35 protein-coding genes are annotated in these 41,240 nt (G+C 72.4%); 6 read left to right on the top strand and 29 right to left on the bottom strand.

Features of this window, described 5'->3' with window-relative positions; genetic code table 11:
- From IRQ30_RS20200 to IRQ30_RS20230, 7 genes are all read right to left on the bottom strand, one after another.
- On the bottom strand, positions 1 to 1,353 hold a 1,353-nt coding region (locus tag IRQ30_RS20200; protein WP_193614701.1), incomplete at its 3' end, for a helicase-related protein.
- Positions 1,354 to 1,365: 12 nt separating this feature from the next.
- Positions 1,366 to 1,827: an MOSC domain-containing protein gene (locus IRQ30_RS20205; protein WP_193614702.1), complete on the bottom strand. Its 462-nt coding sequence runs from the start codon at positions 1,825 to 1,827 to the stop codon at positions 1,366 to 1,368.
- Entirely contained in the window at positions 1,824 to 2,996 is a 1,173-nt protein-coding gene (locus IRQ30_RS20210) for a thiolase C-terminal domain-containing protein (RefSeq protein WP_193614703.1), read from the bottom strand. Before IRQ30_RS20210 ends, IRQ30_RS20205 begins: the two co-directional genes overlap by 4 nt.
- The gene (locus tag IRQ30_RS20215) at positions 2,993 to 3,403 is read right to left on the bottom strand and encodes a MaoC family dehydratase (RefSeq protein WP_193614704.1); all 411 of its coding nucleotides are present in this window, start codon (positions 3,401 to 3,403) and stop codon (positions 2,993 to 2,995) included. Before IRQ30_RS20215 ends, IRQ30_RS20210 begins: the two co-directional genes overlap by 4 nt.
- Positions 3,400 to 3,804: a Zn-ribbon domain-containing OB-fold protein gene (locus tag IRQ30_RS20220; protein ID WP_193614705.1), complete on the bottom strand. Its 405-nt coding sequence runs from the start codon at positions 3,802 to 3,804 to the stop codon at positions 3,400 to 3,402. Before IRQ30_RS20220 ends, IRQ30_RS20215 begins: the two co-directional genes overlap by 4 nt.
- Positions 3,801 to 4,310 carry an FAS1-like dehydratase domain-containing protein gene (locus IRQ30_RS20225; RefSeq protein ID WP_193614706.1) on the bottom strand — a complete coding sequence of 170 codons (510 nt, stop codon included), beginning with the start codon at positions 4,308 to 4,310 and terminating at the stop codon, positions 3,801 to 3,803. The genes IRQ30_RS20220 and IRQ30_RS20225 overlap by 4 nt, the downstream gene beginning before the upstream one ends.
- The gene (locus tag IRQ30_RS20230) at positions 4,307 to 6,487 is read right to left on the bottom strand and encodes an acyl-CoA dehydrogenase family protein (protein WP_193614707.1); all 2,181 of its coding nucleotides are present in this window, start codon (positions 6,485 to 6,487) and stop codon (positions 4,307 to 4,309) included. The genes IRQ30_RS20225 and IRQ30_RS20230 overlap by 4 nt, the downstream gene beginning before the upstream one ends.
- 149 nt (positions 6,488 to 6,636) lie before the next feature.
- Between IRQ30_RS20230 and IRQ30_RS20235 the strand changes: the two genes are divergently transcribed.
- Positions 6,637 to 7,545, top strand: coding sequence for an alpha/beta fold hydrolase (locus tag IRQ30_RS20235; RefSeq protein WP_338089803.1), 909 nt, complete (start codon positions 6,637 to 6,639; stop codon positions 7,543 to 7,545).
- Positions 7,546 to 8,594: 1,049 nt separating this feature from the next.
- Here the strand turns inward: IRQ30_RS20235 and IRQ30_RS20240 are convergent.
- Entirely contained in the window at positions 8,595 to 10,058 is a 1,464-nt protein-coding gene (locus tag IRQ30_RS20240; RefSeq protein ID WP_193614708.1) for a WS/DGAT/MGAT family O-acyltransferase, read from the bottom strand.
- Positions 10,059 to 10,118: 60 nt separating this feature from the next.
- Here IRQ30_RS20240 and IRQ30_RS20245 point away from each other — a divergent pair, with 60 nt between their 5' ends.
- From IRQ30_RS20245 to IRQ30_RS20255, 3 genes are all read left to right on the top strand, one after another.
- On the top strand, positions 10,119 to 11,351 hold the full coding sequence (locus tag IRQ30_RS20245) for an alpha/beta hydrolase (RefSeq protein ID WP_193614709.1): 1,233 nt from the start codon (positions 10,119 to 10,121) through the stop codon (positions 11,349 to 11,351).
- A 146-nt stretch (positions 11,352 to 11,497) separates the two neighbouring features.
- The gene (locus tag IRQ30_RS20250) at positions 11,498 to 11,872 is read left to right on the top strand and encodes a response regulator transcription factor (RefSeq protein ID WP_193614710.1); all 375 of its coding nucleotides are present in this window, start codon (positions 11,498 to 11,500) and stop codon (positions 11,870 to 11,872) included.
- A complete protein-coding gene (locus IRQ30_RS20255) occupies positions 11,869 to 14,322 on the top strand; it encodes an ATP-binding protein (protein WP_193614711.1) in 2,454 nt (817 codons plus the stop codon). The genes IRQ30_RS20250 and IRQ30_RS20255 overlap by 4 nt, the downstream gene beginning before the upstream one ends.
- Positions 14,323 to 14,331: 9 nt before the next feature.
- Here IRQ30_RS20255 and IRQ30_RS20260 read toward each other — a convergent pair whose 3' ends face one another.
- The gene (locus IRQ30_RS20260; RefSeq protein ID WP_193614712.1) at positions 14,332 to 16,416 is read right to left on the bottom strand and encodes an acyl-CoA dehydrogenase family protein; all 2,085 of its coding nucleotides are present in this window, start codon (positions 16,414 to 16,416) and stop codon (positions 14,332 to 14,334) included.
- 60 nt (positions 16,417 to 16,476) lie between these two features.
- Here IRQ30_RS20260 and IRQ30_RS20265 point away from each other — a divergent pair, with 60 nt between their 5' ends.
- Positions 16,477 to 17,136 carry a class I SAM-dependent methyltransferase gene (locus IRQ30_RS20265; protein WP_338089804.1) on the top strand — a complete coding sequence of 220 codons (660 nt, stop codon included), beginning with the start codon at positions 16,477 to 16,479 and terminating at the stop codon, positions 17,134 to 17,136.
- A gap of 775 nt (positions 17,137 to 17,911) precedes the next feature.
- Here IRQ30_RS20265 and IRQ30_RS20270 read toward each other — a convergent pair.
- From IRQ30_RS20270 to IRQ30_RS20365, 20 genes are all read right to left on the bottom strand, one after another.
- Positions 17,912 to 18,340, bottom strand: a complete 429-nt coding sequence (locus tag IRQ30_RS20270) for a type II 3-dehydroquinate dehydratase (RefSeq protein ID WP_193614713.1) — start codon at positions 18,338 to 18,340, stop codon at positions 17,912 to 17,914.
- Complete coding sequence (gene aroB, locus IRQ30_RS20275) at positions 18,337 to 19,437, bottom strand: 3-dehydroquinate synthase (RefSeq protein WP_193614714.1); 1,101 nt, start codon at positions 19,435 to 19,437, stop codon at positions 18,337 to 18,339. Before aroB ends, IRQ30_RS20270 begins: the two co-directional genes overlap by 4 nt.
- On the bottom strand, positions 19,434 to 19,928 hold the full coding sequence (locus tag IRQ30_RS20280; RefSeq protein ID WP_476703682.1) for a shikimate kinase: 495 nt from the start codon (positions 19,926 to 19,928) through the stop codon (positions 19,434 to 19,436). Before IRQ30_RS20280 ends, aroB begins: the two co-directional genes overlap by 4 nt.
- Positions 19,925 to 21,103, bottom strand: a complete 1,179-nt coding sequence (aroC, locus tag IRQ30_RS20285; RefSeq protein ID WP_193614715.1) for a chorismate synthase — start codon at positions 21,101 to 21,103, stop codon at positions 19,925 to 19,927. The genes IRQ30_RS20280 and aroC overlap by 4 nt, the downstream gene beginning before the upstream one ends.
- Positions 21,104 to 21,143: 40 nt before the next feature.
- On the bottom strand, positions 21,144 to 21,851 hold the full coding sequence (locus IRQ30_RS20290) for a prepilin peptidase (protein ID WP_193614716.1): 708 nt from the start codon (positions 21,849 to 21,851) through the stop codon (positions 21,144 to 21,146).
- Positions 21,848 to 22,657 carry a shikimate dehydrogenase gene (locus tag IRQ30_RS20295; RefSeq protein ID WP_193614717.1) on the bottom strand — a complete coding sequence of 270 codons (810 nt, stop codon included), beginning with the start codon at positions 22,655 to 22,657 and terminating at the stop codon, positions 21,848 to 21,850. Before IRQ30_RS20295 ends, IRQ30_RS20290 begins: the two co-directional genes overlap by 4 nt.
- Positions 22,658 to 22,660: 3 nt before the next feature.
- Entirely contained in the window at positions 22,661 to 23,830 is a 1,170-nt protein-coding gene (mltG, locus tag IRQ30_RS20300; protein ID WP_193614718.1) for an endolytic transglycosylase MltG, read from the bottom strand.
- A gap of 28 nt (positions 23,831 to 23,858) precedes the next feature.
- The gene (gene ruvX, locus IRQ30_RS20305; RefSeq protein WP_193614719.1) at positions 23,859 to 24,320 is read right to left on the bottom strand and encodes a Holliday junction resolvase RuvX; all 462 of its coding nucleotides are present in this window, start codon (positions 24,318 to 24,320) and stop codon (positions 23,859 to 23,861) included.
- Positions 24,320 to 27,037 carry an alanine--tRNA ligase gene (alaS, locus tag IRQ30_RS20310; RefSeq protein WP_193614720.1) on the bottom strand — a complete coding sequence of 906 codons (2,718 nt, stop codon included), beginning with the start codon at positions 27,035 to 27,037 and terminating at the stop codon, positions 24,320 to 24,322. The genes ruvX and alaS overlap by 1 nt, the downstream gene beginning before the upstream one ends.
- Positions 27,037 to 27,321 carry a DUF6167 family protein gene (locus IRQ30_RS20315; RefSeq protein ID WP_193614721.1) on the bottom strand — a complete coding sequence of 95 codons (285 nt, stop codon included), beginning with the start codon at positions 27,319 to 27,321 and terminating at the stop codon, positions 27,037 to 27,039. The genes alaS and IRQ30_RS20315 overlap by 1 nt, the downstream gene beginning before the upstream one ends.
- On the bottom strand, positions 27,318 to 27,848 hold the full coding sequence (locus IRQ30_RS20320) for a hypothetical protein (RefSeq protein ID WP_193614722.1): 531 nt from the start codon (positions 27,846 to 27,848) through the stop codon (positions 27,318 to 27,320). Before IRQ30_RS20320 ends, IRQ30_RS20315 begins: the two co-directional genes overlap by 4 nt.
- Before the next feature lie 11 nt (positions 27,849 to 27,859).
- Positions 27,860 to 29,242, bottom strand: a complete 1,383-nt coding sequence (locus IRQ30_RS20325) for a replication-associated recombination protein A (RefSeq protein WP_227467882.1) — start codon at positions 29,240 to 29,242, stop codon at positions 27,860 to 27,862.
- Positions 29,229 to 30,512 (bottom strand): ABC transporter ATP-binding protein, encoded by a 1,284-nt coding sequence (locus IRQ30_RS20330; RefSeq protein ID WP_193614724.1) that lies wholly within the window; start codon positions 30,510 to 30,512, stop codon positions 29,229 to 29,231. The genes IRQ30_RS20325 and IRQ30_RS20330 overlap by 14 nt, the downstream gene beginning before the upstream one ends.
- On the bottom strand, positions 30,512 to 31,600 hold the full coding sequence (locus IRQ30_RS20335; RefSeq protein WP_193614725.1) for an oligopeptide/dipeptide ABC transporter ATP-binding protein: 1,089 nt from the start codon (positions 31,598 to 31,600) through the stop codon (positions 30,512 to 30,514). The genes IRQ30_RS20330 and IRQ30_RS20335 overlap by 1 nt, the downstream gene beginning before the upstream one ends.
- A complete protein-coding gene (locus IRQ30_RS20340; RefSeq protein WP_193609066.1) occupies positions 31,597 to 32,604 on the bottom strand; it encodes an ABC transporter permease in 1,008 nt (335 codons plus the stop codon). Before IRQ30_RS20340 ends, IRQ30_RS20335 begins: the two co-directional genes overlap by 4 nt.
- Positions 32,605 to 32,723: 119 nt before the next feature.
- A complete protein-coding gene (locus tag IRQ30_RS20345) occupies positions 32,724 to 34,481 on the bottom strand; it encodes an ABC transporter substrate-binding protein (RefSeq protein WP_193614726.1) in 1,758 nt (585 codons plus the stop codon).
- Positions 34,482 to 34,547: 66 nt separating this feature from the next.
- Positions 34,548 to 35,483, bottom strand: a complete 936-nt coding sequence (locus tag IRQ30_RS20350) for an ABC transporter permease subunit (protein ID WP_193609068.1) — start codon at positions 35,481 to 35,483, stop codon at positions 34,548 to 34,550.
- Positions 35,484 to 35,739: 256 nt separating this feature from the next.
- Positions 35,740 to 37,512, bottom strand: a complete 1,773-nt coding sequence (gene aspS / locus IRQ30_RS20355) for an aspartate--tRNA ligase (protein WP_193614727.1) — start codon at positions 37,510 to 37,512, stop codon at positions 35,740 to 35,742.
- The gene (hisS, locus tag IRQ30_RS20360; RefSeq protein WP_193609070.1) at positions 37,509 to 38,873 is read right to left on the bottom strand and encodes a histidine--tRNA ligase; all 1,365 of its coding nucleotides are present in this window, start codon (positions 38,871 to 38,873) and stop codon (positions 37,509 to 37,511) included. The genes aspS and hisS overlap by 4 nt, the downstream gene beginning before the upstream one ends.
- 5 nt (positions 38,874 to 38,878) lie before the next feature.
- On the bottom strand, positions 38,879 to 39,589 hold the full coding sequence (locus tag IRQ30_RS20365) for an MBL fold metallo-hydrolase (RefSeq protein ID WP_193614728.1): 711 nt from the start codon (positions 39,587 to 39,589) through the stop codon (positions 38,879 to 38,881).
- Positions 39,590 to 39,687: 98 nt separating this feature from the next.
- Here IRQ30_RS20365 and IRQ30_RS20370 point away from each other — a divergent pair, with 98 nt between their 5' ends.
- The gene (locus IRQ30_RS20370) at positions 39,688 to 40,917 is read left to right on the top strand and encodes a DUF349 domain-containing protein (RefSeq protein ID WP_193614729.1); all 1,230 of its coding nucleotides are present in this window, start codon (positions 39,688 to 39,690) and stop codon (positions 40,915 to 40,917) included.
- The last annotated feature ends 323 nt before the right edge of the window (positions 40,918 to 41,240 follow it).

The raw sequence follows: 41,240 nt of genomic DNA on the forward strand, positions 1-41,240 counted from the left end.
GCCGGCCAGCTCGGCGCCGTCGAGCAGCGCGCGGGCCAGCCGGGGATCGACCGCGACGCGGGCGATGGCGCGCCCGCGGTCGGTCACGGCGCCCTCCCCGTCGACGGCGCCGAGGCCGGTCAGCGTCTCCCTCGCGGCGGCGAGCGCTGGGGCAGGCGGCGGGTCGAGCAGCGCCAGCCCGCTGCCCTCGGGGCTCCCCCACACCGCCAGCTCGAGCGCGAACGACGTCAGGTCGGCCGTCGCGACCTCCGGTGCGGGATGGTCCGCGAGGTGCTCGTGCTCGGCAGGCGACCAGCAGCGGTAGGCCGCTCCCGGCGCCTCGCGCCCGGCGCGCCCGGCCCGCTGCGCCGCGCTCGCCCGGCTGACGCGCACGGTGACCAGCCCCGCCAGCCCCCGGCGGTGGTCGGTGCGCGGCTCGCGCGACAGCCCGGCGTCGACCACGCTGCGCACCCCGGGGACGGTCAGCGACGACTCGGCGACCGCCGTGGACACGACGACCCTGCGTCCCGCGCCCGCCGTGAGCGCCGAGTCCTGCTCGCGGTGGGGCAGCCGACCGTGCAGCGGCCGCACCTCGGCGTCGACGTCCGCCAGGCGGCGTACGACGCCGGCGACCTCGGCGACGCCGGGCACGAAGACCAGCACGTCGCCGGTCCGCTCGGTGAGCGCCCGGCGCGTGGTCGCGGCGACGTGGTCGAGGAAGCGGGGGGTGACGCCGCGGTCGTCGAGGCGGAGCACCCCGCTGGGCAGCGGGCTCCAGAGCGTCTCGACCGGGTGCAGGGAGCCGGGCACGTCGACGACCGGCGCGGGCGAGGCGCCGCCGAGGACGGCCGCCGTGCGCTCGGCCTCGACGGTGGCCGACATGGCGACCACGGTCAGGTCGTCGCGCAGGTGCTCGCGCACGTCGACGAGCAGCGCGAGCGCGAGGTCGGAGTCGAGCTGCCTCTCGTGCACCTCGTCGAGCACCACCGCCGCGACCCCCGGCAGCGCCGGGTCCCGCTGGAGCCGGCGCAGCAGGACGCCCGTGGTCACGAACTCCACGCGCGTCGCGTCGCTCGTCTGCCGGTCCCCACGCACGGAGTGGCCCGAGGTCCGGCCGACGGGCTCGCCCAGCAGGTGCGCGAGCCGGCGGGAGGCCGCGCGGGCCGCGATCCGGCGCGGCTGGGTGACGACGACGCGGCCCGGTGCGAGCGAGGCGACGGCCGGCGGCACCAGGGAGGTCTTGCCCGATCCGGGCGGCGCCTGCACGACGGCGACCCCGCTGCGCCGTACCGCGTCGAGCACGTCCGCGAGGCCTGCGGCCACCGGGAGATCGGGCGGCCGCGCCAGCAGCCGGGCGATCGGGTCCTCGGGCACGGTCGCAGCCTGTCACGCCGACAGGTCGACCGCGTCCCCCACCGTCACGAGCCCCGACTCCAGCACCCGGCAGATCGACCCGCCGCGGCGACGCAGCGCGACCTGCGCGTCGGGCCCGATGGTGTCGTCGAGCAGCTTGCACGGCGCCGCGACGCGCACCACCTCGAGGAGCACGTCGCCGATGCGGATCAGGCTGCCGGGGTCGCGCGGGACGACGCCGGAGGACACCGTGATGTTGCGGCGCGTCAGGCCGGGGTCGATCGGGGCGCCGAAGATCCCCTCGGCCTCGGTGAGCGCCTCCTGGCTCTGGATGCTGACCTGGCGGTGCTTGGAGCCCTCGTAGCGGTCCCCGACGATGCCGCGCGCGGCCACGATCTCCACCTGGGGCACCGACCGAGTCGGGAGCCGCCGCCCCTTCGCCACGTGCAGCGCGGCGACGACCGGCCCGGGCTGGTCGGTCGGCGCAGGGCTCACGCCGAGAGGATAAGCCCGCTCGTCGGGACGCCGGTGCCCGCGGTGACCAGCACGTGCGGGGCCTCGACCGGGTTGACCGACGTGCCGCGGATCTGGCGCACGCCCTCGGCGATGCCGTTCATGCCGTGGATGTAGGCCTCGCCAAGCTGACCGCCGTGGGTGTTGAGCGGCAGCCGCCCGCCGACCTCGATCGCGCCGTCGGCGACGAAGCCGGGCGCCTCCCCGCGACCGCAGAAGCCGAGCTCCTCCAGCTGCATCAGGACGTACGGCGTGAAGTGGTCGTAGAGGATCGCCATCGGCATGTCGTCGGGCGTCAGCCCGGACTGGCGCCACAGCTCGCGGCCGACCACGCCCATCTCGGGGATGCCGATGTCGTCGCGGTAGTAGGACGTCATCACGAACTGGTCGGCGCCGCTGCCCTGCGCCGCCGCCGCGATCACGGCCGGCGTCTGGGCCAGGTCACGCGCGCGCTCGGCCGACACCACGACCAGGGCCACGGCGCCGTCGCTCTCCTGGCAGCAGTCGAGCAGGTGCAGCGGGTCGGCGATCATCCGCGAGGCCTGGTGGTCCTCGATCGTGATCGGCTTGCCGAAGAAGAAGGCATCGGGGTTGGTCGCCGCGTGGCGCCGGTCGGCCACCGCGACCGCGCCGAAGTCGCGCGAGGTGGCGCCGTACTCGTGCATGTAGCGGCGCGCCTGCATGGCCACCGTCGCCGCGGGCGTGCCGAGGCCCATCGGGTAGGTCCAGGCGTTGTCGAGCCCGTTGGTGTTGACCTGGGTGGCGGCCGCGAGCGAGAACTGGCCGAAGCGGCTCTCCGAGCGCTCGTTGAAGCCGCGGTAGCAGACCACGACGTCCGCGACGCCGGTCGCGACCGCCATCGCCGCCTGCTGCACGGTCGCGCAGGCCGCGCCACCGCCGTAGTTGATCCGGCTGAAGAAGCGCAGCTCCGGGATGCCGAGCTCGCGGGCGACGGCGATCTCGGAGGAGGTGTCCATCGTGAACGTCGTCAGGCCGTCGACGTCCGCGGGAGTCAGCCCGCAGTCGGCCAGCGCGTGGCGCACCGCCTCGACCGAGAGCTGGAGCTCGGAGCGTCCCGACGCCTTGGAGAACTCGGTCGCGCCGATGCCGGCGATCGCGGCCGCGCCCGACAGGGATCTCGAGACGCTCACTCCGTTCGCTCCTCGATCACCGGGGCCGACACCCGCACGGTGCCGGTGACGTGGTCGCCCAGCGACACCGAGCCGACGACCGCGATGGTCGCGACGCCGTCCTGCACCGACTCCACGGTGCCGCGGAAGGTCAGCGTGTCGTAGGGATGGGCGGGGGCGCCGAGACGGATCGCGATCCCCTTCAGCTCGGCGTCGTGGCCGAGCCAGTCGACGACGTAGCGCTCCACCAGGCCGTTGCTGGTCAGGATGTTGAGGAAGATGTCCTTTGACCCCGCCGCCTGGGCGACGTCGCGGTCGTGGTGGACGTCCTGCCAGTCGCGGGTGGCGATCGCGGTGCTCACGATCGTCGTCGGCGTCATCGGCAGGCTCCACTCGGGCAGCTGCTCGCCGGGTGTCAGGGTCCTCATGCCTTCCTCCACACGGGCAGCGTCAACTGGTCGTCGACGCGGTTGAAGTCGACGCGCAGGCGCATCCCGATCTCGATCTCGGCGTCCCCCGTTTCGTCCGACAGAGCGTCCGTCACCTCGCCGACCATCCGCACGCCCTCGTCCAGGTCGATGAGCGCCAGCACGATCGGCAGCTCCTTGCCCGGGACCGGGGGGTGGCGGTGGACGACGTAGGAGAAGACGGTGCCGGTGCCGGCCGCGACGACGTGGCCGCGGTCGAAGGCGCCGCACTCGGGGCAGGACGGGCCGGGCGGGAAGCGCAGGACCCCGCAGGCGTTGCAGGTCTGGATGCGGAGCTCGCGCTCGGCGGTGCCGTCCCAGAAGAACTGCGAGTCGCGGCCGACCATGGGGCGCACGGTCATGGCGTCTCCTTCGGGACGAACTTCAGGACCCGGAAGAGCATGGTCGCCACGGCCTCGCGGCGCCCGTCGGGGTGGTCGACGTACCAGGTGTTGCGCGAGGTCACGAAGTAGCCCTCGCCCATGGCGGTGCGCTTGGGGCCGACCACCGAGTCGAGTGCGCTGGTGACCCTCAGCTCCTCGCCGACCCGTAGGTAGCGCTCGTAGCTCTGCTCGCAGTTGGTGCCCAGCACGGCGGTGTAGCCGGCCTCGGTCAGGAACTCCGTCATCCGGCTGAGCGGGTCCTCGGGCGGTCGCTTGCGCCCCAGCCCCGGCATCGTCCAGACCTGCGCCATCGACGGCGGGGCCTCACCGGTGCGGAAGCGGTCGTTGTCGTAGCCCATCGCGTCCAGCCAGGCGCCGATCGTCGGCTGGTTGACGGGGTACGGCGCCCGCGACTCCGACGCCTCGCCGAGGGCCTGGATGCGCTCGGCCTCGGCCATGATCTCGTCGTGGGACGCTCCCGTCATCGGGGCACCCGCGGCAGCCCGAGGCCGAACATCGCGATCAGCTCGCGCTGCACCTCCTGCACGCCGCCGCCGAAGGTCAGCACCAGGTTGCGCTTGGCCTGGCCGTCCAGGTAGTCGAGCAGGTGCTTGGTCTCCTCCTCGGCCGGGTCGCCGTAGCGGTGCACGATGCCGGCCAGGTCGGCCGCGAGGTGCTGCACCTGGTCGGCGGCGAAGACCTTGGACGAGGAGGCGTCGCCGACCGAGATCTCCCCGGCCTCCCCGGCGCGGGCGACCTCCCAGTTGAGCAGCTCGTTGACGCGGAACACCGCGGTGACGCGGCCCATGACGTCGCGCACGTCGGGCCGGTCGATGACGCCGGCCTTGGTGGCCCAGTCGACGATCCGGTCGCGCAGGCCCTCGATGCGGCCGGCGGGGCCGAGCATGACGCGCTCGTGGTTGAGCTGGGTGGTGATCAGCTTCCAGCCCTGGTTCTCCTCCCCGACGAGCATGTCCACCGGGACGCGGACGTTGTTGTAGTAGGTCGCGTTGACGTGGTGGGAGCCGTCGGCGGTGATGATCGGCGTGAACGAGTAGCCGGGGTCCTTCGTGTCCACGATGAGGATCGAGATGCCCCGGTGCTTGGGGGCGTCGGTGTCCGTGCGGACCGCCAGCCAGACGTAGTCGGCCTGGTGGCCGCCGGTGGTCCACATCTTCTGCCCGTTGACGATGAAGTGGTCGCCGTCCCGCTTCGCCGTCGTGCGTAGCGACGCCAGGTCGGTGCCGGCGTCGGGCTCGCTGTAGCCGATCGCGAAGTGCACGTCGCCCTTGAGGATCCGCTCGAGGAACAGCTCCTTCTGCCTCTCCGTCCCGTAGCGGATCAGGGTCGGGCCGACCGTCTGCAGCGTCACCGCCGGCAGGTGCACGTCGGCGTGCTGCGCCTCGTTGGCGAAGATCGTCTGCTCGACCTCGCCCAGCCCGTGACCGCCGTACTCCTTGGGCCAGCCGACGCCCATCCAACCGTCGGCACCCATCTGCTTGACCACGCGCTGGTAGGTCGGGCCGTGCCGGTCCTTGCCCATGTCGAGGTGCTGGTCGTGCGAGGCCAGGTTGGTGAAGTAGGCGCGCAGCTCGGCCTTGAGCGCGCGCTGCTCGGCGGTGAGCTCGAGGTTCTTGGTCGTCGGGTCCTCGAGCGGCACGTCGGACGGCAGGGCACCGAGGGTGGCCACGATGTCGGTGACCCACGAGAAGTAGTGGTGCAGGGGGTAGGTCTCGTCGACGCCCATGCCGCCGTGCAGGTGGTGGCAGGTGCGCAGCGCGGGAGGAGCCTCGGCGCAGACCCAGTAGGCCGCCACCGCGAGGTCGTCGGTCACGTCGAGGCCCTCCCGCACCCGCCAGGCAGCGTTGTCGGCGGCGAGGTCGAGGGTGCGGGAGGCGATGTAGACGTCGGCGATCTGCATGGCCACGGCCTGGAACTCCGCCAGGCTCCGCCCGAACTGGGTGCGTCCCTTGATGTAGCCGGCGGTCAGGTCGCGGGCCCCGGCGACCAGCCCGGCGGCCGTGATCGCCAGTCCGGCCACGGCGTGCTCGGTCAGGACCCGCGCGGCGTCGGGGCCGAGCAGCTCGCCGGCGGCGCCGTCCAGGACGACCGTGTGGGTGGCGCGGCGCGCCGACGAGCCGGACTCCAGCAGCGTGACGCCGGGCTCGGACGGGTCGACCAGGGCGACGACGACCTCGTCGCCGTCGAGGGCGGTCACGAGCAGTCGCGCCGCGTCCGCGGCGTAGGTGACGCCGATCTTGCGGCCGGTGACCCGGCCGTCGGCGTACGTCGTGGCGGGGCGGTCCAGGACGCCGACGCCGACCTCGCGCAGGGCGGGCGTGAGGATCACCTCGCCCGTCGCGACACCGGCCAGCAGCGCCTGCTGCGCCTCCGAGCCGGTCGCGGCGATGGTGAGGGTGCCGCAGCAGAGGGTCTCCCACACCGGCAGGTGCACCGCCCGGGCACCGGTCTCGCGCAGGAGCACGCCGACCTCGGCCAGGCCGAGACCCTCGCCGCCGTGGGCCTCCGGCACCGCGAGGCCGAGCATCCCGGCGGCCGCCAGCGCCGCCCAGTCGGCGTCGCGCTCGAGGGCCTGCTCGATGACCGAGCGCACCGCCGCGACGGACTCCTGGTCCGCCGGGGTGAAACCGTCCGCACCCACGTGGTTCTCCTGCCGTGTCGGGATCGCGAGGATCGGGTCGGCGGGCCGCTCTCGGGGCCGCCGCCTCCGCGAAACTGTAACCTGTTCTAGTCTAGGTGGCCACGGTCGACGCGGCAGAGGCTCGACCGCGACGGAGGGACGGGGCAGGGGTGTTCTCACCGCGCGAGGTGCTGCGCAACCGGGTCTACATGCCGTGGGCGCGGATCCCCCCGGGTCGGCTGGTCGAGCTGCCCGGGCGCGGCGGGTCGACGTACGTCACCGACACCCCGGGCCCCACTCCCGAGTCCCCCACGCTGGTGCTGCTGCACGCGCTCGGCTGCACCGGCCTGCTCACGTGGTACCCCTCGATCGGCCCGCTGTCGCGGCGCTTTCGGGTGGTCACCATGGACCAGCGCTGGCACGGCCAGGGCATCCGCAGCGACGAGTTCTCGCTGCGCGACTGCGCGGACGACGTCGCGGCGCTCATCGACGCGCTCGAGCTCGAGGACGTCGTCGTCGGCGGCTACTCGATGGGCTCGATCGTCGCCCAGCGGGTGTGGCGCCAGCACCCCGACCGGATCCAGGGGCTGGTGCTCTGCGCCACCACCGACCGCTTCCGGCTCAACCCCGCCGAGCAAGTCTTCTTCGCCGGCATGGGGGCCTCCATGGTGGGGACCCGGGGCATCTCGCGCTCGCGCACCGCGCTCACCGCGGCGCGGGCCGCTGCCCGCGCCCTGGACATGGCGCCCTCCGACATCCACGAGTGGGCGATCCGGGAGTTCCGCAGCACCAGCCCGTGGGCCGTGGGCCAGGCCCTCGCCGCCCTCGGACGCCACCACTCGCGTCCCTGGCTGAGCCGCATCGACGTGCCCACCGCGGTCGTGGTCGGCACCCGCGACCGCGTCATCCCCCCGCGCCGCCAGATCGGCCTGGCCCGGGCCATCCCCGGCGCCACCGTCCACGAGGTCGACGGCGGCCACGCGATGTGCGTCCTGGAGGCGGAGAGCTTCGTCCCGGTCGTCGTCGAGGCGGCCAACACCGTCGACGCCCGGCGCCGTGACTCCGCGCGGTGCCGGTGAGCCGAGCGCCGACCCCGACCCGGTGGTTGAGGTGCGAGCGCAGCGAGCCTCGAAACCACGTCTCCGGTGGTCGAGCAGCGAGGAGCGTCAGCGACGAGCGTCCGTCGAGACCCCTGCACCTCTGGCTGTCTCCTCGGGGCCGGACTGGGGTGCCGCGCGCGTAGCCGGTCGCGTCTCCGCCTCAAGGAGCTTCGCCCGCTTCGCGGCGGCCTGCGGCCGTCCTTGACCCGGAGCCTCTCGCGACCGGCTTGACGGCGCACGGGGCGACACGGGCTTCGCCCGCGCCGCCCGCGCAATGCGCGGCACCCCTGGTGGGGCTGGTGTGACTGGTGGTGCGTCTACCTGCACTCAGCGTCGGCAGTTGGGCGCTGCGCCGGCCAAGCCAAGCGCGGCGAGGCCGGGGTCAGGCGCGAACTGCCGACGTGGATGACCGATAGGCGGGGCCCGCGCTGTTTGCGGGCGGCGCGGCGAAGCCGCCGCCGCCCGTGCGCCGCCCCAGCAGCCCGGGAGAGGCTCGGAGTCAAGGACGGCCGGAGGCCGCCGCGAAGCGGGCGCCGAAGGCGATCCTTGACGCCGAGACGCGGGCTGCTAGCGCGCGGGCCGACACCAGCCCCGCATCGACGGTGTGGTTTCGAGGCTCGCTGCGCTCGCACCTCAACCACCGTGGGGTCGGCTCGGCGGTCGGCTCACCGGGTCTCGACGGGCGCTCGTCGCTGGCGCTCCTCACTGCTCGACCACCGGCGGTGTGGTTTCGAGGCTCGCTGCGCTCGCACCTCAACCACCGTGGGGTCAGCTCGGCGGTTGACTCACCGGGTCTCGACGGGCGCTCGTCGCTGGCGCTCCTCACTGCTCGACCACCGGTGGGTGGTTTCGAGGCTCGCTGGCGCTCGCACCTCAACCACCGCGGGGTCGGCTCGGCTTACGGCTCACCGGGTCTCGACGGGCGCTCGACCACCGGAGGCGTGGGTTCGGTCGGCGGTCGGCTCGCGGGAGTCCGCTCTGGCAGGTACGACACTGTCACCGAAACGGTCTGGACCGCCCCGCCCCGTTCACTCCGCTGCTGCTGCCGCCCTCGTCGTGCGGCGGGCACGCGCCCGCTTGATCGGGGTGACCTCCTCGGGTGCCCGGACGGCCTCGGTGAGCTTGGCGAGCTCGGTCGGGAAGTGCCGCACCAGCGCCTCGACGTCGGGCATGGATTCCCGGCAGGCGATCACCCCGACGTGGAGCCGGCCGTTGTTGGACAACACCGTGATGTTGACGCCGGCCCCGTGGAAGACCGGACCGAGCGGGTAGAGGCCGAGGATCTCGGCTCCCATGAAGTACAGCGGGACGGGCGGGCCCGGCACGTTGGAGATGACCAGGTTGTGCACCACCGGGTGCCGCTCGGCGAGCCGCAGCCCGGCGTAGGCCCGCACCGCGAGACCGAAGGTCCGCGGCGCCGCGAACTCCGCCCAGTCCTGGAGGGCGTCCGCGCTGATGGCCTGGTGGTGGTCCTTGGCGTGGCGGTTGGTCTCCGCGAGCTCCTCCAGCCGCTCGAGGGGGTCCTCGACGTCGGTGCCGAGCTTGGCGAAGAGGGTCGAGACCTTGTTGGCGCCCCCCTCGCGGCGCGACTCCTCGCGCACGCTGACCGGGACCGAGGCCAGGAGCGAGCTGTCCGGCAGCTCGCCGCGCTCCTCGAGGTAGGACCTCAGCGCACCCCCGGCCAGCGCCAGCACGACGTCGTTGACGGTCGTCCCCGTGGCCGTCTTGACCGCGCGCACCTCCTCCAGGCCCACGTCGACCACGCCGATCGTGCGGTGACCGGTGATGGTGCCGTTGAACGACGTCCGCGGCGCCGTCAGGGGCGCGGCCATCGCCGTGCCGGCCCGGACCCGGCTCAGGGTGCGCGCCACGCCCGTGACCGTCGGCGCCACGATCTTCGCGGCGTGCACGGGCAGCGCGAGGTTGGTGAGCACGGCCCGGCCGAGCAGCTCGCGCGCGCCCGGCTCCCGACCGTGGCGCTCCTCGCTGGACTGCGCGATCGGGGCGGCGTCGGGCTCCAGCGCGCACAGGTGGGAGATCAGGTTGGACCCCGAGACCCCGTCGACGGTGGCGTGGTGCATCTTGGAGAAGACCACGACCTTGTCGCCGTCCTCGTAGCCCTCGATCACCCACATCTCCCACAGCGGGCGGGAGCGGTCCAGCGGCAGCGCCGCGAGGTGCGAGGCCAGCGAGACCAGCTCCTCGTAGCCTCCTGGCGCCGGCAGCGCGAGCCGGTGCACGTGGCGCTCGATGTCGTACTGCCGGTCGCGCACCCAGATCGGGTGGTCGAGGTTCATCGGGACGCGCCGCAGCTTGCGGGTGAACGCCGGGACGTCCCGCACCTGCCGGTCGATGCCGGCCTGCATGGCGGCGAAGGAGTAGCCGCCGGGGATGGTGGCGGGGTCCAGGACGATCAGCCCGCACACGTGCATGAGCTGGGCCGGCGTCTCGAGGTACAGGAAGCTGGCGTCGAGTCCTGACAGGCGGTCCATGGCGGCATCCTAGGTGTCGAAAGTGGAACGTGTTCTAAACGCTGCACTAGCCTGTTGGTTATGGGGTTCCGTCGCCGCCAGGTCGTCACCGCCGCGCTTACCGCCAACGCGATCAGGCCGGTCCCCGGCTTCGAGATGGGCATCCCGGCGTTCTTCGCGGGATGGCTGACCGGCGAGCTCGCCCCGCACGTGCTGGCGCTCACGGCGGCCGACGCGGCCACCCACGCACGCGGCCGTCGGCGCGATCCGGTGGGACTCGCGCTGGCCGGCCTGAGCGCGGCCGGGCTCGCCTTCCTGGTCGGCCAGGCCCGGCGGGTGCGCGAGGTGGCGGAGGACTCGCTGACGGAGGCCCTGGGGGCCGAGTACGTCGAGCAGCTCGACGCCGTGCCTACGCCGGCGGACCTCGCCGTGCCGTGGCGCAGGCTCGCCTACCCGTTCCGGATGCGGTCGGCGCAGGTGCGCGTCGACCGCGACATCGCCTACAACGAGCACGGCCGGCGCGGCCTGCTCGACGTCTACTCCCCCGCGTCCAGCCCGGTCGAGGGCGCGCCGGTGCTGCTGCAGGTGCACGGCGGCGGCTGGAGCATCGGCACCAAGGAGCAGCAGGGCATCCCGCTGATGCAGCACCTGGCCGCCAAGGGCTGGGTGTGCGTCGCGATCAACTACCGACTCGCGCCGCGCGACCCCTTCCCGGCGCAGGTCGTCGACGTCAAGCAGGCCATCTCCTGGATCAAGGAGAACATCGCCTCCTACGGCGGCGACCCCGACTACGTCGCCATCACCGGCGGCTCGGCGGGCGGGCACCTCGCCTCGCTGGCCGCGCTCACCGCCGACGACAAGGGATGGCAGCCCGGCTTCGAGGACGCCGACACCTCGGTGCGGTGCGCGGTGCCGCACTACGGCGTCTACGACCTCGCCGGCTCGACCGGCCTCAGGAGCGCCGAGCGGATGCGTGACGGCTTCCTGGCCAGGCGGGTCCTGCGCACCCGCTGGCAGGACCACCCCGAGCTGTTCGAGGCCGCATCCCCGCTGCTGCGCATCACCCCCGAAGCCCCGGACTTCTTCGTGGTCCACGGCAGCCGCGACACGCTCGTCGGCGTCGACCAGGCGCGGCTCTTCGTGGCCAGGCTCCGCGAGGTGTCACGGCGTTCGGTCGTCTACGCCGAGCTGCCCGGAGCGCAGCACGCCTTCGACGTCTTCCCGTCGATCCGCTCGTCCCACGTCGTGCGCGCCATCGACCGCTACCTGCACTGGCACTGGAGCTCCTACCGACACGATCGCGCGTCGGCCTGACGTTCTGCGCTCGCAGACGCTCCTCACGGTCTACCCTGCACCTACCGGCACCCCCCACCGGGACCCCACCGGCACTGCCGCCCCCTCACCACCGGGCGGCAAGGCTCGGCGTCGTACCGGACCAGACCGGACCAGGAAGGCGCGCCATGGCCAGGCTGCTGGTCGTCGACGACGACGAGGACATCCGCGAGCTGCTGTCCCTCGCCCTGGGCATCGCCGGGCACCAGGTGCTCACCGCCTCCGACGGTCCGGCCGCGCTCGGCGTGCTCGCGGAGGAGCGGGTCGACCTGATGGTGCTCGACGTGTCGATGCCGCAGATGTCGGGTCTCGAGGTCGCGCGCCGGGTCCGTGCCACACCACCCCTGGCCGAGCCCCTGATCCTGATGCTCTCGGCGATGGCCGACCCCGAGGACGTCGCGGCCGGGCTCGCGTCCGGGGCCGACTCCTACGCCACCAAGCCCTTCACCATCCCGGCGCTCACTCAGGCCGTGCAGCGGCTGCTCGAGGGGCGCCCTTCGTGACCCTGACCCCGTGGGCGCCGTCGACCCCGACGGCCCTGGTGGCAGGAAGGGGACTTCCGGGCGTGGCGCTCGGCTACGTCGCCGTGTTCGTCCTCGCGGTGCTCTCGGTGCACTTCGCCCCGCCGGACTCCGACGTCGCCACCTGGTGGCCGGCGGCCGGCGTCGGCTCGGCGATGGTGGTCCTCAGCCCCGCTCGCCACTGGCCGGCGCTGCTCGTCGGCATCCTGGTCGTGACGGGCGTCGCCAACGCCCTCGAGGGTCGCAGCCCGGAGATCGCGGCCCTCTTCGGGCTCGCCAACGCCGCCGAGAGCCTGGTCCTCGCGCTGGTCCTCGGGGCCGGACGGTCGCCACGGTCGCCCCTCGTGCCGATGCGCGCACCCGAGGACCTGCCGCGCGTACTGGTCGCCATCGGGGCCGGCGCCATGACGGCCGGCACACTGGTGGCCTGCACCGTCACGGTGGCGCTGGAGGGCTCCTTCGCCGTGACCTGGACCAATGTCACGGCCGCCCACGGGGCGGCCACCCTGCTGATCCTGCCGCTGGCCCTGATGGTCGGGGACCCTCAGGCGCGGCTGAGCGACGACCCCCGGGTGCTGCAGGTCGTGCAGGTGGTCGCGACCCTGAGCGCGTTCGCGCTGGTCCACCACTCCGGCCAGTCGCTGCCCCTGGCCTTCCTGCCCCTGCCCCTGCTCGTGTGGGGCGCCCAGGTGCTCTCACCACGCGCCCTGGCACTCGAGGCCCTGGCCGCGGGCCTGATCGTCACCGCGCTCGCCACGGGCGGCGGCGGGCCGTTCGGGTCCGACGCCGACGTCTCCGCTCGCCTGCGCGACGCCCTCGTCCAGCTCGACCTCGTGGTGATCGCGCTGGTCTCGCTGCCGTTGGCCCTCAACGTGAGCCAGCGGCGGGCGGCCCTGCGCGAGGCGGTGGCGGTCGGCGAGACCTACCGCCGGAGCATGACCGAGTCCGTCATCGCCACGCTGCTCCTGCGCCCGACCGACGGCGGGCTCCAGGTGCTGGACCTCAACGAGCCCGCGGGCGAGCTGCTCGGCCTCCGCCGAAGCGATCTGCTGGAGCGCGACTGGGTCGAGGTGCTGGGCCCGCACGGCGGCCTGGTGGTCGATGCCGCGCTCGAGATGACCGCGGGTCGGCGCAGTGGTTGGGAGCACGAGCTGTGGCTCGGGACCGAGCCGCCGAGGTGCGTGCGGCTGGCGCTCTCATGGGTGCCCGACACCTCCTCGGGCGACCTCGTGGTGGCCCAGCTCGTGGACCTCACCGCGCAGCGCGTGGCGCAGCGCTCGCTCGAGAAGGAGCTGCGGTTCAGCGCCGCCCTGCTGGATGCGACCACCGGCACCTCGATCATCGCCACCGACCGCGACGGGCTGGCGACGTACGTCAACCGGGGCACCCGGCGGCTGCTGGGCTACGCGCCCTCCGACCTCGTGGGCCGGCGCCACCTGGTGGACCTCTACGACGCCGACGAGCTGCGAGAGCGCGCGGACGAGACCGAGCACGGCGCTCCGGTCGCTGGCGACTGGACGCTGGTGGGCGCCGACGGGCGACGGTTGCGGGTCAACGTCAACGTCACCCCGCTGCGCGACGCCGGTGGAGAGCTCCTCGGCTACCTGCAGGTCAGCGAGGACGTCACGGAGCGCGCGCTGGCGCAGGAGGCGCTGCGCGCGGCGCTGGAGAAGGAGCGCAGGGCCGTCGAGGAGCTCGAGCGGCTGGACCGGTCGAAGTCGGACTTCCTGGCGACGGTGAGCCACGAGCTGCGCACGCCCATGACGAGCATCATGGGGTTCAACGAGATCCTGGCCTCCGAGGTCGTCGGCCCGGTCAACGACCGGCAGCGCGAGGTGCTGCGCCGCGGCAGCCGGGCCGGCCAGCGCCTGCTCGGCCTGATCGAGAACATCCTGACCATGTCGCGGGCCGAGTCGCTCGCCCAGAGTGCCCACCACCAGCCGCTCGACCTGGGTGCGCTCCTGGTGCGGGTCGTCGAGGGCACCGAGCCGCTCGCCGAGGCGGGGCTGTCCGTCGACCTGAGCCTGCCGCCCGGGGACCCCGTCCGGGTGCTGGGTGACGCCGCGCAGCTGGAGCGGGCCCTGGTCAACGTCGTCTCCAACGCCCTGAAGTTCACTCCGGGTGACGGCGAGGTGCGCATCCGGATGGAGACCGACGGTGGTGGCCAGGAGGGCGCGGCCCGGGACGCCGGCTGGGCCGTCGTCACGGTGGAGGACACCGGCATCGGCATCCCGCTGGAGGAGCAGGGGCGGCTCTTCGAGCGCTTCTTCCGGGCCAGCAGCGCGGTCCGCGCGTCGATCCCGGGCACCGGCCTCGGGCTGGCGATCGTGCGGACGATCGTGCAGGCGCACGCGGGCACGGTCACGGTGGTCTCCCAGCCCGGCGACGGCACGACCGTGCGGATCTCGCTGCCGCGCCTCCCCCCGCGCTGAGGGACCGCGTCAGCGCGGCAGCCCGAGGATCCGCTCGCCGACGACGTTGCGCAGGATCTGGGTGGTGCCCCCGGCGATGGACAGGCAGCGGGTGTTGAGCATCTCCCACACCGCGGCCCGCACGTCCTCGTCGTCGGTCAGCACCACCCGCTCGCCGAGCAGCTCGACGACCAGCTCGGCGCTGTCCTGGCGGTTGCGAACGCCGAGGAGCTTGGCGACGCTGGACTCGGCGCCCGGGCCCTGACCCGCCAGCGATCGCAGCGTCGAGCGCACCCCGAGCAGGGAGCAGACGGTCGAGAGCGCGACGGCGTGGCCCACGCGCACGCGCTGGGAGTCGGTCAGGGCGTCGGCGGCCAGCGTCACCGCCCGCTCCACGCTCTTGTCGAGCCGGCTCGTGGCCATGGCGACGCGCTCGTTGGCCAGGGTCGTGCGGGCCAGCCGCCAGCCGTCGCCCGGCTCGGCGACGAGGCAGTCGTCGGGCACGTGGACGTCGTCGAGGAACACCTCGTTGAACAGCGCCTGGCCGGTGATCTCCCGTAGGGGTCGCACCTCGATGCCCTCGCTGCGCATGTCGACCAGGAAGTAGCCGATGCCCCGGTGCTGCGGCACGTCCGGGTCGGTGCGAGCCAGGCAGATGCCCCAGTCGGCGCGCTCGGCGACGGAGGTCCAGACCTTCTGGCCGGTCAGCCGCCAGCCGCCCTCGACCTTCTCGGCCCGGGTGCGCAGCGAGGCCAGGTCGGAGCCCGAGCCAGGCTCGGAGAACAGCTGGCACCACACGAGCTCTCCGAGGAGGGAGGGCCGCACGAAGCGCTCGCGCTGCTCCTCGGTGCCGTGCTCCAGGATCGTCGGCAGCGCCCAACCGGCGATGACGGTGTCGGGCCGGGTCACGCCCGCTCGGGCGAGCTCCTGGTCGATGACGATCTGGGACACCGGGTCGGCGCCGAGGCCGTAGGGCTCGGGCCAGTGCGGGGTTAGGAGGCCGGTCTCCACGAGCGCGGCCCGCTGGTCGTCGGCCGCCGCGACCCGGTCGGCCCGGGCGGCGAGCTCGGCCCGGATCGGCTCGTCGCGCCCGCCGAGGTCGACGCGCACCGTGCGGCGTACGCCGGAGACGGCACGCGCCGTCAGGCGCTCGGCCGCGGCGTCGGCGTCCCCGACCAGCGCGCGCAGGGTGAGGGCGCGGCGGAGGTAGAGGTGGGCGTCGTGCTCGTAGGTGAAGCCGATGCCGCCCAGCACCTGGATGCAGCTCTTGGCGACGGCGACGGCGCCGTCGAGGGCGATGGCCTCGGCGACGTCGGCGGCGAAGGCCCACTGGTCGTCGTCCTCGCCGAAGGCGACGGAGGCGACGTCCCACGCGGCGGCCGTCACCGCCTCGGCAGTCTCGAGCATCTCCGCACAGAGGTGCTTGACCGCCTGGAAGGCGCCGATCGGCTGGCCGAACTGCTCGCGCACCTTGGCGTAGTCGGTCGCGGTCTGCACGCACCAGCGCGCGATGCCCGACGCCTCGGCCGCGCCCAAGGTGACGGCCGTGCGCCGTACGACGTCGGCGGTGAGGCCCGGCACCGGCACGACGCCGTCGGCCGCGAGGTCGGCCCTGACCGAGCCCACGCGCCGGCTGAGATCGATCCCGGTAGCCGATGTCACCTGGGCTGCGGACACGGGCACGACGTGCCAGTGCTCCGCGTCGTCGGGGACCAGCAGGTGGGTGGCGCCCGGCGCGTCCCAGACGACCTCGAGCCGCGGGTTGAGCGCCAGCGCGCAGCGCGCGCCCTGGGCGAGCGCCTCGGCGAGCCCGGCGGTCTCCCCCAGCAGCGCCGCCGCCACGGCGGTCGACAGCAACGGCCCCGGCACCAGCTCGTGGGCGCTCGCCTCGAGCGCCACCGCGACGTCGAGGACGCTGCCACCGCCGCCCCCGGCCGCCTCCGGCACCCCGATCGTGGCGACCCCCATCTCGCCCACGGCGCGCCACACGTCGTCGAACGTCGCCGCCGGGTCGTCGGCGGCGGCACGGACGGCCGCCGGGCCGTCGAGGGACGCGGCCCACTTGCGCAGGCTGGCGGCCAGCTCGACGTGCTCGTCCGCGATCCCGATCGACATGCGGCGCCCTTCCGTGGCGGCAGAAAACTAGAACGTGTTCCATATCCTAGAGTGCGGCCCGTGCCCGACACCAGCATGCCCGCGGACCTGCTCGCCCACGCCCTCGCCGCCAAGGGCTTCATGCCCGAGGACGAGGGCGACCTGCTGCACCGGGTGGCCCGGGAGCGGCTCCCCCACGGCATCGCGCTCGAGGTCGGCACCTACTGCGGCAAGTCGGCCGTCTACCTCGGCGCCGCGGCCCGCGAGGTCGGCGGCACCGTCGTCACCGTCGACCACCACCGCGGCTCGGAGGAGAACCAGGCCGGCTGGGAGCACCACGACCCCACGCTCGTCGACGCCGACCTCGGCCTCATGGACACGCTCCCGGTCTTCCGCCGCACGATCGCCGCCGCCGGGCTGGAGGAGCAGGTCGTCGCCGTCGTCGGCCGCAGCACCACCGTCGCCCAGCTGTGGCGCACCCCCCTGTCGCTGCTCTTCATCGACGGCGGGCACGCGGAGGTCCACGCCCAGAACGACTACGCCGGCTGGGCGCACTGGCTGCTGCCCGGCGGTGCGCTGGTCATCCACGACGTCTTCGCCGACCCCGCCGACGGCGGCCAGGCGCCGTACCACGTCTTCCAGCGCGCCCTGACGAGCGGCTCGTTCGCCGAGTCCGACGTCTGTGGCTCCATGCGCGTCCTCACCCGCACCTCCGGCGACCCCGGCACCCCCGTCGGCTGACCGAGCCTCAGCGCCACAGTGGTCGGTGGTTGAGGTGCGAGCGCAGCGAGCCTCGAAACCACGCCCGCCGCACCGCACCGGTGGTCGAGCAGCGAGGAGCGCCAGCGACGAGCGCGCGTCGAGACCCCTGCACCTCTGGTTGTCTGCTCGGGGCCGGACTGGGGTGCCGCGCGCTTAGCCGGTCGCGTCTCCGCCTCAAGGATCGCCTTCGGCGCCCGCTTCGCGGCGCCCTTCGGGCGTCCTTGACCCGGAGCCTCTCTCGACCGGCTTGACGGCGCACGGGGCGACACGGGCTTCGCCCGCGCCGCCCGCGCAAAGCGCGGCACCCCTCTGGTGGGGTTGGTGTGGCTGGTGGTGCGACGACCGACACTCAGCGTCGGCAGTTGGTCACCACCGCGGCCCGGCCGAGCGTGGCTAGCTCGGCGTGAGGCGCGAACTGCCGACGCTGGTGACCGATAAGCAGGGGCCGCGCTGTTTGCGGGCGGCGCGGCGAAGCCGCCGCCGCCCGTGCGCCGTCCCAGCAGCCCGGGAGAGGCTCGGAGTCAAGGACGCCCGAAGGGCGCCGCGAAGCGGGCGAAGCTCCTTGACGCCGAGACCCGGGCTGCTAGCGCGCGGGCCAACACCAGCCCCGCACACATCAGGTGGTTTCGAGGCTCGCTGCGCTCGCACCTCAACCACCGTGGGATCAGCGCGGCGGTCGGGTCACGGGGTCTCGACGGGCGCTCGTCGCTGGCGCTCCTCGCTGCTCGACCACCGGAGGCGGGGCGTGCCTGCGCTAGCCTCCGGCGACGCGCTCGAGCGCGATGCGGTAGCCGTCGACCCCGAGGCCGGCGACCACCTCGACGGCGTACGGCGTGACGACCGAGTGGTGGCGGAACTCCTCGGGGCGCTGGTGCGGGTCGGAGATGTGCACCTCGACCAGCGGCGCGGTCAGCTGGGCGCAGGCGTCCAGGATCGCGTAGGAGTAGTGCGTCCAGGCGGCGGCGTTGAGGACCACCGGGTCGCCGTCGTCGGCGGCGGCGTTGAGCCAGTCGAGCATCTGGCCCTCGTGGTTGGTCTGGCGGACCTCCACCTCCAGGCCCAGGCCGGCGCCCCACCCGACGCACAGGTCGGCGAGCTCGGCGTGCGTGGTGGTCCCGTAGATCTCGGGCTGGCGCCGCCCGAGGCGGCCCAGGTTGGGCCCGTTGAGGACGAGCACCCTCACGGCCGGCCGCCCGTCACCACGCCGAAGGCGGTGCGCAGGTGCTCCTCGGAGGGGCCGGCCAGGATGACCGGGCGCCCGACGTCCTCGAGGACCACGAACCGCAGCTGCGAGCCTCGGGACTTCTTGTCGACCGCCATGGCGGCGTGCAGCTCGTCGAAGCCGGCGCCGTCGTACGTCGTCGGCAGCCCGACCCGGGAGAACGCCGTGTGGTGCCGGTCGGCGACCTCCGGGGCGAGCACGCCGGCGGCGCGCGCCAGCTCGGCGGCGAAGACAGCGCCGATGGCGACCGCCTCGCCGTGGCGGATCGCGTAGTCCTCGGAGCGCTCGATCGCGTGGGCCAGGGTGTGGCCGTAGTTGAGCGCCTCGCGGCCCGGGTGCCCGTCGCTGCCGCCGGTCTCCTTGAGGTCGGTGACCACGATGTCGATCTTGACCTGGATGGCCCGCTCGACCAGCTCACGCAGGACGTCGGAGCCGGCCGTCAGCGCCTCGGGCTCGGTCGTCTCGACCAGCCGCAGGATCTCGGGATCGGCGACGAAGCCGCACTTGACGACCTCGCCGAGGCCGGCGACCAGCTCCTCGCGCGGCAGCGACGCCAGCAGGCGCAGGTCGCACAGGACGCCGGCGGGCTCGTGGAAGCTGCCGACGAGGTTCTTGCCGGCGGCGGTGTTGACGCCGGTCTTGCCACCGACGGCCGCGTCCACCATCGCCAGCAGCGTCGTCGGCACGTGCACCACGCGGACCCCGCGCAGCCAGGTGGCGGCGACGAAGCCGCCGAGGTCGGTCGTGGCGCCGCCGCCGAAGGTCACGACGGCGTCGGATCGGGTGAAGCCGGCCTCGCCCAGGGCCTCCCAGCAATCGTTGGCGACCGAGGAGGTCTTCGCCCGCTCGCCGTCGGGCAGCCCGAGCGCCAGGACGTCGTAGTGCTCGCGCAGCGCGTCCAGCACCGGCTCGGCCTGCTCCCCCAGCGCGCCGGCGAAGAGCAGCGCCACCCGCTGGACGTCCTCGCCCAGGATGGCCGGCAGCCGCTCGGCAAGGTCCTCGCCCACCACCACGTCGTACGGCGACGCGCCGCCGACGTGCAGCACGGTGGCGCTCACGGTAGCGCCTTCTCGATCTCGGCCACGATGTCCCCCGGGGAGCGCTGGTCGGTGTCGACGGTCAGGTCGGCGACGGCGGTGTAGACGGGAGCCCGCTCGTCGAGCAGGGCCTTGATGCGCGAGCGCACGTTGCCGAGCAGCAGCGGACGACCGGTGCCCAGGCCGACCCGCTTGACCGCCTCGGAGAGGCCCACGCGCAGGAAGACGACCTGGTGGTCGACCAGCAGCTCGCGGGTGTCGGGGTCGAGGACCGCGCCGCCGCCCAGCGACACGACGCCGTCGTGCTCGGCCAGCACCGCGGCCACCGCGGCCTTCTCGAGCGCGCGGAAGTGCTCCTCGCCGGAGTCGACGAAGATGTCGGAGATCGCGCGCCCCTCGCGAGCCTCGATCTCGACGTCGACGTCGCGCGCGGTCACGCCCAGCGCCTCGGCGAGCAGTGGGCCGACGGTCGACTTGCCCGCCCCCATGGGGCCGACGAGGACGACGCTCACCGGTACCTCAGGGCGTCGAGGTAGCCCTCCACGTTGCGCCGGGTCTCCTGCACCGAGTCGCCGCCGAACTTCTCCACGACGGCGTCCGCGAGCACCAGCGCGACCATGGCCTCGGCCACGATCCCGGCGGCCGGGACGGCGCACACGTCGGAGCGCTGGTGGTGGGCCACCGTGGCCTCCCCGGTCGTGACGTCGACGGTGCGCAGCGCGCGCGGCACGGTGGCGATCGGCTTCATGGCCGCGCGGACCCGCAGCACCTCGCCGGTGGTCATCCCGCCCTCGGTGCCGCCGGAGCGTCCCGACGTACGTCGGATGCCGTCGTCGGTCGGCACGATCTCGTCGTGGGCCAGCGAGCCGGGCGTGGCGGCGAGCGCGAAGCCGTCGCCGACCTCGACGCCCTTGATCGCCTGGATGCCCATCAGGGCGCCGGCGAGGCGCGAGTCGAGGCGACGGTCCCAGTGGACGTGGGAGCCCAGCCCCGGCGGGAGCCCGTGGACGACGACCTCGACGACGCCGCCGAGGGTGTCGCCGTCCTTGTGCGCCTGGTCGATGGCCGCGACCATCCCCGCCGACGTGTCGGGGTCCAGGCAGCGCACCGGGTCCTCGTCGAGGCGCGCGACGTCGTCGGCCTCGGGCCAGAGACCGTCGGGGGCACGCACGCCGCCGAGCTCGATGACGTGGGAGACGACGCGGGCGCCGACGGCCTGCTCGAGGAAGTTGGTGGCGACCCGGCCCAGGGCCACCCGGGCCGCGGTCTCGCGCGCCGAGGCGCGCTCGAGGATCGGGCGGGCGTCGTCGAAGTCGTACTTCTGCATGCCCGCCAGGTCGGCGTGGCCGGGCCTCGGCCGGGTCAGCGGGGCGTTGCGCGCCATCGACTCCAGCTCGGCGGGGTCCACCGGGTCGGCCGACATGACCCGCTCCCACTTGGGCCACTCGGTGTTGCCGACCTGCAGCGCCACCGGTCCGCCCTGGGTGAGCCCGTGGCGCACGCCGCCGGTGATCGTCACCTGGTCCTGCTCGAACTTCATACGGGCGCCGCGGCCGTAGCCGAGGCGCCGTCGGGCGAGGGAGTCGGCGATGTCGTCGGAGGTCACCCGCACATGGGCGGGGAGCCCCTCGAGGATCGCGACCAGGGACGGGCCGTGGGACTCGCCCGCGGTGAGCCAACGCAGCATGGAGGCAGTCTTTCATTGACCGCCACGGACGCTGCGCCGGTCACCCCTCCACGAGACTGCGCAGCACCGGCTCCCCCACGGCGATGCCCGCCAGGGCGCCCACGAGCATGAAGGGACCGAAGGGGAAGGCCCGACGCTCGACGACGCGCAGCAGCGCGAGCACCCCGCCGCCGACGCCGCCCAGCAGGAAGCCGGCGTACAGCCCGACGAGGAGCTCGCCCCAGCCGAGGTAGCCCAGCGCGATGCCGAGGATCCCGGACAGCCGCACGTCGCCGTAGCCGAGCCCGGAGGGGTGCACGAACCACAGCAGGAAGAACGACCCGCCGGCGATCAGCCAGCCCCAGCCGGCCCGCAGCAGGGCGTCGACGTCGCCGGTGAGGGCGGCCGCGGCGAGCACCAGCACCACGGTCAGCACGTACGTCGGAGCGATCACCGTCGTGGGCAGCAGCCTTGTCCGCCAGTCGATCACCGCAAGCGCCACGCAGATGGGCACGAGCGGGACGAGGTAGAGCAGCGGCCACTGCGGGCCGACGACCGCGCCGATGACCGCGCCGGCGAGGGCGGCGGCCAGCGCGGCCTTCGCGGCGAGGCCCGGCCGCGCCGCGACGGCGGCGTAGGTCTCCTTGGGCAGCAGCTCGCCGGGCTCGGGGGCCGGCTCGGGCACCCGTCGCACCAGGTCCGGCACCAGCAGGCCCAGGGCGCAGCACGCGGCCATCACCAGGAAGAGGCTGGCCGGGGCCTCGGTCACGGCCCCGGCCGCACCGTGCGCGCCGCCAGGGCGCGATCGCCCGCGGCCCGCATGACGTCCAGCGGCGCGGTGACGCCGGTGAACAGCTCGAACTGGAGGGCGGCCTGGTGCACCAGCAGGTCGAGGCCGCTCACGAGGGGCCGCGACCCCGCGCTCGCCGCCAACGGCGTGGGCCACGGGTCGTAGAGCACCTCGAAGAGCACCGGCACGTCCGCGGCCAGCCGGACCAGCTCGGCGGTCTGCGCGGCGGCGGGGACCGTGGAGACCAGCACCTCCCCGCTCGGCACGTCCCCGAGGGAGCCGACGCGGACCTCCGGTCCGGAGGGATGGCGGGCGATCGCGTCCAGGGTCTCCCGCGCGCGCTCGGCCGACCGGGCGAGCACCGTGACCGTCGTGGCCCCCAGGTCGCACAGCGCCAGCCCGGTCGAGGCCGCGGTCGCACCCCCGCCCAGCACCGTGCCGGCCCGCACCGGACCGTCGTACCGCTCGCGGACGGCGGCCACCGCGCCCGGCAGGTCGGTGTTGTCGGCCAGCACCCGCCCCTCGGCCAGCACCAGCGTGTTGGCCGCACCGACCAGCCCGACGCGGTCGGTGACGTCGTCGGCGAGCGGCACGGCCTCCCGCTTGAGCGGCATCGTCAGCGAGAAGCCCCTCCACTCACCGCTGTGCAGCAGCTCCGGGAGCCCGCCCAGCCCGACCCGGACGGCGTCGTAGGTCCAGTCCAGGCCGAGCGCCTCGTAGCCGGCCCGGTGCAGCACCGGGGACAGCGAGTGGGAGATCGGGTCCCCCAGGACGGCGCACCTCACGGCTCAGCAGGCGTCGGACGTGGTGCAGTACTCGGTGAACTCGGCCTTGTAGTCGAGGAACTCGTCGTAGGACTCGGCGAACTTGGTCTCGCCGGTCTTGAGGTCGACCGTGACGTAGTAGTACCAGTCGCCCTTGGCCGGGTTGGTCGCCGCCTTGATGGCCGCGTCGCCGGGCGCCTCGATGGGACCGGGGGGCAGGCCCTTGTACTTGTGCGTGTTGTAGGGCGAGTCCACCTCCTTGTCCTCGTTGGTGATGGCCACGCCGAGGTTGCGGCCCAGCGCGAAGTTGACGGTCGCATCGATCTGGAGCAGCCCGATCGTGCCGGCGGTGCCCTCGTTCTCGATGCGGTTGTAGATGACCCGCGCGACCTTGGCCATGTCCTTGGGCCGGGCCTCGGCCTCGGTGAGGCTGGCGATCGTCATCAGCTCGGCCTCGGTGTAGCCCAGCCGCTCGGCCGCGCCTGCGAGGTCGGCGTCCTCGGCGGCCTGCTTCCACCGGTCGACCATCTGGCGCAGGAGGTCGGCGGGCGTGGACCCCGGGGCGACGATGTACGTCGCCGGGAACAGGTAGCCCTCCGGGTTGCCGTCGGCGTAGTCGGGCAGCCCGAGCGCGTCGGCGTCCTCGAGGGCCCGGCGGATGCCCTTGACCTTGAAGTCGGTCTTCTCCGCGAGCGTCTCGACGGTCTGGTCGACGGTCAGCCCCTCGGGGAAGGTGACCTTCTCGACGCCCTTGTTGACGTTGTCGGGGTCGACCAGGACCTCGACGACGTCGGAGGCCTTCATCTCCTTCTGGAGCGAGAAGTAGCCGGCCTGGATGCTGGTGGCGTCGGGGTTGGAGCTGGCGGCCGCGGTGAACGCGTCCACGGAGGCGACGACGCCGGCCTCCTTGAGGTTGCGGCCCATGTCGGCGACGCTGTCGCCGCTCACGACCTGGAAGGTGACCCGGCCCGACCCCGGGCCGGGGTAGTCCTCGGCCTCGCCGAACTGGTCCTCCAGGAAGTCCATCCCGCGGGTCACGCCGAAGTAGAGCAGCCCGGCGACCACGGCCAGGACCACGAGCACGGGCAGGCAGCCGGAGACACCACGGCGCTTGCGGCGGCGCGCGCCGCCGGCGGGGGCCTCGTAGACCTCGTCGACGAAGGAGCCCTCGTCGCTCTCGGTCCGGTCGTCCACGGGGCCATTCACTGGGCCGTTCACTGGGTCACTCATGGGTCTCCTCCACGATCTCACCCGGCGCGAGGCCCGAGGCGCGTTCGGTGTCGAGCGCGTGCTGCAGGATCAGGACGGCGGCCGCCTGGTCGACCACGGCACGCCGTTTGCGGCCCTTCTGGCCACGGTCGCGCAGCATAGCCTCCGCGGACACGGTGGTCAGACGCTCGTCGCACAGCCGGACCGGGACGGGCGCCACGCGACGGGCCAGCTGACCTGCGAACTCGCGAACCTTGGCGGCCGAGGGGCCCTCGCCGCCCGACAGCGAGCGGGGCAGGCCGACGACCACCTCGACGGCTCCCTCCTCGGCCAGGATCTGCTCGAGGCGGCGCAGGTCGCCCCTGCCCCGGCGCACGGTCTCCACCGGGGTCGCGAGGAAGCCGGAGGGGTCGCTGCGGGCGACCCCGATCCGGGCGTCCCCCGGATCGAGGCCCAGCCGCACACCGGGGCGCATCAGCTGCGCGCCACCTCGGTCGGCACCAGCGCGAGCGCCTCGTCGATCCGCGACGCGTCGGTGCCCCCGCCCTGGGCGACGTCGTCCTTGCCGCCGCCCTTGCCGCCGAGCAGCGGTCCGACGGCGCGCACCAGCGCGTTGGCCGACAGCCCGCGCGAGCGGGCCTCGTCGTTGACCGCGGCGACCACGGCCACCTTGGTGTCGGCGCCGGAGCCGGTGGACCCCACGATCACGACCACGCCGGGCTCGGAGGGGCTCATCCGGCTGCGCACGTCGAGCGCCAGGGTGCGGACGTCGCCGCCGCTCGCGCCGTCGGCGCGCTGGGCCACGACGTTGACGTCGCCCACCTTGGTCGCGGAGGCCGCGAGCTGCGCGACCCCGGCGAGCAGCTGGGCGACACGCCCCTTCTCCAGCTCCTTCTCGGCCTGGCGCAGCCGCTCCACCAGGTCGGACACCCGACCGACCAGGTCGTCGGGCTGCGCCTTGAGCAGGCCCGTGAGCTGGTCGACGACGTCGCGCTCGCGCGCGAGGTAGGCGAAGCCCTCCACCCCGGTGAAGGCCTCGATGCGGCGGTTGCCGGAGCCGACGGACGCCTCCCCGGTGACGACGATGGTGCCGATCTGCGAGGAGTGCGAGACGTGCGTGCCACCGCAGAGCTCGCGCGACCAGGGGCCGCCGATCTCCACGACGCGGACCTTCTGGTCGTCGTAGGTCTCGCCGAAGAGCGCGATGGCGCCCCACTCCTTGGCCTCGGGCAGGGTCATGTACTGCCAGCCGACCGGGAGGTCGGCGCGCAGGGCCTCGTTGGAGACCTGCTCGATGTCGCGCACCTGCTGGGGCGAGAGGCCGCTGGTCCAGCCGAAGTCGAGTCGCAGGTAGCCCGGACGGTTGTAGGAGCCGGACTGCAGCGCGCTGGGGCCGAGCACCTCGCGCAGGGCGGCGTGCACGACGTGGGTGCCCGAGTGGGCCTGGCGGGCGCCGACGCGCCACTCCGGGTCGACCTTCGCGTGCAGCAGCGAGCCGGGGGTGAACTCCCCGTCGACGACCCGCACCTGGTGGACGACCAGCCCGCGCACGGGGCGCTGCACGTCGAGCACCTCGAGCCGGCCGCCGTCGAACTCGATGGTGCCGGCGTCGGCGACCTGGCCACCGGACTCGGCGTAGAACGGCGTGCGGTCGAGCACCAGCTCGCCGACCTCGCCCTGCGTCAGCGAGGTCGCCGGAGCGCCGCCGGTGAGCAGCGCCAGCGCGGTCGATTCGGTCTCGTCGGTCTCGTAGGCCACCCAGTCGGTCGGCCCGTGGGCGTCGAGGATGCCGCGGTAGACGGTGGTGTCGGCGTGCTGGCCCTTCTTGGACCGGGCGTCGGCCTTGGCGCGCTCGCGCTGCTCGGTCATGAGCGACCGGAAGCCCGCCTCGTCGACGCTGAGGCCGGCCTCGGAGGCCATCTCCAGCGTGAGGTCGATCGGGAAGCCGTAGGTGTCGTGGAGGGCGAACGCGCGGTCGCCCGACAGCGTCGTGGCGCCGCTCGCGCGCACCTCGCCCGCGGCCAGGTCGAAGATCTGGGTGCCGGCCTGGAGCGTCTTGCGGAACGCTTCCTCCTCGGCGAAGGCGACGCGCGCGATGCGGTCCCAGTCGTGGTGGAGCTCGGTGTAGGTCTCCCCCATCCGGTCCCGGCTGACAGGCAGCAGCTCGGGAAGCGCGGGGTCCTCGTAGCCGAGCAGGCGCATCGAGCGCACGGCCCGGCGCAGCAGCCGCCGCAGGACGTAGCCGCGCGCCTCGTTGCCGGGCGTGACGCCGTCGGCGATGAGCATCATCGAGCTGCGCACGTGGTCGGCCACGACGCGGAACCGCACGTCGTCCTCGTGGTCCTTGCCGTAGGTGCGTCCGGTGAGCGCCATCGCCCGCTCGATCACCGGGAACATCACGTCGATCTCGTACATGTTCTGCTTCTGCTGGAGCAGGAAGGCGACCCGCTCCAGGCCCATGCCGGTGTCGATGTTGCGCTTGGGCAGCGACCCGTGGATGTCGAAGTCGTCCTTGCTCCGCACGGCGCTGAGCTCGTCCTGCATGAAGACGAGGTTCCAGATCTCGAGGTAGCGGTCCTCGAGCTCGGTGGGCATGACGAGCCGCGAGGTGGTGCCGAAGTCCCCGTCAGGCCCGAACTCCGGTCCGCGGTCGTAGAGGATCTCCGAGCACGGTCCCCCGGGCCCGGGCACGCCCATGGACCAGTAGTTCTCCCGCTTGCCCAGCTTGACGATGCGCTCCTCGGGTAGGCCGGTGACCTTCATCCACAGGGCGACCGCCTCGGGGTCGTCGACGTAGACGCTCGGCCACAGCCGGCTCTCCTCGAGACCGAAGCCGCCGTCGGCCCGCGACCGGGTGACCAGGTCCCAGGCGAGCTCGATCGCCCCCTCCTTGAAGTAGTCGCCGAAGGAGAAGTTGCCGCACATCTCGAAGAACGTGCCGTGACGGGTGGTCTTGCCGACGTCCTCGATGTCGGGGGTGCGCACGCACTTCTGGACGCTGACGGCGCGGTCGTACGGCGGCGTCTCCTGGCCGAGGAAGTACGGCTTGAAGGGCACCATCCCGGCGTTGACGAACAGCAGGTTCGGGTCGTCGAGCAGGAGCGACGCCGATGCCACCGCCTGGTGGGCCCCCACGGTCTCGTTGCGCTCGAAGTGAGCGACGAACCGTCGGCGGATCTCCGCGGTGTCCATCAGCTGGTGCCTTCCTGTCCTGTGATCTCGTGCCTGGTGGTGGTGCTGCCGGCGGTCAGCTCGGGGGTGCCCTCGGGCACCAGCCCCAGCCTCTGCCGGAGGTCGGTCTCGGCGTCGGCCTTGCCCTGCGCGACCTCGTCGCGGAACATCCGGGCGCCGACGAAGGCGGCGCCGACGCGGTCACGCAGGCCGTCGGCCGTGAGCGCCTCGGCGGCACGCCGCCCGCGGACCATGGCGTAGACCCCGGCGCCGGCCCCGGCCACGAACCAGAGGCCCCGCCTCATGCGGCGGAGTCCTCGTCGACGTCGGCCCGCTGCCGGGCCTCCCACTCGCGACGAGCGGTCTTGAGGTCGGCGCGCCGCTGCTTGCGCGAGCGCTTCACCTCGCGGCGCATCTCGAAGCGGATCCGGTTGCGGGTCTCAGGGGCGAGGGCACGTCGCAGGCCCGCGACCAGGGAAGCCGCCTGCACCACGCTCTCGCGCATCACGAGGTCGGCGAACACCGGTGCGGGGACCACGGGGGCGGGCTCCTCGGCGGTGCCGATGCGGGTGATCACGTAGTCGCTGGCGTCCGACGGCGGCCGGGCCGGCACGGGGGCAGCGACAGGGGCGGCGACGGCCGCGTCGAGCCGGCGCGCGATCTCGGCCACCTGCTCGCGCAGCTGGGCCGACTCCGCCTGCGCGGCCGCGCGGTCGCGCGCGGCGCGGCGACGACCGCGGACGGTGGAGAGCACCAGGGCCGCGGCGAGCAGGAGCACGACGACGAGCGCGGACACGATGGTCCACGCCGGCACGCTCCAGTCCTCGCTCACAGTCGTCGACCCTATCGCGGAGGTGTCGGGCCCTCACCGCGGATCAGGCGCCGGATGCGCTCCCACCGCTCCTTGACCGCGGACTCGGCCCCCAGGCTGGTCGGGCGGTAGTACTCGGCGTCGCGCACGACGTCCGGGGCGTACTGCTGCTCGGCGACGCCGTAGGGCTCGTCGTGGCTGTACTTGTAGGTCTTGCCGTGGCCGAGCTTCTTGGCGCCGGAGTAGTGCGCGTCGCGCAGGTGCGGCGGCACGGGACCGATCTTGCCGGCTCGCACGTCGGCGCTCGCCGCGTCGATGGCCGAGATGACCGCGTTGGACTTGGGCGCGACGGCGAGGGCGATCACCGCCTGGGCGAGGTTGAGGCGTGCCTCCGGCATCCCGATGAGCTGCACCGCCTGGGCCGCGGCGACGGCGGTCGTGAGCGCGGTGGGGTCGGCGAGACCGATGTCCTCGCTGGCCAGGATCACCAGGCGCCGGGCGATGAACCGGGGGTCCTCACCGGCCTCCATCATCCGGGCGAGGTAGTGGAGAGCGGCGTCGGCGTCGGAGCCACGGATGGACTTGATGAAAGCGCTCGTCACGTCGTAGTGCTGGTCGCCCTGGCGGTCGTAGCGCACGGCGGCCTGGTCGACGGCCGTCTCCGCGGTGGCGAGGTCGACGGTGTCGCTCCCCCGCGACGACGCGGCGCCCGCGGAGGCCTCGAGGTAGGTGAGGGAGCGCCGGGCGTCGCCCCCGGCCAGCCGGACCAGGTGGTCCAGGGCGTCGGGCTCGACCATGAACCGGCCGGCGAGACCGCGCTCGTCGGTGATGGCCTGGTCGAGGACGCGGCGTACGTCGTCGTCGGTCAGCGACTCCAGCCGCAGCAGCAGGCTGCGCGACAGCAGCGGCGAGATCACCGAGAAGAACGGGTTCTCGGTGGTGGCCGCGACCAGCGTCACCCAGCGGTTCTCGACACCGGGCAGCAGCGCGTCCTGCTGCGCCTTGCTGAAGCGGTGCACTTCGTCGACGAACAGCACGGTCTCCCGGCTGGCGTTGACGAGCTCGGCGCGGGCGGCGTCGATGGCCGCGCGCACCTCCTTCACCCCCGCCGACACCGCCGACACCTCGACGAATCGCCGGTCCGTCTGCTGGCTGAGGATCGCCGCGATCGTGGTCTTGCCGGTGCCCGGCGGCCCCCAGAGCAGCAGCGACATCGACTGGTCGCCCTCGATGAGCTGTCGCAGCGGCGAGCCGGGCGCGCGCAATTGCGACTGGCCCACCAGCTCGTCGAGCGTGCGGGGACGCATGCGCACCGCCAGCGGGGCGGAGGCATGGGTGTTGCCGGCAAGCGAGCCGGCACCGGGGCGCTGCGGCGCGGACGTGGGAGGGCCGAACAGGCCCTCAGGCTCGTCCAAGCGTCTTCGCATCCAGGTCGAACCAGGTGTCGTCGTAGCCGGGCTTGTTGGTGATGGCCGGGCTCGGCGTCGCCCCCGGGTCGGGGCTGCCGTAGGCGTCGGTGCCGAGCAGCGGCGCCGTCACCGGGGTGTCCGGGTGGTGACCGATCGGGCCCGGGAAGTGGCAGGCGACCTTGTGGCGCTTGCCGATCTGCAGCAGCGGTGGCTCGTGCTTGGCGCAGATCTCCTGGGCGATCGGGCACCGGGTGCGGAAGCGGCAGCCCGACGGCGGGTTGATCGGGCTCGGGACGTCGCCCTGCAGCCGGATCCGCTCGCGTCGGCCACCGATGGAGGCCTGCTTGATGTCGGGCACGGCCGAGAGCAGCGCCTGGGTGTAGGGGTGGTGGGCGTTGCTGTAGATGCTGTCGCGGTCGCCGATCTCGACGATCTTGCCGAGGTACATGACCGCGATCTCGGGGCAGAAGTGCCGCACGACCGCGAGGTCGTGGGCGATGAACAGGAACGCGACGTCGAACTCCTTCTGGATGTCCTGGAGCAGGTTGATGACCTGCGCCTGGATGGACACGTCCAGGGCGGAGACGGGCTCGTCGGCGACCAGCAGCTTGGGGTTGAGCGTGAGCGCGCGGGCGATGCCGATGCGCTGGCGCTGGCCGCCGGAGAACTCGTTGGGGTAGCGGTTGTAGTGCTCGGGGTTGAGGCCGACGACCTCGAGGAGCTCCTGCACCCGCGGGAGGATCTTGTCCTTGGGCACGATGTTGTGCACCTCGAGGGGCGCCCCGATGATCGATCCGACCGTGTGCCGCGGGTTGAGCGAGGTGTAGGGGTCCTGGAAGATCATCTGGACCTGACGCCGCATCGGCTTGAGCTCGCGGTTGCTCATCTCCGCCATGTCCTTGTCCTCGAAGAGGATCCGGCCACCGGTCGGGGTGTAGAGGCGGGTGATCAGGCGGCCGGTCGTGGACTTGCCGCAGCCGGACTCCCCCACCAGACCGAGGGAGCCGCCGTGCGGCACCTCGAACGAGATGCCGTCGACGGCCTGGACGTCGCCGATCTTGCGGCGGATGAGACCGCCGGACTTGACCGGGAAGTACATCTTGAGGTTGTCCACCTCGAGCACGGAGCCGCGGGACAGGTCGAGCTCGGAGGCGGTGTGCGACTGCTCGGCCAGCTTGTCGAAGCTCGGCACCTCGGGCACGAGCACCGGCTCGGGCTCCAGGGTGGTCTGCTCCTCGGGCACCAGCTCGTCGCGAGTGGCGTCACGCTCGGTCATCAGGGGGTCTCCTCGACCAGGTCGGGTGCGATCTCGGCCAGGACGTCCCGCGCGAAGATCTCGTCGGGGTTGGCCAGGTGGCACCGCTTCAGGTGCGACGCGCCGCGGCCGCCGGGCAGCAGCTCGGGCAGCGTGGTGGCGCACAGGGCGCCGGGCACCTTGTCGGTGTGGGCGCAGCGGGGGTGGAACGAGCACCCGCTCGGGGGGTCCAGCAGGCTCGGCGGGTTGCCCGGGATCGGGATCAGCCGGGCGTCGGTGTCGGCCGACACGTCGGGGATGCTCGAGAGCAGGCCCCACGTGTAGGGCATCTCCGGGTGCGTCAGCAGCTCCTTGCAGGCGCCGTACTCGACGCAGCGCCCGGCGTACATCACCAGCACCTCGTCGGCCATCTCGGCCACGACGCCGAGGTCGTGGGTGATGATGATGACGGCGGAGTTGAACTCGCGCTGCAGGTCCTGGAGCAGGTCCAGGATCTGCGCCTGCACGGTCACGTCGAGCGCGGTGGTCGGCTCGTCGGCGATGAGCAGCGACGGGTCGTTGATCAGGCCCATCGCGATCATCGCGCGCTGGCGCATGCCGCCGGAGAACTGGTGCGGGAAGTCGTCGACCCGCTTGTCGGGCTGCGGGATCCCGACCCGGTCGAGCATCTCGATCGCCCGGCGCCGCGCGTCGCGCTTGGAGGCGGACGGGTGGTGGACGACGTAGGCCTCGGCGAGCTGCGCGCCGACCCGGTAGAACGGGTGGAGGGCGGCGAGCGCGTCCTGGAAGATCATCGCGGCGCTGTTGCCACGGATCTTGCGCATGCCGGACTCGTCGAGGCCGATGACCTCGGTGCCGCCGACACGGATCGAGCCGGTGATCTTGGTGCGCTGCATGTCGTGCAGGCCGAGGACGGCCATGCTCGAGACGGACTTGCCCGAGCCGGACTCGCCCACGATGCCCAGGGTCTCCCCCATGCCCACGGAGTAGCTGAGGTCGTTGACGGCACGCACGGGGCCGTCGGGGGTCGGGAACTCGACGGTGAGGTTCTCGACGACCAGGAAGTCGTCGGTGTCGAGGCGGGTCGAGGGGGTGGAAGTCTGAGTCACGAGAGCCTCACGCGGGGGTCGAGGACGCTGTAGATGAGATCGACCACCAGGTTACTGATGACCATCACGACAGCTCCGAAGAGGGCGGTGGCCGCGACCACCTGGAGGTCCTTGGCCACGACGGCGTTGAGGCCCCACAACCCGATGCCCTGGATCTCGAAGATCTTCTCGGTGAAGATCGTGCCGGCCAGGAGGACGCCGAGGTCGATGCCGAACACGGTCACGACCGGCACCAGCGCGCTGCGCAGCCCGTGGCGGTAGACGACGGTGCTGGCGGGCAGGCCCTTGGCCTTGGCCGTGCGGATGTAGTCCTCGCTGAGGGCCTCGACCATGGCGCCACGGGTGTAGCGCGTGTACTGCGTGCAGCCGAACAGGCCCAGGCAGAGCCACGGGAGCAGGAGCCCCGTCGCCCACTTCCAGGGGTTGTCCGTGAACGGGGTGTAGCCGCTGCTGCCCAGCACGGGTATCTCGAACACCAGGGTGCAGTAGATCCAGGCCAGGAGCGCGAAGAGGTAGTACGGCACCGAGCTGACGACGAGGAAGCTGCTGACGAGCACCTTGTCGGTGAGCGAGCCGCGCCGTCGCGCGGCCGCCACCCCGATGGGGATGCCGAGCAGGAGGTAGAGGAGAGCGCCGCCACCGGCCACGGAGACCGTCGCGGGCATGCGCTTCACGAGGTCGTCCCAGACCAGCGTGTTGTTCTTGAACGAGTAGCCCAGGCACGGGGCGTCGCAGTCGATGCGCTGCGTACCGATGGTGAGCTCACGGCCGACGAAGACGCCCTTGGCGTACTTGCCGTACTCCTCGTAGATGGGGTTGTCGTAGCCGAGGCTCTTCTCGAAGTTCGCGAGCCGTTCGGGGGTGCACTTGCCGCCCGTCTTCGACTCGCAGACCGGACGAGCCGGCGACTCCGGGCCGTACCAGAACAGGGCGAAGACGGCGATCGAGATCAGGACGACCACGACCATGCCGGCCAGCAGCCGCTTGACGATGTAGGCGAACATCCAGGGGGACCTTTCAGCGTGTGCCGGAGCACAGGGGGAGCCGGGGTCGGGGGCCGGGCGCTGGTGCGCCCGACCCCCGACCGTCGGTCATGCGGCGGAGCTGCTACTCCGGACCTTCGTCACTTGATGACGTAGAGGTCCTTGTAGTTGATCGCGCTCATGGCCGCGTCACCGGTGAAGCCACCGATCTTGGAGCCAGCACCGAACAGGTCGTTGCGGTACGCGGTCGGGATGATCGGGAGGTACTCGGTACCGATCATCTCGTCCAGGTCACCCCAGGCGCCGGCCTGCTCCTCGAGCGGCAGGGTCGGGATCTCGTCGATCCGGTCCTGCACCTCCTGCTCGTCGAAGAACGCGGTGTTGTACTGCGAGCCCTTGGAGACCAGGGGCGGGATCATCGTGTAGGCGGACGGCCAGTCGGAGCACCAGTTGACCGTGCGGAGGTTGAGCTTCTTGTTGATCGGGTTGTCCTTGTTCCCGAACAGCTCGTACGCGTCCTCCTGGTAGGCGATGGCCTCGACCTCGAAGCCGGCGGCCTCGAAGCCCTTGACCTGCTGGGCGTTCGCGTCCACGAGCTCCGGAGCGGAGTCGTCGTAGATGAAGCTCAGCTTGTAGTTCTCGGCGCCGGCCTCGGCCAGCAGCTCCTTGGCCTTCTCGGGGTCGAACGTGAACTGGTCACCGTCGGGCTGGTAGTCCTTGCGACCCGACATGCCCGGAGGCATGATCGTGCTCGCGGGGATGCGGGTGACGTTCGGGACCTGACCACCGGCGAGCCAGATGTTCTCGTAGTCGAACGCGTAGGCGATCGCCTTGCGGATCTTGATGTCGGTGATCTTGCTGTAGTCGGGAGCCAGGTAGCTGACGCACTGACCGGTCTGCTGGATGAAGTTGTCACCCAGGGCGCCCTGCGCCTTGGTCACGTTGGTCGCGCCCACGCGGTTCGAGACCGCGGTCTGGGACTCGGCCGAGTCGCTGAGCAGGATCGCGTCGACCTTCTCCTGGTCGGCGTCGAACTTGAACGTCCAGCTGTCGGCGTACTGGTGACGCGCCGGGTCGCTCTCGGGCTTCCACTCGGGGTTCTTCACCAGGACGAGGGTCTCGTTCGGGCGGAACTCCTGGATCTTGTACGGGCCGTTGGACAGCGGCTTGGCGCCGTAGGCGGGCGGCTCCGAACCCTCGAGCGGGATCGGGCCCATGGCCATGAAGGAGCCCCAGAAGTCCATGTCGGGGAACGGGCGGGTCATCTTGATGGTGATGTCCTGGCCGTCGACGACGATGCCGGCGCAGTCGCCGCCCTTGTCGCCGTAGGGGCCGGTGTAGCCCTCGCCGCAGTCGATGTTCTTGACCGAGTACTCCTGGCCGGGCGTGCCCGGGAAGTTCTCGACGTCGAACGAGCGCTCGATGCCGAACTTGACCTCGTCGGCGGTGATCGGGTCGCCGTTCTCCCACGTCGCGTCGTCGCGGACGGTGAACTTCCACTCGGTGTAGTCGTCGTTCGGGGTACCGAGGTCGGTGGCCAGGTCAGGCACGAGCTCCATGTCACCGGACTCCGCGTTGCGGCGGTACTGGGTGAGCGAGCGGTGCGTCAGCGCCTGCTGGATGGAGTTGCCCAGGACCGACCAGCCGTCGGTCGGGTCGAGGTTCTCCGGGCCCGGGTCGAGCGGGACGTGGACAGTGATGTCGCCGCCCACCTGGGATCCCTCGACCTCAGGGGCCGGTCCGGTGGCGTCCGCGATCTTCTCGAAGCCGCTGCCGGCCTCGATGAACTCGCTGGGACCGTCTCCGGCGTTGTCGTCGCCGCCATCTCCACCACAGGCCGCGAGTGACCCGGCCATGGCGAAGCCCGCGACAACGGCGAGCGTCTTGTTGCGCTTCATGCTGTCCAGCCTTTCTCTTTCATTCGTGCCGCAGGCGGAGGCCCGTGGCCACATCGAGGGAGCCCGTCAGCGACGGGTCTTGGGGTCGACGGCGTCGCGGATCGCGTCACCGAGGAGGTTGAGCGCGACGACCAGGATCACGATCCCCAGCAGCGGCTCCCAGAAGTAGAGCGCGTAGTCGTCGTAGTAGTTGCTGGCCCGCAGGATCGTCTGACCCCAGGAGTTGCCCTGGGTGATGCCGATGCCGAGGTAGGCGAGACCGGCCTCGGCGGCGATGAACGCCGGCAGCATCAGGGAGACCGCGACCACGATCGGGGCCACCAGGTTCGGCAGCAGCTCCTTGATCATGATCCGCGTGGTCGGCATGCCGATGACCCGGGCCGACAGGATGAACTCCCGCTCGCGCAGCGAGAGCACCTCGCCGCGCACCAGGCGGGCGACGCCCATCCAGCCGAAGAACGCCAGGATCGCGACGAGCGACCAGAGCTGGGCCTTCTCGTAGAGGTCCGGCTTGAGTGCGAAGCGCTGGTTGATGATCGGGGCCAGCGTCAGCGCCATGAGCAGGAACGGCACGGTCAGGAAGAAGTCGATGACGAACGAGATGGCCTTGTCGACGACACCGCCGACGAAGCCGGCGATGAGGCCCAGCGTGATGCCGATGATCGAGGCGACCAGGGTGGCCAGCGAGGCGATCAGCAGCGAGGTGCGACAGCCTGCCAGCCAGACGGCGAGGTTGTCGGTCGCGGTCTTGGGCGCGACGCCGAAGGGGTGCTCGGGGTCGAAGCCGCCGGACGGCGGGCCCTTGTAGGGAAGCAGCTCGTTCATCGGGTTGAGCTGCTGGGCCGGGTTGCCGGGCTCGGTGGTGACGTCGAAGAGGTTCTGCAGCACGTCGGCGAAGATCGCGATCAGCACGAAGAACATCACGATGGTGAAGCAGGTCATCGCGACCTTGTCCTTGCGCAGCCGCCCGAGGGCGATCTGGATCGGGGACTTCCCGGACACCTGCCGTTTCTTCGCGGGGGGCTCGTCGCCCGGAACGGCTTCGTCACTCAGGTGTCCGACGGTCTCGGACCCCATCGTGGGTGTCGACATGCTCACCTCGTCCAGGCAGTGTGTCTGCCAATCCATCGGCGGACCGGGTCGTCCCGGGATGCGCCCTGTGCGCCGCCCGCGACTCTATGTGACGCAGCGCGACCTCCGGGTCTCCCAGACGTAACGATCTGGTCTCAGCGGATTTGTCGAATGTTTTTCTCGCCCCTCAGGACGCGGGGACGGAATCCTCCGTGGGGCGGGCGTCCACACCGGCTTCCTTGCGCTGGGCCGCGGTGATGGGAGCGGGGGCCGCGGTGAGGGGGTCGAAGCCTCCTCCGGACTTCGGGAACGCGATGACGTCGCGGATCGAGTCGGTGCCCGCGAGCAGCGCCACGATGCGGTCCCAGCCGAAGGCGATGCCGCCGTGCGGGGGCGCGCCGAACTTGAACGCGTCGAGCAGGAAGCCGAACTTCTCCTGCGCCTCCTCCTCGCCGATGCCCATGATCGCGAAGACCCGGCGCTGCACGTCCTCGCGGTGGATACGGATCGACCCGCCACCGATCTCGTTGCCGTTGCAGACGATGTCGTAGGCCCAGGCGATCGCGTTGCCAGGGTCGGAGTCGAAGGTCTCGAGGTCCTGCGGGGAGGTGAAGGCGTGGTGGACGGCCGTCCAGGCGCCGCTGCCGACCGCGACGTCGCCGGCGGCGGTCGCGTCGTCGGCCGGCTCGAACAGCGGGGCGTCGACCACCCACAGGAAGCTCCAGGCGTCCTCGTCGATCAGGCCGCCGCGGCGCCCGATCTCCAGCCGGGCGGCGCCCAGGAGGGCGCGGCTCGGCTTCGGGAGGCCGGCGCCGAAGAACACGCAGTCCCCCGGCTTCGCACCGACGTGGGCGGCCAGACCGGCCTTCTCCTCGTCGCTGATGTTCTTGGCGACCGGGCCGGTGAGCTCGCCGTCCTCCTGGACCAGCACGTAGGCGAGCCCGCGGGCGCCGCGCTGCTTGGCCCACTCCTGCCAGGCGTCCAGCTGCTTGCGGGGCTGGCTCGCCCCACCGGGCATGACGACGGCGCCGACGTACGGCGCCTGGAACACGCGGAACGGCGTGTCCTTGAAGTAGTCGGTGCACTCGACGAGCTCCAGGCCCATGCGCAGGTCGGGCTTGTCGGAGCCGTAGCGCCTCATCGCCTCCGCGTAGGTCATGCGGGGCAGCGGCGTCGGCACGTCGTGGCCCACCAGGCGCCACAGGGCGCTGAGGATCTCCTCCGCGACGGCGATGACGTCGTCCTGGTCGACAAAGCTCATCTCGATGTCGAGCTGGGTGAACTCCGGCTGGCGGTCGGCCCGGAAGTCCTCGTCGCGGTAGCAGCGCGCGATCTGGAAGTAGCGCTCCATGCCCGCGACCATCAGCAGCTGCTTGAACAGCTGGGGGCTCTGCGGGAGGGCGTACCAGCTGCCGGGCTGAAGGCGTGCGGGCACCAGGAAGTCGCGCGCACCCTCAGGCGTCGAGCGCGTCAGCGTCGGCGTCTCGATCTCGACGAAGTCGTGACCGTCGAGGACGTCGCGCGCGGCCTTGTTGACCTTGCTGCGCAGGCGGAGCGCGTGGTTGGGCCCGGAGCGGCGCAGGTCGAGGTAGCGGTGCTTGAGGCGCGCCTCCTCGCCGACGTCGACGTGGTCGCTGATCGGGAACGGCAGCGTCGCGGCCGCGCTGAGGACCTCGACGTCGGAGGCGACGACCTCGATGGCACCGGTGGCCAGGTTGGGGTTCTCGTTGCCCTCCTTGCGCGCGGTCACCTCGCCGGTGACCTTGAGGCAGTACTCGGCGCGCAGGTGGTGGGCGACCTCCTCGTCGCGGATGACGACCTGCACGATGCCGCTGGCCTCACGGAGGTCGATGAACGCCACGCCACCGTGGTCGCGCCGGTTGGCCACCCAGCCGGCGAGGGTGACGGTCTGGCCGACGTGCTCGGCGCGGAGGGCGCCGGCGTCATGGGTGCGGATCACTGCTGCTCCTGGGTGGTGGGGGTCGAGCCGGTCGAGACGACCTGCGGTCGCAGGTCCTCGGTGGGTGGGGTCCAGGTGGCCGGATCGGCGGTCACCTGGTCCCCGCTGCGGATGTCCTTGACCTCGTGGCTGCCGTCGTCCTGGCGGAACCAGACGAACGGGATGCCACGGCGGTCGGCGTAGCGGATCTGCTTGCCGAACTTCTGGGCCGAGGCCGAGACCTCGGTGTTGACGCCGCGAGCGCGCAGGGCGGCCGCGACCGCCTCGCTCTCGGGGCGGGTGTCCTCGTCGGTGACCGCCACGAGCACCGCGCTCGGCACCGCCCGGCTCCCGGCGAGGACGCCGTCGGCCAGCAGCGGGATGAGGGTGCGGGAGACGCCGAACGAAACGCCCACGCCGGGGTACGTCGTACGGCCGTCGCTCGCGAGCGCGTCGTAGCGACCACCGCCGCCGACCGACTTGAGCCGCTCGTAGCCCTCCATGAAGATCTCGACGACGGTGCCGGTGTAGTAGTCGAGGCCCCGCGCGATGCGCAGGTTGGCCTCCACGGTCACGTGGCGCCGCTCCCCCGCGCCGCAGCCCGAGACGACGGCCGCCAGCTCGGCGAGCCCCTCGTCGAGCAGCGGGTCCTCGACGCCGAGCGCACGCACGCGCTCGACGAAGGAGGTGTCGGCGACGCGGATCGTGGCCAGCTCCAGGCAGCGCTGCGCCTGCTCGGGCGTGGCGCCGGCGTCGCTGACGAGCAGCGCGGCGACCTGCTCGGCGGGCAGCTTGTCGAGCTTGTCGATCGTGCGGATCGCGGCGGTGACGTCGGGCAGGCCCAGGCCGCGGTAGAAGCCCTGGATGAGCTTGCGGTTGTTGAACTGGAAGCTCAGGGGCGGCAGCGGGAGCGCGTCGAGCGCCTCCACCATCACCCGCATCACCTCGACGTCGTGGTGGAAGGGCAGCTCGTCCTTGCCCACGATGTCGACGTCGGCCTGCGTGAACTGCCGGTAGCGGCCCTCCTGGGGGCGCTCGCCGCGCCAGGCGGGCTGCACCTGGAAGCGACGGAACGGGAACTCCAGGTGGCCCGCGTGCTCGAGGACGTAGCGCGCGAACGGCACGGTGAGGTCGAAGTGCAGCCCGAGACCGGTGTCGTCGGCGGTGTCCTCGGCCTGGAGCCGGCGCAGGACGTAGATCTCCTTGTCGACCTCGCCGCCCTTGGCGAGCCGGTCGAGCGGCTCCACGACCCGGGTCTCGATGTTGGCGAACCCGTGCAGCTCGAAGCTGCGCGAGAGCGAGGCGATCACCTCGCGCTCGACGGCGCGCTGGGCGGGCAGCAGCTCGGGGAACCCGCTGAGCGGGGTGGGCTTGGCGTTCATGGGGCTCAGAGTCCTTGCGTCGCTCGCCCCGCGGCCCCGTCGTCGACGAGGTCCTGCAGGAAGGGGTTGGTCGCGCGCTCGCGACCGATGGAGGTCTGCTCGCCGTGGCCGGGCAGCACCACGACGTCGTCGCGCAGGGGCAGCACCTTGGTCGCGAGGCTGCGCAGGATGGTGGGGTGGTCGCCGCCGGGCAGGTCGGTGCGCCCGATGGAGCCGGCGAAGAGCAGGTCCCCCGAGAACATCACCTCGGAGATGTCGGCGGCGTCGTACGGCGACCGGAACGTCACCGACCCCTCGGTGTGCCCGGGGGTGTGGTCGACGGTGAACGTGAGACCGGCCAGCTCCAGCTCCTGAAGGTCGGACAGCTCGCGCACGTCGTCGGGCTCGGCCCACGAGTAGTCGCCGCCCAGCAGCATCGCGGTGGTCTCGGGCGACATCCCGGCCATGGGGTCGGCCAGCAGGTGCCGGTCGTCGGGGTGGATCCAGGCCGTGGCGTCGTACGTGCCGGCGACCGGGGCCACGCACCACATGTGGTCGACGTGACCATGGGTGACCAGCACCGCGACCGGCTTGAGCCGGTGCTGACGCACGACCTCGTCGACCCCCGCGGCGGCATCCTTGCCGGGGTCGATGACCACGCACTCGCTGCCGGGCCCCGTCGCGGCGACGTAGCAGTTGGTGCCCCACGGCCCTGCGGGGAATCCGGCGATCAGCACTCCGCAACACTATCGAGACAAACCATCGGTCGTCGCGCCGGTATCTGACCACTAGTGTGGGCCACTGCTTCTGCCGGGCAAGCGAGCGAGGGACTGCAGTGACGAGCACCGAGTGGGGCCGCGTCGGAGACGACGGCACCGTCTACGTGAGGACCACCGACGGCGAACGGGCCGTGGGGCAGTACCCCGTGGGCACGCCCGAGGAGGCCCTCAAGTTCTACACCGACCGCTACCTGGCGCTCGAGACCGAGGTCTCGCTGCTCGACCAGCGCGTGCGCTCCGGTGTCCTGGCGCCCGAGGAGGCGGCCGAGTCGGTCAAGCTGGTGCGGGCCCAGGTGGTCGACGCCAACGCCGTCGGCGACCTCGCGGCCCTCGCGGCCAAGCTCGACTCGCTGGGGCCTGTCATCGCCCAGCAGCGCTCGGTGCGCCGCGCGGAGAAGGCGCAGAAGGCTGCGGAGGCCAAGGAGCAGAAGGAGAAGCTCGTCGCCGCCGCGGAGAAGATCGCCGAGGGCAACGACTGGCGCCACGGCGCCAACCGCCTCCGCGAGCTCCTCGACGAGTGGAAGGCGCTCCCCCGCATCGACCGGGCCTCCGACGACGCGCTGTGGAAGCGCTTCTCCGGAGCGCGCACCTCCTACACGCGTCGCCGCAAGACGCACTTCGCCGAGCAGGACGTCAAGCGCGAGTCCGCGCGGGTCGTCAAGCAGCGGCTGGCCACGGAGGCCGAGGCGCTCTCCTCCTCCACCGAGTGGGGCCCGACCGCCGGCCGCTACCGCGACCTCATGCGCGACTGGAAGGCCGCCGGTCCGGCGCCCAAGGACGTCGACGACGCCCTGTGGGCACGCTTCCGCGGCGCCCAGGACGCGTTCTTCGGCGCCCGTGACGCCGCCAACGCCGCCCTGGACGCGGAGTTCGCCGCCAACGCCGAGGTCAAGGACAAGCTCATCGTCGAGGCGGAGGCGCTGCTCCCGGTCACCGACATCGAGGCCGCCAAGAAGGCGTTCCGCGAGATCGCCGACCGCTGGGACGCCGCCGGCAAGGTCCCCCGCGACCGGATCAAGGACCTCGAGGCGCGCATGCGCAAGGTCGAGCAGGAGATCCGCGGGCTCGAGGACGAGCAGTGGCGCAAGTCCGACCCGGAGAAGTCCGCCCGCGCCGGCGACATGGTCAGCAAGCTCGAGGCCGCCATCGCCGGCGTCGAGGCCGACCTCGAGAAGGCGCGGACCGCCGGCAACGACAAGAAGGTCAAGGAGCTCGAGGAGAACCTCGAGTCCCGCCAGGCCTTCCTCGAGATGGCCAAGCGCGCCGCCCAGGAGTTCTCCGGCTGAGGTCGGCCCCGGTGGTTGAGGTGCGAGCGCAGCGAGCCTCGAAACCACGCCACCGCACCGCAACGCGCCGGTGGTCGAGCAGCGAGGAGCGCCAGCAACGAGCGCCCGTCGAGACCCGGTGACCCGCACGCCGGGCGGCGACCCACGGTGGTTGAGGTGCGAGCGCCAGCGAGCCTCGAAACCACGCCACCGCACCGCAACGCACCGGTGGTCGAGCAGCGAGGAGCGCCAGCAACGAGCGCCCGTCGAGACCCGGTGACCCGCACGCCGGGCGGCGACCCACGGTGGTTGAGGTGCGAGCGCCAGCGAGCCTCGAAACCACA

It is taken from the genome of Nocardioides lijunqiniae (assembly GCF_015024225.1).
GTDB classification, from domain to species: domain Bacteria; phylum Actinomycetota; class Actinomycetes; order Propionibacteriales; family Nocardioidaceae; genus Nocardioides; species Nocardioides lijunqiniae.

Coding starts and splice junctions, on each gene's coding strand:
- hisS (WP_193609070.1), bottom strand. CDS start 38,873: ATGAACGCCAAGCCCACCCCGCTCAGCGGGTTCCCCGAGCTGCTGCCC.
- aroC (WP_193614715.1), bottom strand. CDS start 21,103: ATGCTGCGTTGGCTCACCGCGGGCGAGTCCCACGGCCCGTCCCTGGTC.
- IRQ30_RS20225 (WP_193614706.1), bottom strand. CDS start 4,310: ATGACGGGAGCGTCCCACGACGAGATCATGGCCGAGGCCGAGCGCATC.
- IRQ30_RS20250 (WP_193614710.1), top strand. CDS start 11,498: ATGGCCAGGCTGCTGGTCGTCGACGACGACGAGGACATCCGCGAGCTG.
- ruvX (WP_193614719.1), bottom strand. CDS start 24,320: ATGCGCCCCGGTGTGCGGCTGGGCCTCGATCCGGGGGACGCCCGGATC.
- IRQ30_RS20260 (WP_193614712.1), bottom strand. CDS start 16,416: ATGTCGATCGGGATCGCGGACGAGCACGTCGAGCTGGCCGCCAGCCTG.
- IRQ30_RS20315 (WP_193614721.1), bottom strand. CDS start 27,321: ATGAGGCGGGGCCTCTGGTTCGTGGCCGGGGCCGGCGCCGGGGTCTAC.
- IRQ30_RS20220 (WP_193614705.1), bottom strand. CDS start 3,804: ATGACCGTGCGCCCCATGGTCGGCCGCGACTCGCAGTTCTTCTGGGAC.
- IRQ30_RS20245 (WP_193614709.1), top strand. CDS start 10,119: ATGGGGTTCCGTCGCCGCCAGGTCGTCACCGCCGCGCTTACCGCCAAC.
- alaS (WP_193614720.1), bottom strand. CDS start 27,037: ATGGACACCGCGGAGATCCGCCGACGGTTCGTCGCTCACTTCGAGCGC.
- IRQ30_RS20240 (WP_193614708.1), bottom strand. CDS start 10,058: ATGGACCGCCTGTCAGGACTCGACGCCAGCTTCCTGTACCTCGAGACG.
- IRQ30_RS20330 (WP_193614724.1), bottom strand. CDS start 30,512: ATGACCGAGCGTGACGCCACTCGCGACGAGCTGGTGCCCGAGGAGCAG.
- IRQ30_RS20215 (WP_193614704.1), bottom strand. CDS start 3,403: ATGAGGACCCTGACACCCGGCGAGCAGCTGCCCGAGTGGAGCCTGCCG.
- IRQ30_RS20345 (WP_193614726.1), bottom strand. CDS start 34,481: ATGAAGCGCAACAAGACGCTCGCCGTTGTCGCGGGCTTCGCCATGGCC.
- IRQ30_RS20340 (WP_193609066.1), bottom strand. CDS start 32,604: ATGTTCGCCTACATCGTCAAGCGGCTGCTGGCCGGCATGGTCGTGGTC.